At 50.2% G+C, this 56915-nt stretch carries 64 protein-coding genes and 5 tRNA genes (1 of these 69 running past the window's edge); 51 read left to right on the top strand and 18 right to left on the bottom strand.

The annotated features are described in order from the left end of the window. The 9 genes from lepA to mtaB form a co-directional block, all read left to right on the top strand. Positions 1–580, top strand: partial view of a translation elongation factor 4 gene (lepA, locus tag D889_RS0102450; RefSeq protein WP_010632233.1) — the 3' end only. The gene continues 1244 nt to the left of window position 1, outside the view; 580 of the gene's 1824 nt are visible here — the last part of the coding sequence; the start codon falls outside the window, past its left edge; the stop codon is at positions 578–580. Beyond that, a complete protein-coding gene (gene hemW / locus D889_RS0102445) occupies positions 573–1718 on the top strand; it encodes a radical SAM family heme chaperone HemW (protein WP_010632232.1) in 1146 nt (381 codons plus the stop codon). Before lepA ends, hemW begins: the two co-directional genes overlap by 8 nt. 85 nt (positions 1719–1803) lie before the next feature. Continuing rightward, entirely contained in the window at positions 1804–2832 is a 1029-nt protein-coding gene (hrcA, locus tag D889_RS0102440; RefSeq protein ID WP_010632231.1) for a heat-inducible transcriptional repressor HrcA, read from the top strand. Positions 2833–2910: 78 nt separating this feature from the next. Next, the gene (gene grpE / locus D889_RS0102435) at positions 2911–3588 is read left to right on the top strand and encodes a nucleotide exchange factor GrpE (protein ID WP_010632230.1); all 678 of its coding nucleotides are present in this window, start codon (positions 2911–2913) and stop codon (positions 3586–3588) included. A gap of 43 nt (positions 3589–3631) precedes the next feature. After that, entirely contained in the window at positions 3632–5524 is a 1893-nt protein-coding gene (gene dnaK, locus D889_RS0102430; RefSeq protein WP_010632229.1) for a molecular chaperone DnaK, read from the top strand. Positions 5525–5658: 134 nt separating this feature from the next. Further along, positions 5659–6804 (top strand): molecular chaperone DnaJ, encoded by a 1146-nt coding sequence (gene dnaJ, locus D889_RS0102425; protein ID WP_010632228.1) that lies wholly within the window; start codon positions 5659–5661, stop codon positions 6802–6804. Between the two features lie 29 nt (positions 6805–6833). After that, positions 6834–7775, top strand: coding sequence for a 50S ribosomal protein L11 methyltransferase (gene prmA, locus D889_RS0102420; RefSeq protein ID WP_010632227.1), 942 nt, complete (start codon positions 6834–6836; stop codon positions 7773–7775). 2 nt (positions 7776–7777) lie between these two features. Next, the gene (locus D889_RS0102415) at positions 7778–8542 is read left to right on the top strand and encodes a 16S rRNA (uracil(1498)-N(3))-methyltransferase (RefSeq protein WP_010632226.1); all 765 of its coding nucleotides are present in this window, start codon (positions 7778–7780) and stop codon (positions 8540–8542) included. A 2-nt stretch (positions 8543–8544) separates the two neighbouring features. Then, complete coding sequence (gene mtaB, locus D889_RS0102410) at positions 8545–9897, top strand: tRNA (N(6)-L-threonylcarbamoyladenosine(37)-C(2))-methylthiotransferase MtaB (protein ID WP_010632225.1); 1353 nt, start codon at positions 8545–8547, stop codon at positions 9895–9897. A gap of 5 nt (positions 9898–9902) precedes the next feature. Here the strand turns inward: mtaB and D889_RS0102405 are convergent, their stop codons facing one another. Beyond that, complete coding sequence (locus D889_RS0102405) at positions 9903–10823, bottom strand: Na/Pi symporter (RefSeq protein ID WP_010632224.1); 921 nt, start codon at positions 10821–10823, stop codon at positions 9903–9905. A gap of 223 nt (positions 10824–11046) precedes the next feature. On the opposite strand from D889_RS0102405, the gene rpsU reads away from it, so the two are divergent. The 20 genes from rpsU to D889_RS0102295 all read left to right on the top strand — a co-directional run bounded on the left by rpsU (position 11047) and on the right by D889_RS0102295 (position 28159). After that, entirely contained in the window at positions 11047–11229 is a 183-nt protein-coding gene (gene rpsU / locus D889_RS0102400; protein ID WP_010632223.1) for a 30S ribosomal protein S21, read from the top strand. A 16-nt stretch (positions 11230–11245) separates the two neighbouring features. Continuing rightward, a complete protein-coding gene (locus tag D889_RS0102395) occupies positions 11246–11692 on the top strand; it encodes a GatB/YqeY domain-containing protein (RefSeq protein ID WP_010632222.1) in 447 nt (148 codons plus the stop codon). A gap of 99 nt (positions 11693–11791) precedes the next feature. After that, entirely contained in the window at positions 11792–12796 is a 1005-nt protein-coding gene (floA, locus tag D889_RS0102390; protein WP_010632221.1) for a flotillin-like protein FloA, read from the top strand. 34 nt (positions 12797–12830) lie between these two features. Then, on the top strand, positions 12831–13298 hold the full coding sequence (locus D889_RS0102385) for a hypothetical protein (RefSeq protein WP_010632220.1): 468 nt from the start codon (positions 12831–12833) through the stop codon (positions 13296–13298). A 214-nt stretch (positions 13299–13512) separates the two neighbouring features. Further along, the gene (gene yqfC / locus D889_RS0102380) at positions 13513–13794 is read left to right on the top strand and encodes a sporulation protein YqfC (RefSeq protein ID WP_010632219.1); all 282 of its coding nucleotides are present in this window, start codon (positions 13513–13515) and stop codon (positions 13792–13794) included. Between the two features lie 16 nt (positions 13795–13810). Then, positions 13811–15016 carry a sporulation protein YqfD gene (gene yqfD, locus D889_RS0102375; protein ID WP_010632218.1) on the top strand — a complete coding sequence of 402 codons (1206 nt, stop codon included), beginning with the start codon at positions 13811–13813 and terminating at the stop codon, positions 15014–15016. 138 nt (positions 15017–15154) lie between these two features. Then, positions 15155–16114: a PhoH family protein gene (locus D889_RS0102365; protein WP_010632217.1), complete on the top strand. Its 960-nt coding sequence runs from the start codon at positions 15155–15157 to the stop codon at positions 16112–16114. Between the two features lie 80 nt (positions 16115–16194). Beyond that, positions 16195–18345, top strand: a complete 2151-nt coding sequence (locus D889_RS0102360) for an HD family phosphohydrolase (RefSeq protein WP_010632216.1) — start codon at positions 16195–16197, stop codon at positions 18343–18345. Then, a complete protein-coding gene (gene ybeY / locus D889_RS0102355) occupies positions 18342–18818 on the top strand; it encodes an rRNA maturation RNase YbeY (RefSeq protein ID WP_010632215.1) in 477 nt (158 codons plus the stop codon). Before D889_RS0102360 ends, ybeY begins: the two co-directional genes overlap by 4 nt. 2 nt (positions 18819–18820) lie before the next feature. Further along, the gene (locus D889_RS0102350; protein WP_010632214.1) at positions 18821–19198 is read left to right on the top strand and encodes a diacylglycerol kinase family protein; all 378 of its coding nucleotides are present in this window, start codon (positions 18821–18823) and stop codon (positions 19196–19198) included. Positions 19199–19317: 119 nt separating this feature from the next. Further along, on the top strand, positions 19318–19716 hold the full coding sequence (locus tag D889_RS0102345) for a cytidine deaminase (RefSeq protein WP_010632213.1): 399 nt from the start codon (positions 19318–19320) through the stop codon (positions 19714–19716). Continuing rightward, a complete protein-coding gene (gene era, locus D889_RS0102340) occupies positions 19713–20618 on the top strand; it encodes a GTPase Era (protein ID WP_010632212.1) in 906 nt (301 codons plus the stop codon). The genes D889_RS0102345 and era overlap by 4 nt, the downstream gene beginning before the upstream one ends. A 118-nt stretch (positions 20619–20736) precedes the next feature. After that, a complete protein-coding gene (locus tag D889_RS15330) occupies positions 20737–20874 on the top strand; it encodes a YqzL family protein (protein ID WP_010632211.1) in 138 nt (45 codons plus the stop codon). 37 nt (positions 20875–20911) lie between these two features. After that, positions 20912–21694 (top strand): DNA repair protein RecO, encoded by a 783-nt coding sequence (recO, locus tag D889_RS0102330; RefSeq protein ID WP_010632210.1) that lies wholly within the window; start codon positions 20912–20914, stop codon positions 21692–21694. A gap of 85 nt (positions 21695–21779) precedes the next feature. After that, positions 21780–22409 (top strand): transcriptional regulator CcpN, encoded by a 630-nt coding sequence (ccpN, locus tag D889_RS0102325; protein ID WP_010632209.1) that lies wholly within the window; start codon positions 21780–21782, stop codon positions 22407–22409. Positions 22410–22625: 216 nt separating this feature from the next. After that, a complete protein-coding gene (locus tag D889_RS0102320) occupies positions 22626–23090 on the top strand; it encodes a YaiI/YqxD family protein (RefSeq protein ID WP_010632208.1) in 465 nt (154 codons plus the stop codon). Between the two features lie 25 nt (positions 23091–23115). Continuing rightward, the gene (gene dnaG / locus D889_RS0102315) at positions 23116–24930 is read left to right on the top strand and encodes a DNA primase (RefSeq protein WP_010632207.1); all 1815 of its coding nucleotides are present in this window, start codon (positions 23116–23118) and stop codon (positions 24928–24930) included. A gap of 21 nt (positions 24931–24951) precedes the next feature. Then, positions 24952–26061, top strand: coding sequence for an RNA polymerase sigma factor RpoD (rpoD, locus tag D889_RS0102310; protein WP_010632206.1), 1110 nt, complete (start codon positions 24952–24954; stop codon positions 26059–26061). 224 nt (positions 26062–26285) lie between these two features. Next, the gene (locus D889_RS0102300; RefSeq protein WP_018962112.1) at positions 26286–26999 is read left to right on the top strand and encodes a tRNA (adenine(22)-N(1))-methyltransferase; all 714 of its coding nucleotides are present in this window, start codon (positions 26286–26288) and stop codon (positions 26997–26999) included. Between the two features lie 38 nt (positions 27000–27037). Further along, complete coding sequence (locus tag D889_RS0102295) at positions 27038–28159, top strand: Nif3-like dinuclear metal center hexameric protein (RefSeq protein WP_010632204.1); 1122 nt, start codon at positions 27038–27040, stop codon at positions 28157–28159. 88 nt (positions 28160–28247) lie between these two features. Here D889_RS0102295 and D889_RS0102290 read toward each other — a convergent pair whose 3' ends face one another. Continuing rightward, the gene (locus D889_RS0102290; RefSeq protein ID WP_010632203.1) at positions 28248–29198 is read right to left on the bottom strand and encodes a 4-hydroxy-3-methylbut-2-enyl diphosphate reductase; all 951 of its coding nucleotides are present in this window, start codon (positions 29196–29198) and stop codon (positions 28248–28250) included. A gap of 131 nt (positions 29199–29329) precedes the next feature. Next, on the bottom strand, positions 29330–29929 hold the full coding sequence (vrrA, locus tag D889_RS0102285) for a VrrA/YqfQ family protein (RefSeq protein ID WP_010632202.1): 600 nt from the start codon (positions 29927–29929) through the stop codon (positions 29330–29332). A 130-nt stretch (positions 29930–30059) separates the two neighbouring features. On the opposite strand from vrrA, the gene D889_RS0102280 reads away from it, so the two are divergent. Further along, entirely contained in the window at positions 30060–30953 is an 894-nt protein-coding gene (locus tag D889_RS0102280) for a deoxyribonuclease IV (RefSeq protein ID WP_010632201.1), read from the top strand. Positions 30954–31006: 53 nt separating this feature from the next. On the opposite strand, the gene D889_RS0102275 is transcribed toward D889_RS0102280, so the two are convergent. Next, entirely contained in the window at positions 31007–31273 is a 267-nt protein-coding gene (locus tag D889_RS0102275) for a DUF2624 family protein (RefSeq protein WP_010632200.1), read from the bottom strand. Between the two features lie 355 nt (positions 31274–31628). On the opposite strand from D889_RS0102275, the gene D889_RS0102270 reads away from it, so the two are divergent. The 3 genes from D889_RS0102270 (at position 31629) to D889_RS0102260 (ending at position 33712) form a co-directional block, all read left to right on the top strand. After that, the gene (locus tag D889_RS0102270) at positions 31629–32546 is read left to right on the top strand and encodes a sensor histidine kinase (RefSeq protein ID WP_010632199.1); all 918 of its coding nucleotides are present in this window, start codon (positions 31629–31631) and stop codon (positions 32544–32546) included. Positions 32547–32637: 91 nt separating this feature from the next. Continuing rightward, on the top strand, positions 32638–32994 hold the full coding sequence (locus D889_RS0102265) for a hypothetical protein (protein WP_010632198.1): 357 nt from the start codon (positions 32638–32640) through the stop codon (positions 32992–32994). 133 nt (positions 32995–33127) lie between these two features. After that, the gene (locus D889_RS0102260) at positions 33128–33712 is read left to right on the top strand and encodes a nitroreductase family protein (protein WP_010632197.1); all 585 of its coding nucleotides are present in this window, start codon (positions 33128–33130) and stop codon (positions 33710–33712) included. A 65-nt stretch (positions 33713–33777) separates the two neighbouring features. On the opposite strand, the gene ispG is transcribed toward D889_RS0102260, so the two are convergent. Together ispG and D889_RS15805 are read right to left on the bottom strand one after the other, a co-directional pair. Then, positions 33778–34887, bottom strand: a complete 1110-nt coding sequence (gene ispG, locus D889_RS0102255; RefSeq protein ID WP_010632196.1) for a flavodoxin-dependent (E)-4-hydroxy-3-methylbut-2-enyl-diphosphate synthase — start codon at positions 34885–34887, stop codon at positions 33778–33780. Between the two features lie 148 nt (positions 34888–35035). After that, positions 35036–35362: a type IV pilus assembly protein FimV gene (locus D889_RS15805; RefSeq protein ID WP_026039100.1), complete on the bottom strand. Its 327-nt coding sequence runs from the start codon at positions 35360–35362 to the stop codon at positions 35036–35038. 179 nt (positions 35363–35541) lie between these two features. Here D889_RS15805 and D889_RS0102245 point away from each other — a divergent pair, with 179 nt between their 5' ends. From D889_RS0102245 to D889_RS0102205, 9 genes are all read left to right on the top strand, one after another. Continuing rightward, positions 35542–36204 carry an NfeD family protein gene (locus tag D889_RS0102245; RefSeq protein ID WP_010632194.1) on the top strand — a complete coding sequence of 221 codons (663 nt, stop codon included), beginning with the start codon at positions 35542–35544 and terminating at the stop codon, positions 36202–36204. A gap of 141 nt (positions 36205–36345) precedes the next feature. After that, positions 36346–36420: transfer RNA gene (locus D889_RS0102240), tRNA-Asn, on the top strand. A 1-nt stretch (position 36421) separates the two neighbouring features. Beyond that, positions 36422–36495: transfer RNA gene (locus tag D889_RS0102235), tRNA-Met, on the top strand. Between the two features lie 100 nt (positions 36496–36595). Then, positions 36596–36668: transfer RNA gene (locus D889_RS0102230), tRNA-His, on the top strand. A 4-nt stretch (positions 36669–36672) separates the two neighbouring features. After that, positions 36673–36749: transfer RNA gene (locus tag D889_RS0102225), tRNA-Ile, on the top strand. An 11-nt stretch (positions 36750–36760) separates the two neighbouring features. Further along, positions 36761–36850, top strand: a tRNA-Ser gene (locus tag D889_RS0102220). A gap of 196 nt (positions 36851–37046) precedes the next feature. After that, positions 37047–38204, top strand: a complete 1158-nt coding sequence (locus tag D889_RS0102215; protein ID WP_010632193.1) for a glycosyltransferase family protein — start codon at positions 37047–37049, stop codon at positions 38202–38204. A gap of 304 nt (positions 38205–38508) precedes the next feature. Continuing rightward, positions 38509–39135 carry a superoxide dismutase gene (locus tag D889_RS0102210; RefSeq protein ID WP_010632192.1) on the top strand — a complete coding sequence of 209 codons (627 nt, stop codon included), beginning with the start codon at positions 38509–38511 and terminating at the stop codon, positions 39133–39135. A 222-nt stretch (positions 39136–39357) separates the two neighbouring features. Next, positions 39358–41439, top strand: a complete 2082-nt coding sequence (locus D889_RS0102205; protein WP_010632191.1) for a peptidoglycan D,D-transpeptidase FtsI family protein — start codon at positions 39358–39360, stop codon at positions 41437–41439. A 225-nt stretch (positions 41440–41664) separates the two neighbouring features. On the opposite strand, the gene D889_RS0102200 is transcribed toward D889_RS0102205, so the two are convergent. Continuing rightward, positions 41665–42192 (bottom strand): hypothetical protein, encoded by a 528-nt coding sequence (locus D889_RS0102200; RefSeq protein ID WP_010632190.1) that lies wholly within the window; start codon positions 42190–42192, stop codon positions 41665–41667. A 6-nt stretch (positions 42193–42198) separates the two neighbouring features. Next, positions 42199–42405, bottom strand: a complete 207-nt coding sequence (locus tag D889_RS0102195; RefSeq protein WP_010632189.1) for a hypothetical protein — start codon at positions 42403–42405, stop codon at positions 42199–42201. Positions 42406–42752: 347 nt separating this feature from the next. Here D889_RS0102195 and rpmG point away from each other — a divergent pair, with 347 nt between their 5' ends. The 3 genes from rpmG to D889_RS15545 all read left to right on the top strand — a co-directional run bounded on the left by rpmG (position 42753) and on the right by D889_RS15545 (position 43836). Further along, positions 42753–42902: a 50S ribosomal protein L33 gene (rpmG, locus tag D889_RS0102190; RefSeq protein ID WP_010632188.1), complete on the top strand. Its 150-nt coding sequence runs from the start codon at positions 42753–42755 to the stop codon at positions 42900–42902. Between the two features lie 149 nt (positions 42903–43051). Continuing rightward, on the top strand, positions 43052–43636 hold the full coding sequence (locus D889_RS0102185) for a 5-formyltetrahydrofolate cyclo-ligase (protein ID WP_026039099.1): 585 nt from the start codon (positions 43052–43054) through the stop codon (positions 43634–43636). A gap of 56 nt (positions 43637–43692) precedes the next feature. After that, positions 43693–43836, top strand: a complete 144-nt coding sequence (locus tag D889_RS15545; protein ID WP_018962108.1) for a hypothetical protein — start codon at positions 43693–43695, stop codon at positions 43834–43836. A gap of 29 nt (positions 43837–43865) precedes the next feature. Here D889_RS15545 and D889_RS0102175 read toward each other — a convergent pair whose 3' ends face one another. After that, entirely contained in the window at positions 43866–44711 is an 846-nt protein-coding gene (locus D889_RS0102175) for a hypothetical protein (protein ID WP_010632186.1), read from the bottom strand. 166 nt (positions 44712–44877) lie between these two features. Here D889_RS0102175 and D889_RS0102170 point away from each other — a divergent pair, with 166 nt between their 5' ends. After that, positions 44878–45849 (top strand): ROK family glucokinase, encoded by a 972-nt coding sequence (locus D889_RS0102170; RefSeq protein ID WP_010632185.1) that lies wholly within the window; start codon positions 44878–44880, stop codon positions 45847–45849. Between the two features lie 149 nt (positions 45850–45998). Then, a complete protein-coding gene (locus D889_RS0102165; RefSeq protein ID WP_010632184.1) occupies positions 45999–46724 on the top strand; it encodes a class I SAM-dependent methyltransferase in 726 nt (241 codons plus the stop codon). A 32-nt stretch (positions 46725–46756) separates the two neighbouring features. Here D889_RS0102165 and D889_RS0102160 read toward each other — a convergent pair whose 3' ends face one another. From D889_RS0102160 to D889_RS0102130, 7 genes are all read right to left on the bottom strand, one after another. Next, entirely contained in the window at positions 46757–46960 is a 204-nt protein-coding gene (locus D889_RS0102160; protein ID WP_010632183.1) for a YqzE family protein, read from the bottom strand. Positions 46961–47062: 102 nt separating this feature from the next. Next, on the bottom strand, positions 47063–47452 hold the full coding sequence (gene comGG, locus D889_RS0102155; protein WP_010632182.1) for a competence type IV pilus minor pilin ComGG: 390 nt from the start codon (positions 47450–47452) through the stop codon (positions 47063–47065). Between the two features lie 98 nt (positions 47453–47550). Then, the gene (gene comGF / locus D889_RS0102150) at positions 47551–47976 is read right to left on the bottom strand and encodes a competence type IV pilus minor pilin ComGF (RefSeq protein WP_010632181.1); all 426 of its coding nucleotides are present in this window, start codon (positions 47974–47976) and stop codon (positions 47551–47553) included. Next, positions 47973–48299 (bottom strand): competence type IV pilus minor pilin ComGE, encoded by a 327-nt coding sequence (gene comGE, locus D889_RS0102145; RefSeq protein WP_010632180.1) that lies wholly within the window; start codon positions 48297–48299, stop codon positions 47973–47975. Before comGE ends, comGF begins: the two co-directional genes overlap by 4 nt. After that, entirely contained in the window at positions 48286–48732 is a 447-nt protein-coding gene (gene comGD / locus D889_RS0102140; RefSeq protein ID WP_018962106.1) for a competence type IV pilus minor pilin ComGD, read from the bottom strand. The genes comGE and comGD overlap by 14 nt, the downstream gene beginning before the upstream one ends. Continuing rightward, a complete protein-coding gene (gene comGC, locus D889_RS0102135) occupies positions 48716–49045 on the bottom strand; it encodes a competence type IV pilus major pilin ComGC (RefSeq protein WP_010632178.1) in 330 nt (109 codons plus the stop codon). Before comGC ends, comGD begins: the two co-directional genes overlap by 17 nt. Positions 49046–49349: 304 nt before the next feature. Then, complete coding sequence (locus D889_RS0102130) at positions 49350–50048, bottom strand: YczE/YyaS/YitT family protein (protein ID WP_010632177.1); 699 nt, start codon at positions 50046–50048, stop codon at positions 49350–49352. 246 nt (positions 50049–50294) lie between these two features. Here D889_RS0102130 and D889_RS0102125 point away from each other — a divergent pair, with 246 nt between their 5' ends. Continuing rightward, positions 50295–51206 carry a proline-specific peptidase family protein gene (locus tag D889_RS0102125; protein WP_010632176.1) on the top strand — a complete coding sequence of 304 codons (912 nt, stop codon included), beginning with the start codon at positions 50295–50297 and terminating at the stop codon, positions 51204–51206. A gap of 149 nt (positions 51207–51355) precedes the next feature. On the opposite strand, the gene D889_RS0102120 is transcribed toward D889_RS0102125, so the two are convergent. Then, entirely contained in the window at positions 51356–52195 is an 840-nt protein-coding gene (locus D889_RS0102120; RefSeq protein ID WP_010632175.1) for an aldo/keto reductase, read from the bottom strand. A 285-nt stretch (positions 52196–52480) separates the two neighbouring features. Between D889_RS0102120 and D889_RS0102115 the strand changes: the two genes are divergently transcribed. Both D889_RS0102115 and D889_RS0102110 read left to right on the top strand, forming a co-directional pair. Beyond that, on the top strand, positions 52481–53809 hold the full coding sequence (locus D889_RS0102115) for a L,D-transpeptidase family protein (RefSeq protein WP_010632174.1): 1329 nt from the start codon (positions 52481–52483) through the stop codon (positions 53807–53809). A gap of 369 nt (positions 53810–54178) precedes the next feature. Next, positions 54179–55498 (top strand): Nramp family divalent metal transporter, encoded by a 1320-nt coding sequence (locus tag D889_RS0102110; protein WP_010632173.1) that lies wholly within the window; start codon positions 54179–54181, stop codon positions 55496–55498. A gap of 112 nt (positions 55499–55610) precedes the next feature. Here D889_RS0102110 and D889_RS14815 read toward each other — a convergent pair whose 3' ends face one another. Continuing rightward, on the bottom strand, positions 55611–55790 hold the full coding sequence (locus tag D889_RS14815) for a Fur-regulated basic protein FbpA (protein ID WP_018962105.1): 180 nt from the start codon (positions 55788–55790) through the stop codon (positions 55611–55613). Positions 55791–56142: 352 nt separating this feature from the next. Between D889_RS14815 and D889_RS0102100 the strand changes: the two genes are divergently transcribed. Continuing rightward, on the top strand, positions 56143–56915 hold a 773-nt coding region (locus tag D889_RS0102100), incomplete at its 3' end, for an IS110 family transposase (RefSeq protein ID WP_018962104.1).

The raw sequence follows: 56915 nt of genomic DNA, 5'->3' as shown, positions 1-56915 counted from the left end.
GATCATGACGCCGAACGATTTTATCGGTCCGGTAATGGAGCTTTGCCAGCACAAACGCGGCGAGTTCAAAACGATGGAATCTCTCGACACGACGCGTTCCAATGTCATCTATGATTTACCACTGTCGGAAATTATGTACGACTTTTTTGACGCACTGAAGTCGAATACAAAGGGCTATGCTTCCCTGGACTATGAGATGGACGGGTACCGGGTCAGCGATCTGGTAAAAATGGATATTCTGCTGAACGGAGATAAAGTGGATGCACTCTCGGTCATCGTCCATAAGGAATTCGCGTTCGACCGCGGAAAGGCGATCGTTGACAAGCTGAAGGAACTGATTCCCCGCCAGCAGTTCGAAGTGCCGATTCAGGCAGCGATCGGGCTGAAAATTATCGCCCGGTCGACGATCAAGGCGCTGCGTAAAAATGTGCTGGCCAAATGTTACGGCGGCGATGTCTCGCGGAAAAGAAAACTGCTTGAGAAGCAAAAAGAAGGCAAGAAGCGGATGAAGGCGGTCGGCAGCGTCGAAGTGCCGCAGGAAGCGTTCATGGCCGTGTTCCGGATGAGCCATGATGACTGATTCGGGGAAAAAAGTCAGAGGCGCGTATATCCATATCCCCTTCTGCGATCACATCTGTTATTACTGCGATTTTAATAAATTCTTTCTGAAAAGCCAGCCGGTCGATGCCTATCTGCAGGCTCTGGCAAAGGAAATGGCCTATTACTCGGCCATGGGTCCGGCGGCGACGATCTATATCGGCGGCGGGACACCGACCGCATTGAATGAAAGCCAGTTCGAGAAGCTGCTGAAAGATACGTCACACTACTTCGGCAGGGAAGGTATCCGTGAATTCACCGTGGAAGCCAATCCGGAGAATCTGAGTGACGGGAAACTGGCATTAATGAAGCAATATGGCGTGAACCGGCTCAGTATCGGCGTGCAGTCGTTCGACAATCATCTGCTGAAGGCGATCGGCCGGGCACATGATGCGGAAACCGCCAGACGTGCGGTCGGACGCGCGCGTGCGGCAGGGATTGAAAATATCACCATCGACCTGATGTTTGCGCTCCCGGGACAGGACGAGAAGATGCTCCATGATTCACTGGAAACAGCCTTGTCGCTTGGAACACCGCATATTTCAATTTATTCCCTCCAGATTGAACCGAGGACGATTTTCTACAACCGCAAGCGAAAAGGAAAGCTGAGCCTTCCCGGTCAGGACATCGAAGCCGACATGTACGGACAGATTATCTTCGAGCTGGAGAAAAACGGTCTCCGCCAGTATGAAATCAGCAACTTTGCCCGTCCCGGTTTTGAAGGGATACATAACTCGCTTTACTGGCAGAATGAAGAATATTATGGCCTCGGTGCAGGGGCTCACGGCTATGTCGATGGGGTCCGCTATGCCAATGCCGGCCCGGTAAAAAAATATATCAATCTGATGGATGCGGAGGGCTGCGCCGCAACAGAACGGCACAGGGTAACCGCTCAGGAGCGTATGGAAGAGGAAATGTTTCTCGGCCTCCGGATGATGCGCGGCGTCAGCAGGAGCCGGTTTCTCAGCAGATTCGGCCGCCCGATGACCGCTGTTTACGGCGAGCAGATCGATCGGCTCGAGCAGGAAGGATTGCTCGAACAGCAAGGCGACTTTGTTTTTCTGACGAGAAAGGGTACTTTTTTAGGAAATAATGTTTTTGAAGCGTTTTTATTATCATAACCATTTGACAAACCGCCGGGAAGTTGGTAAATTTTATTGTAGATTTAGCACTCAGTGATCGAGAGTGCTAACAGAGGTGATGGACTTGCTGACAGAGCGACAGCTGCTGCTGTTGCAGCTACTTGTGAATGATTATATTATCTCTGCTGAACCTGTCGGGTCCCGATCGATCTCGAAACGTGAGGATGTACACTACAGTCCGGCGACGATCCGCAATGATCTGGCTGATCTGGAAGAGATGGGGTACCTGGAAAAGACGCATCTTTCTTCCGGCCGGGTTCCCTCGGAAAAAGGATATCGTTTCTATGTGGATCACCTGCTTTCACCGGAGATTCTGTCTCAGAATGAACTGGGGACCATCCGGGAAGCGTTCCGGCGGAAATTTTCTGAGACGGATGATCTGATTCATGTCACGGCCAGGGTTCTGTCGGAATTCACAAATTATACGGCGATTATGCTCGGGCCGGAATTGCTTGATATGCGTCTCAAACACCTGGAGCTGGTCAAGCTTTCCGAAAGCCAGGGTGTGATGATTATCGTGACGGACACCGGTCACGTGGAGAACCGGACCGTGTCGTTTCCGGAACTGATCAAAGCGGAGGATGTTGAGAAAATCATCAATATCCTGAACGACAAGCTCAACATGGTTCCGCTCTACCAGCTGCAGGCAAGGCTTGACACTGAAGTGCGTGCCGTGCTGAAGAAGAATATTGCCGATTATCAGCGCGTGATGGCGCTCTTGAAGGACGGGCTGTCAATCAGCGACCCGAACCGGATCTTTTACAGCGGCAAGAGCAACATTCTGGAACAGCCCGAGTTCAGGGATATTAACAAAGTCATTGCGCTGCTTAATGTATTCGAGAGCAACGACCTGGTACGTGAGCTGATGGATATGCCTTCGGGCGGACTTCATATCCGGATCGGGCGGGAGAACAAGCTGAACGGCATTGAAGACTGCAGCCTGATCACGACGACTTATTCTGCCGGTGATGACCATCTCGGCACCGTGGCGGTCATTGGCCCGAAACGGATGGCCTATCCCCGGGTCGTTACAATGATTGATTTGATTGCGAAACTTTTAACAAAGTCATTAAGTAAGGAAAAAAGCGAATGAAAAGCGAATGAAACAGCCTGTATCGGATCCAGTTCATGTGGATCCTCCAGGTGCCAAAACATAGCAGGAGGTGAGCCCATGGCGAAGAAAACTGAGGAAGAAAAGCCGGACACCGTTGAAGAAGCAAAAGAAAATACGGAGCAAGTGAAAGAGGGCTCCGGAGAAAAAGAAGTCTCTGAACCCGAAAACACAGGGGCTCAGAAACCTGCAGATGCGCAGACGAAGGAGAACGTCCAGCCGGATCAGAAGCCGGCGGACGAGAATCATCCGGATGTCGCTGCCCTGACTAAGAAGATCTCGGATCAGGAATCTGAGATCGAAACCCTGAAGAAAAATGGTCAGGAACTGAACAGCCGCTGGCTGCGTACGCAGGCCGACTTTGATAATTTCCGGAAACGTACGATAAAAGAACGGGCTGACGCCAGAAAGTACCGGTCGCAGGATCTGGTGACCGACCTGCTGGAACCCCTCGATAATTTTAAACGTGCACTCTCTGTTGAAACAGCCACTGAAGAAGGGGCTTCTCTTAAAAAGGGTATGGAGATGGTCATGAAGCGACTGGAGGAAGCTTTGAAAAAGGAAGGCGTCGAAGAAATTCCGGCGCTCGGAAAGCCTTTTGATCCGAAGGTGCATCAGGCTGTGATGCAGGAAAAAAGCGAGGATCACGACTCTGGTACGGTGATTCAGGTGCTTCAGGCCGGTTATCAGTTGAACGGCCGGGTCATCCGTCCGGCAATGGTAAAGGTCAGCGCATAAAGCGCGTGTCAAAACAGAGTATTCATTTGGGAGGAAATTAAGTATGAGTAAAATTATCGGCATTGACTTAGGGACGACAAACTCCTGCGTGGCAGTGATGGAAGGCGGCGAACCGGTCGTCATTCCGAATCCGGAAGGCGGAAGAACGACACCGTCGGCTGTTGCGTTTAAGAATGGCGAACGCCAGGTCGGAGAAGTGGCTAAACGTCAGGCGATTACGAACCCGAACGTGGTTCTTTCCATCAAACGTCATATGGGTTCCGATTATAAAGTGGACATTGACGGCAAGAAGTACACACCTCAGGAAATTTCCGCGATCATTCTGCAGAAACTGAAAGAGGATGCTGAAGCGTATCTCGGCGAAAAGGTGACAGATGCCGTCATCACCGTGCCGGCCTATTTCAATGACGGACAGCGTCAGGCGACCAAAGATGCCGGGAAGATTGCCGGACTCAATGTCAAACGAATCATCAACGAACCGACGGCGTCTTCTCTGGCTTACGGGCTGGACAAGGAAGGCGATCAGACGATTCTGGTATTCGACCTTGGCGGCGGCACCTTCGATGTATCCATCCTGGATCTCGGCGACGGTATTTTCGAAGTTAAGGCAACAGCCGGCAACAACCATCTGGGCGGCGATGATTTTGACAAGCGGGTCATGGACTATCTGATCAAACAGTTCAAAGATGAGACCGGTATTGATCTGTCCGGTGACAAGATGGCCTTGCAGCGGCTGAAGGATGCAGCTGAAAAGGCGAAGAAGGAACTGTCCGGTGTCTCTCAGGCACAGATCTCGTTGCCGTTTATTTCGGCAGACGCCACCGGCCCGAAACATCTGGAAACGACGCTGACACGTGCCAAGTTCGATGAACTGACTTCCGATCTCGTTGAAGCGACGATGGGTCCGGTACGTCAGGCGCTGTCCGATGCCGATATGACGATGGATGACATTAACAAGATCATCCTGGTCGGCGGTTCCACAAGAATCCCGGCGGTTCAGGCAGCCATCAAGAATCTGACCGGCAAGGAACCGAGCAAGGGTGTCAATCCGGACGAAGTCGTCGCTGTCGGTGCCGCCATTCAGGGCGGTGTCCTGACCGGCGATGTCAAAGATGTTGTACTTCTTGATGTCACACCGCTGTCTCTGGGCATTGAAACGATGGGCGGCGTTTTCACCAAACTGATCGACCGCAATACGACAATTCCAACCAGCAAGTCGCAGGTCTTCTCGACAGCCGCCGACAATCAGACAGCCGTTGATATCCATGTACTTCAAGGGGAACGCCAGATGGCTGCCGACAACAAAACGCTCGGCCGCTTCCAGCTGACGGACATTCCGCCGGCTCCGCGCGGTGTCCCGCAGATTGAGGTCACCTTCGAAATTGATGCGAACGGCATTGTCAACGTCAAGGCGAAGGACAAGGGAACCAATAAAGAGCAGTCGATCACCATCAAGTCTTCTTCAGGATTAAGCGATGAAGAAATCGACAAGATGGTCAAGGACGCGGAAGCAAATTCCGAAGCGGATAAGAAGCGTAAGGAAGAGGTTGATCTCAGAAATGAATCGGATCAGCTGATCTTTGCAACCGAGAAAACGCTCAAAGAACTGGGCGATAAAGTCGACGCTTCTGAAAAAGCGAAGGCCAATGATGCCAAGGATAAACTGAAGAAGGCTCTGGACGGCAAAGATACGGATGCGATTAAGAAAGCGAAAGATGAACTGAACGAAGTCGTTCAGCAGCTGTCCGTCAAGCTGTATCAGCAGGCGTCTCAGAACGGCAAGAACGGCCAAAACGGACAGAATAATGCTCAGAGTACCGGAACGGCAGGAAATAACGGCGGATCCGGCAAGAGCGGAAATGGCAAAGATGGTGACAATGTCGTTGACGCCGACTATCATGAAGTCGATGACGACGATAAAAACAAGAAGAAATAAGCACCGAGCGGCAGCATAAATTGTCTTGAAAAGCCGAAGTCAGACGCGGGTCTTGGCTTTGGCTTTTTCTTGCTTATTGGTCCGGACAGATGATATCATTTAATTTAATGTGAACACTTATCGGGAGTGGTTTGATGAGTAAACGGGATTATTATGAAATCCTCGGAGTGAGCAAGGATGCTTCGAAGGAAGAGATCAGGAAAGCCTTTCGTAAACTGGCGAGAAAATATCATCCCGATGTGAATAAAAGCAAAGAGGCTCCGGAAAAATTCAAGGAAATTACCAAAGCCTATGAAGTGCTGAGCGATCCCCAGAAGCGTTCTCAGTACGATCAGTTCGGCGAAGCAGATCCGAATCAGCAGCAGGGCGGTTTCGGCGGCTTCAGCGGGCAGGGCTTTGGATCCGATTTCGGCGGCTTCGGCGATATCTTCGATCAGATCTTCAACGGCGGCGGATCGAGACGGCGAAACCCGAACGCGCCGCGTCAGGGAGCTGATCTTCAGTATGAAATGACGATTACTTTTGAAGACGCAGCATTCGGGAAAACAACAGATATCCGGGTGCCGAAAGAGGAAACCTGCTCGACGTGTCACGGTACCGGTGCACGCCCCGGCACCAAACCGGAGACCTGTTCCCATTGTCATGGGACCGGTCAGCTGAATACGGAGCAGAATACACCGTTCGGACGGATCGTCAATCGCCGTGTCTGCCCGTATTGCAAAGGGACCGGTAAAATCATTAAGAATCCATGCCGCACCTGTAACGGTCAGGGTAAGGTGAAGGTTAATAAAAAGATCGAAGTAAAGATCCCTGCAGGTATCGACGACGGCCAGCAGATCCGGCTTTCCGGACAGGGCGAGGCCGGGGTCAATGGCGGTCCGGCCGGCGATCTGTACATTGTCTTCAATGTCCGGCCGCATAAGGTGTTCAAACGCGACGGCGACAACATCTATCTGGAGGTACCGCTCAGCTTTGCTCAGGTCGCACTCGGTGATGAAATCGAAGTGCCGACCTTATACGGCAACGTCCGGCTCCGTATTCCGGCCGGCACCCAGACCGGTACCAAATTTCGTCTGAAAGGCAAGGGCATTAAAAATGTGCGGGGCTATGGCCAGGGCGACGAGCATGTTCAGGTGCGTGTCGTGACACCAAAGCATCTGAATGAGGAAGAAAAGACATTGTTCCGCAAGCTCGAAGGTGTCAAAAACGGCTCGATGAACAGTGAGAACAATGAAAGTCTTTTTGACAAAATGAAGAAAAAAGTGTTTAAAGCGGACTGAACACTTTTTGAACGAATGGAGCCAATCAGATGAAGTGGTCGGAAATTTGTATCCATACGACTGAAAATGCCGTCGAACCGGTAACCGGCATTCTTTACGAGGCCGGTGCCGGCGGCGTGGCCATTGAAGATGCAACGGATCTTGACCGGAACAGCGAAAATGACGGGACGGTCTATGATCTTGACCCGGACGACTATCCTGAGGAAGGCGTCAATGTTAAAGCTTACCTTCCCCTGAACAGCTTTCTCGGTGAAACGGTTGGTGAGATCAGACAATCACTGGAGCATCTGGAAAGTTGCGGATTCAATCCCGGCGATCATAAAGTCACGATCAGCGAGCATAACGAAGAAGAATGGGCGACGGCCTGGAAAAAATATTACCGGCCGGCCAAAGTTGGCAGCAGGTTCATCATCTCTCCGGCGTGGATCGACAATCCTCCGGTGAAAAGCGGCAGACAGATCGTCGAACTGGATCCGGGGATGGCCTTTGGGACGGGGACGCACCCGACAACGGTACTCTGCATTGAGGCGCTGGAAAAATATCTGGAGCCGGGAAGCCGAGTGCTTGATGTCGGAACCGGTTCCGGAGTGCTGTCGATTGTTGCCACGAAACTCGGCGCCGAGCATGTCCTTGGCGTGGATCTGGATGATGTAGCGGTGCAGTCGGCCAGGCTGAATGTCAAATTGAACCATGTTGACAAAGCCGTATCCGTGAGGAAGAATGACCTGGCAAGGGGTATCGGTCAGAAATACAATCTGATTGTCGGCAACCTTCTGGCCGAACTGGTCGTCCGGCTGGCTTCGGACAATATCGGACAAAACCTGGAGGATGACGGCGTACTGATCGTCTCCGGCCTGATCCGGACGAAGCGGGATCAAGTCCGCGAAGCCCTGCAGTCCAATCATCTTACCGTTTGCGATGAAGCGAGAAACGGGGACTGGCTGGTACTCGTCGCCCGAAAGGACAAGTAGACATGCAGCAATATTTTATTCCGGAAAGTCAGTTGCATGAACATCATGTCGTGATTCAGGACGAAGATGCGAGACATATCATTCGTGTGATGCGCATGAAGCCCGGTGACAGGATCATCTGCGTCGTTGGCGGCACCGCATTCCTTTGCCGGATCGATGAGCTTTCCGGCAATGAAGCGACCGCGGAAATCGAGTCCGCAGTCGCTGCGGCGCCGGAACTTCCGGTTTCCGTAACCATCGCTCAGGGTATTCCGAAGGGCGAAAAATTTGATACAATTGTTCAGAAGGGAACGGAATGTGGTGCATCCGCGTTCATTCCCTTTAACGCGGCTCGATCTGTCGCCGTCTGGCGGGAAAATCGCACAGCGAAGAAACGATTGCGGCTTCAGAAAATTGCAAAGGGAGCAGCAGAGCAATCTCACCGTCTCGTGATTCCCAGGATTGCAGAGCCGCTTGGGATCGACCGGCTGATTCAGGCCGGCCTGTCTTTTACATATAAGCTGGTTGCCTATGAGGAAACAGCAAAATCAGGAGAGCTCACGGCACTGCCTGCTTTACTGCATCAAATGAGCCAAGGCGATTCGCTGCTTGCCGTGATCGGACCGGAAGGCGGTCTGACTGCTGAAGAGGCTGAAAAGCTGCAGAGAAGCGGATTTGTGCTTTGCGGTTTTGGCCCGCGGATTCTGAGAACGGAAACGGCGCCAATTTATCTGCTCAGTGCCGTTTCTTATCAACTTGAACTATTAAACAACGAGGTGGATAACTGAAAATGCCTACAGTTGCATTCCATACGCTTGGATGTAAAGTCAATCACTATGAGACCGAAGCGATCTGGCAGCTTTTCCATAAACATGGTTACGAGCGCAAAGATTTTGAAAAAACGGCGGACGTGTATGTCATCAATACCTGTACAGTCACCAATACCGGGGATCAGAAGAGCCGTCAGGTCATCCGCCGGGCGATTCGCAACAATCCGGATGCAGTGATCTGTGTCACCGGCTGTTATGCTCAGACCTCGCCGGCAGAAGTCATGTCGATACCGGGTGTCGATGTCGTTGTCGGCACGCAGGGCAGAAACAAGCTGCTCGATTATGTGGCTCAGTACCGTCAGGAACGTGAACCGATCAACGGTGTCGGAGACATCATGAAAGCAAAAGTCTTTGAAGAAATGGACGTGCCCGACTTCACGGACCGGACCCGGGCGTCCTTAAAGATCCAGGAGGGCTGCAACAACTTCTGCACGTTCTGCGTCATTCCCTGGGCGCGAGGACTTCTGCGTTCCCGAAAACCGGAGAATGTGCTCCGGCAGGCCCAGGAACTGGTCGATGCCGGCTATAAGGAAATCGTCCTGACCGGGATTCATACGGCCGGTTACGGCGAAGATATGGAGAACTACAATTTTGCCCGGCTCCTGGCGGATATGGAAGCAAAGGTGCACGGACTGAAACGGATCCGCATCTCTTCGATTGAGGCAAGTCAGACGACCGACGAGGTGGTTGATGTGATCAATCGGTCGCATATCATTGCCCGGCACTTGCACATCCCGCTTCAATCCGGTTCGGACACCGTGCTGAAACGGATGCATCGCAAATATACGACGGCATTTTTCGCAGATAAGATCGCCAGCCTGAGACAGGCGCTTCCGGATTTCGCGCTGACATCCGACGTGATTGTCGGCTTTCCCGGAGAAACGGAAGAAGAATTCCAGGAAACCTATGACTTTATTCGTCAGCTTCGCTTCTCAGAGCTGCATGTTTTCCCGTACTCGCAGCGGACAGGCACGCCGGCAGCGAAAATGCCGGATCAGGTGCCCGAAGAAGTGAAACATGAGCGTGTCGAGCGGCTGATCGCCCTGTCCAATCGCCTTTCTGAGGAATATGCAGAAAAGTATCAGGACAAAGTGCTCGAAGTCATCCCGGAGGAACCGCTGAACCATCACGAACCGGACGGCTACTACGTTGGTTTTTCCGATAATTACCTGAAAGTGAAGTTCAGTTATCCGAGTCGAGACATTGTCGGAAAACTGGTACGTGTCAAACTGACACATCCGGGTTATCCGATCAGCGAGGGTAAATTCGTCCGGATTCTGGACGAAGGGGAACAGCCCGTAACGACGTATTAAGGCATTCAGAGTCTGTGCCGCTCGACCCATCGTCCATAGGGGGCGGCCAGCGGGACAGCGAGAATCGCCGTCACCAGATTGAACAGAACGGACGTATGTGCCAGAGCCGTACGGCTGTTTCCGGCAAGCATCATGGAAAAATCGGCGAGCGGATAGATAAACGGAAAGAATACGGCCACGCTGAGAATATTAAAAAGAATATGTGTATAGGCGGTCCAGCGTCCGGCTTTTCCGGTTCCAAGACTGGCAATATAGGTCGTCAGACAGGTGCCGATATTCGATCCGAACATGATGGCGATCGCAGAAGACAGTGAGAGCATCCCGGCATCAAGAAATCCCATGCATACCAGGAGCGTTGCGGAGCTGGACTGAATAATGGCTGAAAAGAAAATGCCGATGACAACCGAATAAAGAAGACTCTCATTCGCACCGGTGAGCAGTTCTCTGACGAACGGAGAAGCGGCCAGCGGTTCGGCAAGAGAACGAAAACCGGACATCGAAGCGAACAGGCAGCCGATCCCGATCAGCATCGAGCCGACAGAAAAACCTCGTTTAAACGGCAGGCACATGAGGATAAACCCGGCCGCAAAGAAAATATAGTCCAGCTTCTGAACGGGCAGCGCAGCGATTTCACCGGTCACGGTGGTCCCGATATTGGCACCGAGAATAATGCCGATGCTTTGTGAAAAGCGCATGGAGCCTGTCCCGATCAGGCCGACAGTGATAATCGTCACTGCAGAACTGCTCTGCAGCAGCATTGACGCAAGCGTCCCCAGACAGAGCCCTTTAAACGGCGTGTCCGCAGCCCGTTCCAGAGAGTGCTGCAATTTTTTCCCTGCCAATCGGTTCATGGCGCCGGTCATGATGCCCATGCCAAGCAGGAACAGTAGAAGATAAAGGATGAAAACAACGATCTGCTGACCCAAAATGACTCACCCCGTTTTTGTTTTTATAATGTATGGGGGTTGTCTTACGGTCATGAGTCGACTTCCGAAATTCGGGTGGGAAATTAGCAATCTTGTTTTTTGGGTTCTGGAAAAACGCTTACTTGAATTTGATAATTTATGTTTTATCGTATATAATGGCAATTGACGTAAAAGAGTACGTCCTTTAAGGTTGCGTTTTGTTTTTGGAGGGAGGGAAACACAGATGGTTGAGACAAGGGTTAGAAAGAATGAATCAATTGAAGACGCTCTGAGGCGTTTCAAACGCTCGGTATCGAAGTCCGGTACTTTGGCCGAAGTCAAGAAACGCAGAAATTACGAGAAACCGAGTGTCAAGAGAAAGAAAAAATCCGAGGCTGCACGCAAGAAAAATCGTCGCAGATTCTGAGAAGGAGTTTTGGCAGATGGGTCTTGTTGATCGTTTAACGGACGATATGAAACAAGCGATGAAGGCAAGAGACAAAGCACGTCTTTCCGTCATCCGGATGATCAAAACAGCACTTCAGAATGAGTCGATTAAGAAAGGCAAAGCGTTGTCTGAGGATGAGGCGCTGGTTGTCCTGTCCCATGAGCTGAAACAGCGAAAGGACTCCCTCCAAGAGTTTAAGAATGCGGGCAGACAGGATCTTATCGATGAGGTCAGCGTCGAAATTAAAATTGTTCAGGCCTATATGCCGGAACAGTTATCCAAAGAAGACATTCAATCGATCATTGATGAAACAGTTACGGAAACCGGTGCCTCTTCTAAGGCTGATATCGGAAAAGTTATGAAAGCGATTATGCCGAAGGTACAGGGACGCGCCGATGGAAGTCTGGTCAACCGGCTTGTCCGAACTAAATTAAATAACTGACAGAAGCTCTGTTTGTGGTGCTCACAGACAGAGTTCTGTTTTTTATACAGACCTGTATCCCGGTGACGGGTCGGTCAGTCAAAGGAGATGAGTCGTATCATGGATGCTTCAACAGTCAGTATTCTGATTATCGCCGCACTTGTAGTCATTGCCATCATCATTCTGTTTACGTTTGTTCCGGTTATGCTGTGGATTTCGGCACTGTCCTCAGGTGTCCGCATCAGTATCTTTACACTGATCGGTATGAGACTGCGCCGGGTCATCCCGCGCCGCGTCATCGATCCGTTGATCAAAGCGACAAAAGCAGGCCTTGATCTGCATACAAATCAGCTGGAAAGCCACTATCTGGCCGGCGGTAATGTCGACCGGGTTGTCAATGCCCTGATCGCCGCACACCGGGCCAATATCGATCTGACCTTTCAGCGGGCCGCGGCGATCGATCTGGCCGGACGCAATGTCCTCGAAGCGGTTCAGATGAGCGTTAACCCGAAAGTCATCGAGACGCCGTTCATCGCCGGAGTGGCGATCAACGGAATCGAGGTCAAAGTCAAAGCCAGGATTACAGTCCGGGCCAATATCGATCGGCTGGTCGGCGGTGCGGGTGAGGAAACGGTTGTCGCACGTGTCGGCGAAGGCGTGGTCAGTACAATCGGTGCCTCACACACCCATAAGGATGTGCTGAAGAATCCGGATACGATTTCGAAAACCGTTCTGGATAAGGGGCTCGACGCCGGAACGGCTTTCGAAATTCTCTCGATTGATATTGCTGATGTCGATATCGGTAAAAATATCGGCGCCTTCCTCCAGACCGAGCAGGCGGAGGCCGACAAGAATATTGCTCAGGCCAAAGCAGAGGAACGCCGGGCGATGGCGGTTGCCAAGGAACAGGAAATGCATGCGCGGGTTGAAGAGATGCGTGCCAAGGTCGTCGAGGCCGAATCCGAAGTGCCGCTGGCGATGGCATCTGCCCTAAAAGAAGGAAAACTCGGCGTGATGGATTATATGAACTACAATAATATCAAGGCAGATACGGAAATGCGGCATTCTTTCGGGAATAACGGAAAGAGTGCGGACGACAACTCTTCCGGCGATGAATATAAATAATCACTGATCTTTTTCGTGTCAGGAGGGATGTGTGATGAGCTTTATCGGCGTGGTAATCGCTGTGGTTGCATTCATTTTCTACGTGGCCCGGTCGGTGGAGAAACAGAATGCTCAGGAAATGAAGCGGCGTGAACGTATGCGCGGCAACCGGCCTGTGCCGGGTACGAGAGCCGCTGCACGCGTGGAGAAGCAGACGACGAAAACCCGTTCGGATAACCGGACCGCATCGGCTGATCCCCCGGAAAGAGCAGGTAGCGGACGCACGATGATGCAAAATTATCAGGAGGCACTGGAAAGGGCCGGGCAGACAGCCCCATTGCGGCCCGCACATCCGTCTGATTCGATTACCGGGACCGATCCGATATCTGTATCGCCGGTTGTGGATCATCGACCGCGCTGGCTTCAGGATCCTCAGGCTGTCCGGCGCGCTTTTATTTTTTCTGAATGCATCGGCCGCCCAAGGTCGCTCAATCCTCATCCGTATTTTCGTAAAATAAAATAAACGGCATTTTTCAGAAGCAGCCCGCCGCTGCTTCTTTTTCATTGCCCGGAAAACAATAAACGCGATTCAGCGGAAACGATTATCGGTCTTCAGAAGGGGTTTTACGGTATTCAGAAAAAGTGTTTCGGTCCTGAGCTGTTTTTCGTCCATTGTGATGTTCCCGGGGTGCTATGCGGCGCATATCTTACATAAGTTTTAATGAGGTGGGTTGCCGATGAAGAAAAGGTGGGTGCGGCTGAGAAAATGGTTTGCAGATGTATCCGAAGTACCGGAAGACCTGGTCACCGATGTTCCGAGGATCACGATCACAGGCCGTTCACACCTCTCAGTGGAAAACCATAAGGGGATCATCTCTTTTTCTGAAAATGAACTGATTCTGTCGACACACTTAGGCGAACTTCAGGTACTCGGTGATTCATTTGTACTCGAGACAATCCTGGAACAGGAAATTGACCTTGCCGGAACGATCAGGGAAGTGCGATTCCGAAGCGACTGAGAAAGGAGAGGGAGGCGTGAGCAGAAAAATCCGGACAGGCCCGGCAGGCTGGCTGAAAGCAGAAATCACAGGAGAACAGACGGAACAGTTTATTCGTCTCTGTGTGGCAGAAAAGATCGTCTTGTGGTCAGTCAGAAGAACCGGTGAAAATAAGATCGTCTGCAGTTTCGGCTTGACGACGCCGCTTCGGTTGAAAAGGATACTGAAAACGAGCGGCTGCAGGATGCGCATTCTTGAAAGGAACGGCATCTCGTTTTTCTGGAAAAAATTAAGGCGGCGCTCCGGTATCGTTGCCGGTCTGTTTCTCTTTCTGGCTGTGATGATCTTCATGTCGAATATGGTCTGGTCAGTCCAGGTGAATGGTGCCGATCCGAAACTGGAAGATCAGATCCGAAAGCTTTTGAAGAACGAACACGTTTATCCCGGTGCGACTGATTTCTTCATCTCGGATCCGGGCGCGATTGAAAGCCGGCTTTCTGCAAAGCTGAATACAGTCACGTGGATTGGCGTTTCCAGAGAAGGGACAACCTACAAAATAGATGTCGTGCAGAAAAAATATCCGAAGCCGGCGAAAAAGACCGGTCCGAGAAACTTGATCGCTGCCAAACCGGCAATGATCAACCGTCTTTTTGTGGAAACCGGGCAGCCGGTGGTTGAAAGCAATCAGTATGTCCGGCGCGGGCAGCTCCTGGTGCTTGGTCAGATCGGAACGGAGGAGAAACCGCGTTTCGTCTCTTCCAAAGGTTATGTGATCGGCGAGACCTGGTACCAGTCGGAGACGAAGATCCCGCTCCGGAACAAGATGACTCTCTTTACGGGAAAAACGGCCACTTCGGTGAGCATTCATCTTGGTCAGGCTGCCCTCCCGATCTGGGGATTCACCGGCCACGCGTACCGACATGCAGAGACCGAGACGGTCAGAAAGCCGGTTCGGTTTCTGATCTGGGCACTTCCGGTAACCTACGATCGGACGATCTATCGTGAGACGAAGCAGGTGACGCGGGTGCTGACCAGGCAGCAGGGGCTCGAAGAAGCAAGCCGGGAAGCGGACAGGGTTCTCCTGTCACGGCTGCGCGCCGGATCAAAAATCATTTCGTCGACGATCGAGAAGAGCGGAGTGAAAAACAATATTCTGACGATCTCGAGCCGCCAGGTTGTGAATGAAAACATCGCCGTACCGCAGGCAATCAATACCACACGGAAACCTTCCGGAAAGAAATGACCGAACCGGAGAAAACCAGGATCGGGCCTATGCTCCGGCTGCATCCGATGCTGCCGGATGAATCGGATTGGCATTAAATCTTTGAGTTATGGTAAAATGAGAGAAACGTGAATTTTTTCTGAGGGGGACATACGGAGCTTGCCAGAACGCCATTTATATACGATTCCGATCGACTGGAGTAACGCTAATGAAGCTTTGCTGTTATTCGGGCCGGGAGATACAAATCTGAAAATTATAGAGAAAACACTTGGAGTATCGATTGTGACCCGCGGCGGTACGGTGAGCGTCTCTGCCGAACGGGAAGCGGACGCCGGACGGGTTGAGGAAGTACTGAATGCACTGCTTCGGCTGATCCGGCGCGGTGTAACCGTGACCGAGCGCGATGCCGTGTATGCTTTAAAGATGGCTCAGGCCGGTCAAATGAAACAATTTCAGGGCCTGTATCACACGGAGATTACAACGAATGCCAAAGGGCGTCCGGTCCGGGCCAAGACGATCGGCCAGCAGAATTATGTTGAGGCGATGAAGACCCATGATATGGTGTTCGCCATCGGACCGGCAGGCACCGGGAAGACTTATCTTGCTGTCGTCATGGCCGTGACGGCATTGAAGGCAGGCAAGGTGAAGCGCCTTGTCCTGACCCGTCCTGCAGTCGAAGCAGGAGAGAACCTTGGCTTTCTTCCCGGGGATCTGAAAGAAAAAGTAGATCCTTATCTGCGCCCGCTCTATGATGCGCTTCATGATATCCTTGGCGCAGAGCATACCCTGCGCCTCCTTGAACGGGGCACCATCGAAATCGCCCCGCTCGCTTATATGAGAGGGCGGACTCTTGAAGATGCTTATGCAATCCTTGACGAAGCGCAGAATACAACTCAGGAACAGATGAAAATGTTTCTGACGCGGCTCGGGTTCGGCTCAAAGATGATCATTACCGGAGATGTGACACAGGTGGATCTGCCGAAGGGAAAAATATCCGGATTGAAGACGGCCAGAAACCTGCTTAAGAATGTCGACGGGATCGCATTTGTTGATCTCCAGAGTACGGATGTGGTTCGCCATCCGCTGGTCCAGAAGATCATCGAGGCCTATGACAAGTAAGCAGTATGTGATGATGAACCGCACTTTTGTCTGAAGCAGATTTTGCGGGGAAATGCATCTGATTTTGCGGAGGCAGGTCGATGGCAAAAACAGGTTTGTTTGTCACAAAGTTTAAAAAAGTGGGCACAGGGCTTTTGGCCGGCTGGGGCTTTTATCTCCTTGTCGGCGTGGTTTTGTATGCACTGATGATCGGCAGTGTCTTGCCGAAAAATCCAGATGTTCATCTGCATGAAATCGCTTCATCCGATATTCAGTCGCCAATTGATGCGGTGGACGCCCAGGCGACAGAAATGAAGAAGCAGCAGGCGATCGGATCCACACCCTCAGCCTATGTCTATAATAAAAATCTTGCCCTGATACAGGTTGAGAAGGCCGGGGACTTGTTCGACACGATCATCTCGGTCCGGCAGAAGCAGAAAATCACCGATGCTTCTCCGGCCGGTGATGTGAATGCCGCTGTTGCTCAGGTCAAAAAAGGACTCTCGCAGGCTCCGGAGTCATCACTCCCGGATTCCGCACTGTCCTCGTTACTGAGGGCTTCGGATCATGAACTGCAGATTGTGGAGGATATCACAAGTACCGGGATTTATGAGGCGATGAGCAATAAAGTCGGCTGGAACGATCTCCAGCGTGTTCAGGAAAAAGCCGTCTCATCACTGCCCTCATCCGTGCTGAACGATCCGCTGAGAACGGCGCTGAGCAGTATTCTCCGCAATTATATTACGGCAAATTACACATTTGACGCGACAACCACACGGCAGAATAAACAGGAAGCAGCAAACAGTGTCGATAATGTGATGATCCATCAGGGTGAAGTGATTGTCCATAAGGGCGAACTGGTTACCAGCGATATGATCCGTCAGCTAAAGCTGGTCGGTCTGATGGATGAGCATTTTAATATTATCCCGTTCATCGGCCTCCTGCTTTTTACCGGGTTCATTACGATAACATTCGCACTGGAATACCGGCGTTTCCGTCAGCTCCAGAAGAAGGATTCGCTGAAATACCTTGCCATTTATACGATCATCTTTGTCGGCGGGGCGATTTTGATCCGAATCTGCAGTTATCTCTATCTTGCGAATGTCACCGGTCTGACGTATGTCATCCCGATCGCGGTCGCTCCGATGCTGATCCGGATGCTGCTATGTGAACGCACCGCTATTGTTACAGGTGTCCTGCTCTCGCTGATCGGCAGTGTCATTTACGGGATCAGTACGAAAGCAGCGATCTTTGACGCGCCGACTGCGATTTATCTGCTTTTCTCATCCTTTGCCGGGGCGCTGCTCCTGAACAGAAGACAGGCGCGTCCGAAGATCGTGCTGACCGGCGGGCTTGTGGCAATGGTGAATATTCTTGTACTGCTTGCGTTGATGCTGTTTCAGAATCAGCCGCTCTCACTGATCGATACGGGATTGCCGCTCATATTCGGCTTTTTGTCCGGATTTATTTCGGTCATTCTGGCGAACGGACTGATGCCTTTGTTCGAAACCACATTTCAGATTCTGTCACCGATCCGGTTGATCGAGTTGTCCAACCCGAATCAGCCGCTGCTCAGAAAAATTTTACTTGAAGCACCCGGCACCTACCATCACAGCGTCATGGTGGCCAATCTGGCCGAACGCGCCTGTGAAGCGATTGGTGCAAACGGCTTGCTCGCACGGGTTGCCGCCTATTACCATGATATCGGAAAAACCAGGCGCCCGAGATTTTTTGTTGAGAATCAGCTTGACGGTGTGAATCCTCATGAGAAAATCTCTCCGCAATTGAGCAGGACGATCATTTTCGCGCATCCGTACGACGGGGCGGACATTTTACGGCAGTATCATATGCCGCCGGAAATTGTTGATATTGCCGAGCGCCATCACGGGACGACGCTGCTCAAATATTTCTATGTCAAGGCTCAGGAGCTCAGTGATCAGCCGGTTCCGGAAAGTGAGTTCCGTTACCCCGGACCTAAGGTGCATACAAAGGAAGGCGCCGTCATTGAACTTTCAGACAGTATTGAGGCGGCTGTCCGGTCGATGAAGAAACCGACGCCGGTCAAGGTACAGAACCTGGTCAGCAGTATTTTCAATGACCGGCTGGGCGACGGACAATTCGATGACTGCGATATCACATTGAAGGAATTGAAAATCGTTGAAAAATCGATTGATGAAACGCTTCGCGGCGTCTATCATTCGCGAATTGAATATCCTACCGATATGAAAGTGAAAAAGGTGAGTGCAAAATGACGTTAACCGTCGATATGAATGATGAAACGAAGACGTTAAAGGAAGAACAGAAGCAATGGGTTGTCCGCCTTCTGAACCATGCGGCCGACGTGCTGGATCTGAAAGGACCAATCGACTGCTCGGTTACTTTTGTAAATAATCCCCGGATACAGGACATTAACCGGGAATATCGCGGGATCAACCGTCCGACTGATGTGATTTCGTTTGCCCTTGAAGAAATGGCCGAGGGAGAGGTGCCGATTCTTCCTGAAGACGGCGAGCCACGCGTACTCGGGGATATTATTGTTTCTCTTGAAAAGGCGGCCGAACAGGCAGATGCTTATGGGCATTCTTTTGAGCGTGAACTGGGCTTTCTGGTCGTTCACGGTCTTCTTCATCTGCTCGGCTATGATCACGCAACGCCGGCGGAAGAGAAAGTGATGTTCGGACTGCAGGAAAAAATTCTGTCTTCGTACGGACTGAGCAGGGATTAACGATGGCAAGGGTAATCATTGAAAAAAGGCGGCATAAGAGTCTGGCAAACAGTTTCAGGGATGCGATTTTCGGTTTCTGGCTGGCCTTTTGTCAGGAACGGAACATACATATTCAGTTATTTGCGGCTGTAGTCGTGATCGTCTTCTCTTTATTGATTCGGATTCCTTTAACTGAACTGCTGATTGTATTTCTCCTGATCGGCGGGGTGATCAGTCTCGAACTGATCAATACGTCAATCGAACGGGTCGTTGACCTGGTCACGCAGGAGCGCCACCCGATGGCCAAAGCGGCAAAGGATACGGCTGCCGCTGCAGTCTGGTGGTTCTCTGTGATTGCCGCAGTGATCTATGCTATCATAGTGATTACTACTTTGTTTTAGGTTATCTTAACAGTGGTACTGTTTTCCTCCCAATCGGGCGGAAGCATGAGACTCCCGCGGGAAAAGCGAGTGCCTGGAAAACAACAAATAAGTTTATCAAAGCTTAAAAAGGTGATTAGATGACGGATGCGCAATTAATTGAAGCAGCTAAAGCGGCGATGCAGCATGCCTATGTTCCTTATTCACATTTCCATGTCGGCGCCGCACTGCTGACGAAATCAGGGAAAGTAATTACCGGATGCAACATTGAAAATGCAGCGTATTCTGTCTGCAACTGTGCAGAGAGAACAGCGCTGTTCAAGGCGTTTTCCGAAAATGAAAGGGAGTATGCCGCACTCGCGGTGATTGCGCCCAGCGGACGGCCTGTTCCGCCATGCGGCGCGTGCCGACAGGTCATGAGTGAACTGTGTCCGCCCGACATGCGCGTGATCCTCGCCAATCTTAAGGGCGACGTCCAGGTGACGACGGTTAAGGATCTGCTGCCCGGTGCCTTTCTCGCGGGAGATATGAAAAAATGACGAAACCATTCAAATCAGGCTTTGTGGCCATCGTCGGGCGTCCGAACGTCGGAAAGTCCACACTGCTGAATCAGGTACTTGGACAGAAGATTGCCATTATGAGCGACAAAGCTCAGACGACCCGAAACAAAATTCACGGTATCTATACCACAGATCAGGAACAGATCATTTTTATCGATACGCCGGGCATTCATAAACCGCGTCACCGTTTGGGCGAGGTGATGACGGCGATGGCGATCGATACGCTGAATGAAGTGGATCTTGTCCTGTTCATGATCGATGCGGTCCAGGGTTACGGCCGAGGCGACCAGTTTATTATCGATGCACTGAAGAAATCGGATACGCCCGTATTTCTGGTTGTCAATAAGATCGATCAGGTGCATCCGGATCAGCTGCTTCCGCTGATCGATAAGTACCGCAATTTGTTCGACTTTGCCGAGATCGTGCCGGTTTCGGCGCTGCGCGCCCAGAATGTGTCGACCTTGCTGGAACAGACGGCTTCCTATCTGCCCGAGGGGCCAAAGTATTACCCCGAAGACCAGGTCACGGATCATCCGGAACGGTTTGTCATTTCCGAACTGATCCGGGAGAAGATTCTTCAGCTGACGCATGATGAAGTGCCGCATTCGATCGCGGTCACGATTGACCAGATGAAAGTCGACGAGCAGCGGAACAAAGCTGAGGTACAGGCAACGATCATCGTTGAGCGTCCCTCTCAGAAGGGGATTATTATCGGAAAATCAGGAAGCATGCTGAAAACGATCGGAACACGGGCCAGAAAAGAAATTGAGACCCTGACCGGTGATAAAATTTTTCTGGAGCTCTGGGTGAAAGTTGACCGGAACTGGCGGGACAAAGACGAAGAGCTGAGAAATTTCGGGTATATCAATAAAGAGGAATAAGAGACCGGTTCGCTTCGCAGAGGATTTATTTCCCGGTGATGACAGACATTTCTTCTTATGAATTCTCCAGGATCACAAACACTAAGGTCTGAGGAGAACGAATAGGAAGGTGAATCCAATGGTTGACCTGACATGGCGCTTGTTCTGTATGACGGGGAGTATCGACTCATATCTGCTGCTTCGGGAGATGGAGAAGGATCAGCCTGATCCGGAACCGGAACAGGGAAGTACGGAAACGCGGGATCTGACCAATTAAAGATACTGCAGGAGAGGAAGCCGGGTGATCCGATTTGATGACCAAAGCGGAAGGCATGATTATCCGGACGACGGATTACGGGGAAACAAATAAAATTATCACATTATACACTGAGGAGTTCGGAAAGATCGGGCTGATGGCGCGCGGGGCAAAAAAGCCGAAGAGCACGCTTTCTTCGGTCTGTCATGTTCTGTTCTATGGTCTCTGTCTCTTTAATAAAGGCAGAGGCCTTGGTACATTATATCAGGCCGAGTCGAACAATTCTTTCCGCTCGATCTTCAGTGACCTTGATAAAACAGCTTACGCAGCGCTGATCGTCGAACTGCTTGACCGGCTGACCGAAGAAAATCAGCCGTCTCCGGCTCTCTTCCGGCTTTTGCGGGAGACACTTCTTCTCATCGAAAAGGGAACGGACGCATCTGTAATGGCGGCGATCTTTGCCGTCAAAATGATGCGTATCGCCGGAATCGACCCTCAGGTGGATCAGTGTATTCACTGCGGGAATCAGGAGGGACCTTTTTCATTTTCCGTCGCGGGCGGCGGATTTCTCTGCCGCAACTGTGCTGCGGCCGATCCGCATGCTTTTCCAATGAGCGGCGCCGCCGCCCGGCTGTTTCCGGTCTTCAGAAAAGTGCCGGTCGGCCGGATCGGCCATGTCTCGGTCCGGAAGGAAACCATCGGAGAAATTGAAGCAATACTTGCCGCGTGTTTCGAACAGAATGCGGGCATTCATCTGAAGGCGATGCGCTTCATCCGCCAGCTGGCCCAGTTCCACCCGCAAGAGGATCCGGATCGCCATACATCGGGCAAGGACAGCTGATCAACAGGCCAATGCCTTTTTCAGCAAACATGCGGCAAGAGAGATAAGCAAATCTGTCAATTTCGGAATCAAGGAGAAAAACCAGATGGAACTGAATGACCGTCAGACGAAAATCATCGAGATTGTTAAACAATCAGCACCGATTACCAGTGAACAGATTGCCGAAAAACTGGATCTGACACGGGCCACGCTCAGACCGGATCTTGCGATTCTTACGATGTCCGGGTTTCTTGAGGCACGTCCGCGCGTGGGCTATTTCTATACGGGGCAAACGCTGCAGTCACTTTTTGCCGAGCAGATTGAGAAGTTCAAAGTCAGAGAGTTCCTCTCTTCTCCTGTCGTTGTCAGTGAATCGGCATCCGCTTATGATGCAGTCTGCGAGATGTTTCGCGAAGACGTCGGTTCCCTGTTTGTGGTCAATCGCCAGGGTTTTCTCGCCGGCGTTCTGTCGCGCAAAGATTTACTTCGCGCCGCGATCGGCACGCAGAATATGAATCAGGTACCGGTCAGTATGATCATGTCGCGGATGCCGAATATCACCAGTTGTCATGCGGAGGATCCGATCATTGCCGTCGCAGAACTGATTATTGAGAAACAGGTGGATGCCGTACCGGTTGTACGCGAGCGTAATGGCGGCCTTGAAGTGATCGGCCGGATCACAAAAACCAATATCACCAAAGTATTTGTTCAGCTTGCCAGAGGGACCACGAATTAATCTTCATATACTGTCGAATGAGTCTGAGCTTTGCCGAATATTGCGCGCATCATCACCTTTTCCTTAGTCAAAATCTATTGATTGCATGGTTTCATGGGATTAGGTTATAATAGACTTTTGTGAAGCCTGTGGAATTATCTTTTTTAATACTCTTTTAAAAATAAAAAATATACAGGGGCATGCAGGATTTTTATACCTGTTGCGAGAAAGAATATAGTGAACAGAAAAATCACGATATTTGTCGATGCCGATGCTTGCCCTGTTAATGAAGAGATCAGGACGATCGCTGCAGAATTTCGGGCAGATACGGTGTACGTTGCTTCGTATGCGGCTTTTCACCGTGACGACCGATCAAAATGGGTGTTTGTCGACCAGCGAAAGGAGGAAGCCGATCTATATATTGTTAACCATGTCCGTTCTGGTGATGTTTGTGTCACGCAGGATCTGGGACTCGCCGGACTGCTGACGGTTCGCGGCGTATACGTCCTGTCGGTCAGAGGCACGTTAATCAGCGAAACGCGTATAGGTGCTCTTCTGCAGCGCAGATATCTGGCCTACAAACGGCTCCGTTCCGGAAAGAGAGTCCGCGGCCCGGCAGCCTTCACCAGGGAGCATCACCGGAATTTTTCCAGCGCACTGACAAAACTGTTATGCCATCTTGTGAAACAGGATATAAATTAAGTATCATGTTGGTGGTGCATGCTGATTGCAACTGCAGCAGAAGAAAATCGAAGAAATCAGGAAATCACTGGATATCATTGAAGTGATCGGGGAATATGTCCAGCTGAAAAAGCAGGGAAGAAGCTATACCGGACTATGTCCCTTCCACAGTGAACACACGCCGTCTTTTTCCGTGTCGCCGGATAAACAGCTCTATCATTGCTTCGGCTGTGGCGCCGGAGGAAATATTTTTACATTTATTATGGAAATCGAAGGCATGTCTTTCCCGGAAGCCGTTCAATTTCTTGCCGATAAAGCGGGTATTGATATCGGCACACCGCTGGCCGCTGCTAAGAACGGCTCTGGCCGGGAGGAGAACCGAAAGCAGCTGATGGGCGGCATGGAACTGCTGACTAAATTTTATCATTATTTATTGAGTTCCGCAAAATTCGGGAAACCGGGAATGGCCTATCTTCAGGAACGGCATTTCGACACTGAGATGATTAAACAGTTCAGAATAGGGTATGCAGTAAATAGCTGGAACGCAGCGACCCGCCTGCTGCAGAAACGTCATTTAGATCTGGAGCAGATGGAGAAGGCCGGTATGGTGGCGAAACGCGGTTTTGACCATCAGTACTTCGATCGCTTTCGAAACCGGATCATCTTTCCAATATTTAATATGAGAGGACAGACGGTCGCTTTCGGAGGCAGAACGGTTGATGGTCAGAAACCAAAGTATCTGAACTCGCCGGAATCGACTATTTTCCATAAGGGAAGTATCCTTTACGGCTACCATCTGGCCCGGCAGTCAATCAGAAAATTGAATCAGGTTGTGCTGCTTGAAGGCTACGTTGATGTCATCCGTGCCCATCAGTCGGGACTGACCAACAGCGTTGCGTCGATGGGCACATCTCTGACCGATAAGCAAGCGTCGGCGCTGCTCCGGATGGCCGACACGGTGATCATCTGTTACGATTCCGATGATGCGGGCATTGAAGCCAGCTTCCGTGCGGCATCAATGCTGCAGGGTAACGGAAAAATTGTTAAAATCGCAAAAATGCCGGAAGGAATGGACCCCGATGACTACATTCGCCAATATGGCGGCGAACAGTTTAGACGTGATGTAATAGGGGAAAGCCAGACATTGATGGCGTTCAAGATGGATTACCTCCGTCGGAAAAGAAATCTGAGTGATGAAGGAGATCGGCTGCTTTATATCGAAGACGTACTAAGGGAAATTGCCGCCTTGCCCAGAGCAGTCGAACGCGATCATTACCTCAGATTGCTTTCCGAAGAATTTTCAATTTCACTCGATGCGCTGAAGCGGCAGGAACTTCAGATGTATAAAGCCATGCGGCGTCGTGATCAGGTGAAGAAGCAGTCGCTGCCGCCGATTGACGCAACCCGTGACCGACTGGCTCCTGCATATGAGAAGGCTGAGCGAACACTGCTCGCACGAATGATGAGAAGCAGGGAGATCACGGACCGGGTCCGGGAAACGGTCGGCGGGGCTTTTACAGATGGTGTCTACCAGGCACTTGCCGCCGGTCTGTATGGTTTCTATGAGGAGGGCAATCCTCCTGACGAGGGCCTGTTTATTCAGCAAATCGAGGATCCCGGTCTGCAAAAGAAAGCAGCGGAATTATCCTTGATACCCATGAGCAGACAGCCGGGTGAAAAAGAAATTGAGGACTGTATCAATCAAATCCTGGGGCATGCGGATGCTGCGGTACTATCGGATCTTGAGGCCGCCAGAAAAAAGGCCGAACAGCAGGGCGATGTGACAAAAGCCGCTCAGCTGTTGTCCGAGACCATAAATAGAAAGAAGCAGCTGAATGCGCAGAGCTACAGGCAACAATAGTAACTGGAAGGAGGGGGTCAAATGGCTGGCAAAGCGAGCAAGACGGAGCCGGAACTGACCGTAGAACAGGAGAAGGAACGCCTGCTTGAATTAGGAAAGAAGCGCGGGTCTCTGACCTATCAGGAAATTTCAAGCCGTCTTGCGCCATTTGATCAGGATTCGGATCAGATGGATGAGTTTTATGAGTCACTTGCCGATCAAGGCATCGATGTCTCAGACGAATCTGATGATTCGGATACTTCGAGGAAACATGATAAAGAAGAAGAATTTAATCTGAACGATCTGAGCGTTCCGCCGGGTGTAAAAATCAATGATCCGGTCAGAATGTATCTGAAGGAAATCGGGCGGGTCGATCTTCTGTCTGCAGATGAGGAAATTGCACTTGCAAAACGCATCAAAGCGGGCGATGAAGAAGCAAAAAGAAGACTGGCAGAGGCGAACCTGCGCCTTGTCGTCAGCATTGCCAAGCGATACGTCGGGCGCGGTATGCTGTTTCTTGACCTGATTCAGGAAGGCAATATGGGTCTGATCAAAGCTGTCGAGAAGTTTGACTATACAAAGGGCTTCAAATTCAGTACTTATGCGACATGGTGGATCAGACAGGCGATTACACGTGCGATTGCCGACCAGGCCAGAACGATCCGTATTCCGGTTCATATGGTGGAGACGATTAACAAATTGATCCGTGTCCAGCGCCAGGAATTGCAGGATCTGGGCAGAGAACCGACGCCGGAAGAAATCGGCAAGAAAATGGATCTTTCACCGGAAAAGGTTCGCGAAATCCTGAAAATTGCTCAGGAGCCGGTCTCCCTGGAAACACCGATCGGTGAAGAGGACGATTCTCATCTCGGTGATTTCATCGAAGATCAGGATGCCAAGGCGCCTTCGGATGCGGCAGCGTATGAGCTGCTGAAAGAGCAGCTTGAAGACGTACTCGATACGTTAACCGACCGGGAAGAGAACGTTCTTCGTCTGCGCTTCGGCCTCGATGACGGCCGGACCCGGACGCTTGAAGAAGTCGGCAAGGTGTTCGGCGTCACACGGGAGCGTATCCGGCAAATTGAAGCTAAGGCACTCCGGAAGCTCCGTCATCCGAGCCGCAGCAAACAGCTCAAAGATTTTCTGGATTAACCAACGACTGTACAGCATGCCCGCTCCTGAACCGGAGCGGGTTTCTTTTTATCCGGGTGCGGGACCGGGGCATCGGATAAACCGCTTACAACAACTATTTTATCGTATTTGGGAGGTCAGAGCAAACCTCTCGTTCCGGCAATGCGCTCAGGCGGAAATGAACTCCGGCTGTTCGTCAGGATCATTGATGAAACAAAAAAGAAAAACGGACAAGGATTGTGAACATGAAGAGAATACATTTATCCCCGAGGCTGATGGCCGTGCTGCAATTCATCCCTGTCGGCGCGAGGATTGCCGATATCGGTGCCGATCACGCGCATCTTTGCTGCCGGGCGCTGCAGGAACATATTGCCCGGGAAGCGATTGCCGGTGAAGTGCGGAGAGGCCCTTTTCAGCAGTCCATCAACAATGTCACTGAACTTGGAATGGCCGGCAAGGTGTCTGTCCGGCTCGGTGACGGTCTTGATGTCATCCGGCGGGGAGAAGTAAACTGCATCGTGATCGCCGGCATGGGCGGTGAACTGATCACCGAGATTCTTGAACGCGGATCTGCGAAACTGAGTGCGGACACCACACTGGTCCTTCAGCCGAACATCCGGGAGCCGCTGGTCAGAGACTGGCTGAATCTTCATGGCTGGCAGATTGTTGCGGAAACGGTTGCCGAGGAGTCCCCTCATTTTTATGAGGTGATCTGTGCCCGGTTCAGCGGGAACAGCCTGCCGCCGTTAAGTGCAGCCGACCGATTAATGGGGCCGATACTGATTCACAACAGGCCCGGTGCATTTCAGAGAAAATGGGCGGACAGGCAGAAAAAACTGCAGGAAGTCCTGAATGCACTGGAACACACCGTGCCGACAGAAGAAATTTTATTAAAAAAGACTGAATGCATCAATACACTGCATCTGATTCACACCGTACTCGGCGCGGGTAAACCGTAAGCTGCAGGTAAAATACTAAAAAAAGAGAAGGCAGAAAAATGGCAAACTGGATGAACGGACGTACACTGATTGACCGGTTTGAGGAATGGGTTCCGAAAAAACTGGCATTTGACGGAGACAGAATCGGTTTATTGATCGGGACACTCGACAAAAAAGTGAAGAGGGTCATGGTGACGCTCGACGTCCTTGAGAATGTAGCCGATGAAGCTGAGGAGAAACAGGTGGATCTGATCGTCGCCCATCATCCTGTTATTTTTCATCCGCTGAAAAAAGTCCTGTCGGATCAGGGTCAGGGGAAAATCATCACCAAATGTGTCAAAAATAATATAGCCGTCTACGCCGCACATACAAATCTTGATATCGCGGATGGCGGTGTGAATGATCTTCTGGCCGGAAGTCTGAAGCTTGGCCCGACTGAGATTCTGAAGCCGACATATATGGAGCCTCTGTATAAACTGGTGGTCTATGTGCCTGAGGATCATCTTGCAGCGGTTCGCCGGGCCATCGGTCAGGCAGGTGCCGGTGCGATCGGACGTTACAGCCATTGCACCTTTACAGCGATGGGGACAGGGACGTTCCTCCCCGGAGAAGACACACATCCTTTTATCGGCACGCCGGGGACGCTTGAAAAGGTTAAAGAGGGTCGTCTGGAAACGATTGTTCCGGAACATCTGCTGGACCGCGTCCTGCGGGAAATGCTGGCTGCTCATCCCTACGAAGAAGCGGCCTATGACGTTTTCCCGATGAAGAATGAGGGAAAGCAGTACGGGCTTGGCCGGATTGGAAAATTGTCCCGGCCGATCCGGTTCGGAGACTTTTGTGAACGCGTTAAGGAACTGCTTCATCTGGAAGGGCTCCGTGCGGTCGGCGATCTGGATGAACCCGTTCAGACGATCGCTGTTTCCGGAGGCGATGGAAACAGTCTCATTCCATATGCCGGGGAGCGCGGTGCGGATGTACTGATCAGTGGAGATATTTATTATCACACGGCTCACGATGCACTTCTGAGCGGACTTAAAGTCATTGACGCCGGCCATTACATCGAATCGGTGATGAAGCAGGGCGTGCAGCATTATCTTCAGAATGTAGTTGATCAAGCGGCCAGTGATACAGAAGTCATTGTATCGGAATCCGTGACCAATCCGTTCCATTTCATCTAACTCTGCTAAAAATAGTGCTGGCCTTTGTCACTCAGCCAAAAAAAGAAGCGGCTTCCAAATACGGAGCTGCTTCAAAAATAAATTTTGACTATTTCAGTTTCACTTTTGGAAGGATATTATTCGTACGGGTTGCCTGACTGACGGTGGACCAGGTATCCGGGTTCTCAGGATCATACTGGTCAAGGAAGAGAATGACTTCTTTGGTTAGCTGAGTCGGTGTCGATGCTCCGGCAGTAACAGCAACTTTATGTACCCCTTCAAGCCAGTCCAGCTTTAATTCAGAAAGGTCTGCGATCCGGTGCGACGGTGTGTGTGCAATCTCTTTCGAAACCTGCGCCAGTCTGTTGGAATTATTGCTGCGCGGATCACCGACAACCAAAAGAAGATCTGCATCCTGTGCCTGAGAAGCGACGGCTTCCTGACGGGTCTGGGTCGCCTGACAGATCTCGCTGTGCGACTCAGCCTGCGGGAACCGTTTTTTAATGTAATCCATCAGATCGGCGACATCCCATTGACTCATCGTCGTCTGATTGGTAATGATGATTTTATCGGCCGACAGGCTCAGCTGATCGACATCGTCGGTCGTCTCCACCAGATGAACACGTTCCGGAGCGACACCGACAGCGCCTTCCGGTTCCGGATGGCCTTTTTTACCGATATAGACAATCTGATAGCCGTCGGCAGCTTTCTCCTGAATCAGCTTGTGTGTCCGGGTGACATCAGGACAGGTGGCGTCGATCACGTGCAGCCCCTTTTCCTCTGCAAGTTCACGAACTTTCGGTGAGACTCCGTGTGCGGTGAAAATCACCGTGCCGTGATCGATTTCATGCAGCAGGCTTATTCTGCTTCTTCCGCGGCTGTCGAGTGTGATGATTCCTTCTTTTGTCAGGGCATCCGTCACGTGCTGATTATGCACAATCATGCCGAGTATATAAACCGGTCTTGGCAGGTTCTTGTCCCTTGCTGCTTTACGTGCAATGACAAGAGCACCGACAACCCCGTAACAATAGCCTCTTGGCGACACTTTAACTACCTGCAAGTCAGAGTCACTCCTTTTCCGCATCTTTTTATCCGGCGCGCCGCGCCGTCTGTGATGCGGGAACCCATTCAATTATAAAGAACCGAAAGCAGGAAAACAATCATTCTGCCGGCTGCAGCCGGATGGCAGGATCAAATATATAATTTTGGCCGCGAGGGTCTGGAGATCCATTCATCGCTGTTCCTCAGATTGTTACTTTTCACCTTGTTGTGGCGCTTTGCGCCGGTATGGTCAGGTTTTCGGGGTGCGTCCTTTTTTTCTTCTTTCTTTGGCACCTTATTTCCATCCGCGTTTACCGTTTTCTGCGCCTCTGCGGCTTCTTCCGGCTCATTCTCCTCCTGTGCCGGAGGAGTTCCCGCGTCCGAACTGCTGCCCGTGTCAGGCATGCTCTTCAGCACGCTGAGGATCGCCGGTGCGTTCCGGATCAGCGGACCGAATTGCTGAATCATCGGCAGAACGGTCTGTGCCGTCTGGATCGCCTTCTGCACATTTGTCAGCATGCCGAACAGGTTCGCGCCCCCGGTCCCGCCGCGGCCGCCGGGTGACAGAAACATGCCGATCAGGTCGCTGAACGCGCCGGATGACGCTGGAGTTGCAGGCGGTGCGGGTTCCGGACCTCTTACAGGAAACAGCGGAGGAAAATCATGCTGACGCGCCGGCGGAAAAGGTGAAAAAAAATCCGGCTCACGGGGCATGAATTCAAAGGGATTCCGCTGAGCTGATGGTGGCATGACAGGGCCTCCTTTCCGATCGGGGCTGCTTCTTCAGTGTATGAATCGAACCGGCATCGAGTGAATCCTGTTGTAATCTCTGCCTGTCTCGGATATGCTTTAAAAATAAGCAAAGAAAGTGGTGAGTCACGTGTTGAAGATCGGATCTCATGTTTCTATGTCGGGAACCAAAATGCTGCTTGGGGCTGCGGAACAGGCAGCTTCATTCGGTGAAAATGTGATGATGATTTACACCGGAGCGCCCCAAAACACGGTCCGCAAACCAGTGGAAAAACTGAATATAGAAGCCGGACGGGCGTACATGAAAACCCATCATATTGAAGAGGTGGTAGTGCACGCACCGTATATTATAAACATTGCGAATACGCTGCGACCGGAGATTTTTGCACTGGGTGTTGCGTTCCTGAGGAAGGAAATCGACCGGGCGCAGGCAATTGGTGCACGGCAGATCGTTCTGCATCCCGGATCGCACGTCGGCGCCGGACCGGATGCGGGGATCCGGAAGATCATTGAAGGGCTGAATGAAGTACTCGAGTCCGGAGACACCGCTCAGATCGCTCTGGAGACCATGGCCGGAAAGGGCAGCGAATGCGGCTGCCGGTTTGAACAGCTGGCGGAAATTATTGACGGGGTACGGCTGAACGACCGGCTGTCGGTCTGCTTTGATACGTGCCATACTCATGATGCCGGTTATGATATTGAGGGGGATTTCGACGGCGTGCTTCATGAATTCGACCGGGTGGTCGGCCTCGACCGGATTCGCGTCGTTCATGTCAACGACAGCAAGAACCCGCGCGGTTCCCGCAAAGACCGGCATGCCAATATCGGATTTGGTACGATCGGGTTCAAGGCGCTTGACTACGTCGTTCATCACCCGAAGCTCGAATCCGTGCCGAAAATCCTTGAAACCCCTTATGTAGGTGAAGATAAAAAGCATCGGCTGCCGCCTTACAAATTTGAGATCGATATGCTGAAAAACAGGCATTTCAATGAACACTTGATCGAGGACATTCTGGCACAATGACCGGGCATACGCAAAAAAAGGCGGAAATTTCCTTCCGTCTCCATTCCGGCAGGCTATTGATATTTCGCCAGCATTTCTTTGAATTTCTGATCCAGCGCACTTGCTGCATCCTGCCCAAGTTCATCAATCAGGATGGCTCGCAGTTTTGTCTGGCCGTCCGGATGAAAAAGATCGATATTCTTTCCGCGGACACGGTTTGCAATTCTTTCTGATTGAGTCCGTGAAACGGGGATATTGAATCGCATCGCCTGTTCGAACAGTTCCTTCCCGGTCACTTGATTCATTTTCTGATTAATCATTGCCTGAATCACTGGATGCACCTGATCACTCCATTTTGTTGCGGCTGCTGACTGGTTACATCACAGTGTATGATTCGAAAACCTGAAAATGACCGAACGGATTTTTGCTGCAGTTGTTCCTGTTCTGACTTTGGCAAAAAATGTCGGATCAAGTCAGAATATATTCAAGGGCTTTTTCTATAACTATGGTTACTTTTCAAGTATAATTGTTGTATCAATCAGGAAATGTTTGTCATTGACAAAAGATAAAAAAAGAATGGGGAGAAGCTGACAACTGTCATTGAAAAATGTGCAAGATGAGAGGTGACGTGTCATCATTTACCATGAGTCTTTTTTGTCTGTTACTGAAAGAAATCTCTTCGAAAATCAGTTATCTATGGAGATCAGATTCAGTCTGACTTCTGAAGGAAAAATTCTGAGTTGTAATAAGAACGGGCAAATCCTTGCCGATCGATTTGGCAACTCATTTCTGGATTTCTTTGACGAGCAGTTTATGCAGGAAGCCATGGATTACCTCAAATCCGTAACAGAGAGCAGTGAAGTCATCCCGGCGCTGCTTCATGACCGGCTGAGCGGCAACGGTGTCGGGACACTATACAATGGTTTCTGTAAAAACGGCACCCTCTTTCTCGCCGGATTTCAGACCCAATTAATGACACGCCTTGCCTCGGAACTTGTCCATGAATTGCGAAACCCTCTGACTGTTATCAAAGGATTCTTCCAGCTGTCATCACTGACCCAGGACTTTTATAAATACCAGGGTGTTATCATGTCGGAAATCGACCGTATGCATCTGCTGCTCGAAAGCTTCCTGAAGTCGTGCAAGAATGAGCTTAAAACGAAGCCTGTACTGCCGGACAAGCTGAGTTCACAATTAATCGCCTTGATGGCATCTGAATGCACGATGCGCAGAGTACCGTTTGATTATGATGTCGCCTTTTCTGAAAACGCATGCAATGTTGATATTTCAATGATTAAGCAAGTGATTCTGAATCTGACGCGCAACGCACTGGATGCTGTTGAGGCGCTGTCCGGGCGAACGGGGCAGCTCTTTTTCAGGGGGACGATTGAACCGGACGGGTATCGGTTTGCCGTTGAGGATAATGGCATCGGTATCGAAAATCATGTGCTGAAGAAAATGGGACAACCCTTTTTTACGACAAAATCAAGTGGAAACGGTATCGGTCTGTCGCTCAGTAAAAAGATTGTCGCAGAGCATGGCGGAAGTTTCTGCATGAGTTCTGTACCGGGACACGGAACAACAATAAGCTTTCTGTTGCCGTTTGCATCGTAGTACCCGCACGTTTTCCATAAATTTCATCATTTAATTGGTGCCAAATGAGTCACACTAATCGTGATCCTTAATAAGAAGGCGAGGGGTCACAGTGGCTGGAAGGGATCGTTTTGATGAAGACTCATTATATGATAAGCAGCATGCTTTCAATAATGAGGAATATGCGAAAGAACTGGCGGCCGATCAGTATGACCCGGAAATCGGGGGGCACGACCGTCCGTTGCGGACAGATGACGGCCGGTTTTATGAAGGCGGCAGAGGAGCAGGCTGGTTGTCGCTGGTTCTTGCCGTATGTGCCTTATTCTTTATGCCGATCGTGCTGGGTATCGCCGGGATTATCATCGGTTATATTGCCATTCGCAAGGGTGCCCGAACGCTCGGTGGATGGGCCGTCGGCATCGGAGCAGCGGCTGTTCTGATTCAGCTGTTCTCGCCGTTGTTTCGCTGATCGAAAAGAAGAGACGCTTTGCCAACAGGCAAAGCGTCTCTTCTTCGCAGGAGACAAAATGACACATCGGCGCTGTTTTGTATGCTAAAATAGTAAGGGTAAATGTGACAAAACAGTGAAAAGGATGACTGATATGGATACACTTAAGGCGATAAAAACAAGGCGTTCTGTCCGAAAAGTTAAGGAAGTTGTCCCACCGGATGAAATGATCAGAGCACTGATTGATGCCGGGCGGCGGGGACCGAACCATTTTAATACTGAACCATGGCATTACTATGTATTAAAAGGAACCGGGCGGGAGAGACTCGGAAAAGTGTACGGTGAACTCGCCGTGAAAAAACTGGAGAATCCGGACCAGGCCCAAAAAGATGCGGCAATGGCCAAAGGGGTCGCCAAAGCCAACCGGTCACCGGTGGTCATTGTGATCACGATAGAACCCCGGGATCAGGATCAGCCGAAAGTTAAAAGAGTTGAAGAAGTGGCGGCGACGGCCTGTGCCGTTGAGAATATGCTGCTCGCTGCGCATTCTCTTGGACTCGGCGCAATCTGGCGCACCGGTGACGCTGCTTATACCGATGAGATGAAGAAAGCGTTCGGTGTATCGGAAAACGGTCTTGTTCTGGGATACGTCTACGTTGGCTTTCCTGAAGACGGGTATAAACCAAACCCGCGTGAGCGCAAATCAGTGGATGAGGTTTCCGACTGGATTACTGAGTGATCAGAAAGAAATGTTAAAGGGGGAAGAGCTTCAGGCTCTTCCCCCTTTAACACTGTTTTAGCCACTCAAATATTGACGCCGTCCTGTTCCGCTTTCTTCCTGGCGAAATAGGCATCGGCAAGTTTGTCGATTTCCAGTTTCAGCTCGTCAACCATCCGGTCTTCCGGGACTTTACGAATAATCTTGCCGTGCCGGAACAGCAGCCCTTCGCCGCGCCCTCCGGCAATGCCGATATCTGCTTCCCGGGCTTCACCAGGACCGTTTACAGCACAGCCAAGCACCGATACCTTGATCGGTGCATTGACATGGTCGATATATGCTTCCACCTGGTTGGCAATCTTGATCAGATCGATCTGAATGCGTCCGCAGGTCGGGCAGGAGACCAGCGTTGCGGCATTGGTCAGGCCAAAGACCTTCAGCAGTTCCCGGCAGACGCGGACTTCTTCAACAGGATCGGCGGACAATGAAACCCGAATGGTATTGCCGATCCCTTCATGCAGAAGAATACCAAGCCCCGCAGCACTTTTAATACTTCCGGAAAATTTGGTTCCGGATTCGGTGATGCCGAGATGCAGCGGATAGTCAAATGCGCGCGCCGCTTTTTCATAAGCTTCCACGGCAAGATTGATGTTCGATGCCTTCAATGAGACGACGATGTCATGAAAGTCGAGATCTTCAAGAATTTTGATGTGGTGCAAGGCACTTTCGACCATACCGTCGGCGGTCGGGTAGCCGTACTTATCAAGAATATGTTTCTCAAGAGAGCCGGCATTCACACCGATCCGGATCGGGATGTGTTTTGCCTTGGCCGCCCGGACAACCGCTTCGACGTTCTCCCGTTTCCCGATATTACCGGGATTGATCCTTATTTTATCCGCACCGCCTTCGATCGCTTTCAGTGCGAGCTTATAGTTGAAGTGAATGTCAACCACGAGCGGGATATGAATCTGTCTCTTGATGTCCGGTATAGCCAGCGCATCTTCCATCGTCGGGCAGGCCACGCGGACAAGCTGGCACCCTGCGTCTTCAAGCCGGTGAATCTGCGCAACAGTCGCCTCCACATCATGGGTTTTCGTCGTTGTCATACTCTGTATAATGACCTCATTGGCTCCGCCAATGGTCAGGTTTCCCACTCTGACTTTTCTGGTTTTTGTACGTGGCGTAATTTCAGACACGAACTGATCGCTCCTTTAATCATGAAAGGATAAATTACAGGGTTAGACCCTTGCATTTAACAGTATATCATGATTCGCCGGTGAACACCGGGATCGGGAGGTATCGGGACTTATTTTTATGTGGATTCAGCGGTCTATTCCGGGCTGCTCACGGATTCGATGGGTAAACGGGAAATGCATAGGTTTCACCGATCTTCAGATGATTGGGGTTCACAGAGGGATTCAGGGTTGAAAAATCACGGATCACCTGACTGATGTCGGGCTGCCGGCTGCTTGCCCGTTCTGTGATCGAGAGCAGGGTGTCGCCGGGGGATACAGTGACCCGCAGGTAGGGCACGGCAGCTGTTTCCTGTGCCGCAGGCTGACTGTTTGCTGCTTCAGTTGTACCTGCTGCAGGCAGCGAACCGGACGTCAGATCCTGGTAGCTTGTCCAGCAGGCAATCAGAAAGAGAATGGTAAAAATACGTTTCTTCACGTGATTCATCTCCCAGTGCCATATATATGTCCGGTTGGTCTGATTTATTCCTGTTCGTGAAATTTTTAGTTGACTGCAGATCTTTTCCATACGTCCTGCGTATGTTTTAATAAGAGGTGTGACCGGGCCGGCAGCGTCGGCATGTGTTTTCCAAAACCGGCAGAAAGCAGGTGGCATCATTGACCTTTTTACAGTATCCGGCAGGTGGCTTTATCGTCATTCTTCTCGCATCATGTTTTTTATTTGCCGAACTTTTTGTGAAGGCAAAAGGGATTCTTGCCGTGATGGGCAGCGGCTTGTTTATCCTTTACTTTTCTTATTACTTAACCGATCAGGCATCGCCGTGGATTGTGCTGCTGCTGGTCGGCGGTCTGGTTCTGATCATCATCGACGGGAAGCTTTTTACAACAGGCGTGATCGGGGCACTTGGCTTTATTCTGATGATTTTTGCCTGTGCGCTGCCGGCACCTTCCCTGCTGTACGGCATGCTTGTCGGTATCGCGTTCATTATCGGGTCGTGCGGCTCCTTTCTGTTCCGGAAGTGGCTGCCTGCCAGAGACTATCTGGATAAGCTGATGCTCCATGACCGTCTGTCTGCGGATAAGGGGTATAATTCGATAAATGTGAGTTACCGGGAGCTGGTCGGCAGGGAAGGAGTCACGCAGACGCCGTTTCATCCGGTCGGGACGATCCGGATTAACAGCAAGAATTACAGTGCTGTAACAGACGGCGTGTTCATTGAAAAAGGGGTAAGAGCAAAAGTCCTGTCGGTTGACGGGACGCGGATTGTCGTTGAAACGATTTCTTCAGATGACAATAATGGACACGATCATTCACTGTAATTTTAAAATAAGAAAAAAAGTGTTGTGATCGGTTCCTGAATATGGTATATTATGTCTTGTCGTCAACGGAGCAATACGCACCCTGAAAAATATTGACAGGCTCTGCTCCTTGTGATAAATTAATTCTTGTTCTGAATTTATTCCACAGTAGCTCAGCGGCAGAGCAATCGGCTGTTAACCGATCGGTCGTAGGTTCGAACCCTACCTGTGGAGCCATGGCGGTGTAGCTCAGCTGGCTAGAGCGTACGGTTCATACCCGTGAGGTCGAGGGTTCGATCCCCCCCGCCGCTATTTTTTTATGCTGATGACTGATGAGTATAAAAAGAAGGAATCATTCCGGCGCTGACCGGCGAGTTGCGTTGATCGCATCGCCGGCGAGCGGCGTCTGATGGCGGTTATGGTGAAGTGGTTAACACACCGGATTGTGGTTCCGGCATGCGTGGGTTCGATCCCCACTAACCGCCCGTTGGACCCTTAGCTCAGTTGGTTAGAGCAGACGGCCCATAACCGTCCGGTCGTAGGTTCGAGTCCTACAGGGTCCACCACTTTTTAATATGGAGGAATACCCAAGCTTGGCTGAAGGGATCGGTCTTGAAAACCGACAGGGGCCTCACGGCTCGCGGGGGTTCGAATCCCTCTTCCTCCGCTGGTACATAGTTTACCTATTTCTAAGCACCCGGGAATAGCTCGAAAGGAGCATTTCCGGGTGTTTTTATTGATTTTTTTTTCTCCTGTAAGCTTTTGCACAGAGTTTCTGATCAGGACGAGAGGATCGGCAGTGATATAATTTAATGTAGAGATACGGAAAAGATAGTGTTCTGATTCAGAGGAGTGACAGTCAAGTGAAACCTGTGGCCACGGGATTTCAGGACATCCGCACAGGGGATGTTCATGATTACGACAACATTATTCAGTATTTTAATTTCAGGCAGGCCGATCAGAAACTGCCGCATCGACCCCATTCAATTACGTTCGTCACAACGGGAATTATTCCGTATGACGGAGGACAAACGACGATGCTGCATTTAGGGACGGAATTGAGCAAGCATGGATTCGACGTATACTATCTGAGTTATGTCCGTCAGACACGGGAAGAGATGGAGACGAATGCTGCGTTCAATTATTCCGGATACAAGGGAACGTGTCTGGATGCGAGCGCACTGGAGCATCATCAATCGGACATCTGGATTGCGACGATGTGGGAATCCGTTTACGTTCTAAAGGACAGGCCCGGATATAAAATGTATTTCGTTCAGGATTATGAACCGTATTTTTACGCCTATGGCGACCGCCATTATCTGGCGAAGAAAACCTATGAATTGGGTCTGCACATGGTTTCACTCGGTCCCTGGTGCGCGGAGATGATTCAGAAAAACTGCCGGGTGCGGAGCCCGCTTGATGTCGTTAATTTTCCGGTCGACAGCGATCAATATACGTATCGGCCAAGAAATTTCATGGATTATCATACGAAAAAGGAATTCACGATTGCTGCCTATACAAAATGGAACAGCCCGCGCAGAGCGCCGATCAGTCTTCAGATTGTCCTGAAAAACTGGACCCGGATCGCCCGTGAGCAGGGCTACAAGCTGAACATCGTCTATTTCGGTACCGACCGGTCAGCACGCTTTTTAAGCGGCACGAACCTCGGCAAACTGACGAAAAAGGAAATGGAGGCGTTGTATCTCCGTTCGGATTTCGGCATTGCGCCGTCAATGACGAACTTTTCACTCGTGCCCTATGAGATGATGGATGCCGGTTTGCCGGTGATTGATTTTTATGAAGGCACGGGTCGAAGTTTCATTGCGGAGGATTGTGCGCTCTACTGCCATCTTGATGCACTAAGCATCTCCCGGACCTTCCTTGATGCCGTTCGGGATCCGGTTCGGATCAGAAACAGCGTCCACAATGCACGCAGGCATCTGACCAGTGTGACCTGGAAGAAAACCATCAGCGATTTTATGGAAATCGTGGCGTCCCTGCAAACGCCTGCAAATGTATAACCGAACGCATGATCTGTTCCTGAAGCCGGATCATGAATGGTTTCCAGCCTCGGTATCATCAGAACATGGACTTACTTTGTTCACAGAGCACCTGGAAATGGCCCGGCAGGCGGCCTTCCGGGTGCTCTTTTAGGATTTCTCACAGGTTCTGGTGACGGCCCGAGTCAGCGGAGCAGCAAACACTTGATCGATCTTCCGTACTTGAATTGTAAGCGCTGTTTTGATACGGTTAAATTGTAATTAAGCTGTTCCTATATCTGCAGAACGGAAATTTCAGTTTTTTCAGAGGAGGAGAAAGACCATCATGACTACATTAGCCGGTTACAAATTACCTGAACTTCCCTATGCCTATGATGCGCTGGAACCCTTTATCGATGAAAAAACAATGAAGATTCACCATGACCGGCACCATGCAACCTATGTTGCTAACTTGAATGCGGCACTGGAAGGCTATGCAAGCCTTTCTGATAAACCGATTGAAGCACTGCTCAGCGATCTTTCCGCTGTTCCGGAGAACCGGCTGCTCGCCATCAGGAATAATGGCGGCGGGCATGCCAATCATTCTTTGCTCTGGACGATCCTCTCGCCGAATGGCGGCGGGGTACCGGCAGGGGAGATTGCCGCAGCGATTGATGAGACTTTCGGCAACTTTTCGGCATTTAAAAAAGTATTTACCGATGCCGCAATGAGCCGGTTTGGTTCAGGATGGGCCTGGCTGGTTGCCGATAAAGGGGCGCTTGAGGTCATGAGCACGGCCAACCAGGACTCACCGCTTTTCGTCGGGAAGCAGCCGCTGCTCGGCATTGATGTCTGGGAACATGCTTATTATCTGAAGTACCAGAACCGGCGTGCCGATTATGTCCAGGCGTTCTTTAACCTGATCAACTGGGATGCTGTGAACAGGAACTGGGAAAAACACCGCAACCATTGAGCCGGTGACAATTTCTTTTGACACCGGTCTGAGTGAAACGTAAAATTAAATCTGATGGAACAACGGGGACACTGTTTTCGGTGTCTCTGTTTCTTTCATGAAATCATGTATATTATTGTGCCAAAGTGCAACAATTCCGTCACATGTTTCGAATATTTAACTAAGCATATCATTTTGCTGATGTCGGTGGCACAGTTTTACGAGTTACAGGAGGAACAACGATTGACAACAGATGCATCAAAGAACAAGGGGAAGAAAAACAATCTGCCGCTGCGTCTTAATATTTTGTTTCTGACCGTTTTTCTGGCGTTCGCCGGGCTTATTCTCCGCCTGGGTTATGTCCAGATCATTAACGGACAACATTATAAGAGCCTGGCGAGCGCCAACCACACGAAGACGGCTTTGATCGATTCGGCGCGGGGAAAAATTGTCGATACGAACGGCATTACCATGGCCGATAACAAAGCTGAGCTGGCAGTGGTCTATATCCGCAACAGCGGCATCGGCGCGCAGAAAAGCCTGAAGATCGCTCAGAAGCTGTCCAGGCTGATCACGATGGATAAGAAAGCGGTCCGGGCTGTTTCCAACCGGGACAAGCAGGAATACTACATCCTGACCCATTTCAAGACGTTGAAGCAGGCCTATGATGTATATCTTTCGAAAGCCGAGCAGAAGAGCCTGTCCCAGAATTCCACAAAAGAATATCAGGTGGCACTCAGCCGTGTGCCGAAGCAGGCAATGGCCGGCTTCACGGGCAAAGATTATCAGGTCATGGCGGTTCAGCATCTGTTCAATCAGGCATCCAATCTGAACCCCTATATTATCAAACAGGGTCTGAGTGTTAACGACAAAGAATATGTCAGCGTTGTGGATCATCTCAATGAATTTAACGGGACGATTCAGACGGCTGATGTATCGACCAGAACCTATATGAAGAATTCACCGTTCTATATTGGGAAAATGGGTGCGATTCCGGCAGACAAGCTCAGCACATACCTGGCCGGCGGATACAGCCGCAGTGATCAGGTCGGCATCAGTAACCTTGAGGAGCAGTACGAGTCGTATCTTCGCGGAATTCCGATGAAGCTGGTCTATAAGACGAAGAATGGCGTACCGGTAGGGAGCCCAACAACAACAAACGGTCAGCGCGGTGACGATATTCAGCTGACGATCGACAGCAGGCTGCAGAAGGACGTCAACAATATTCTGATGGCGAATATTAAGGCAGCCCGGGCCATACCGGGAAACAATCTGAACAACAGCGCGTATGCCGTCGTCATGAATCCGAAGACCGGTGCGATTCTGGCCATCGGCGGGAAACAATATGTGAACGGCAAATTCATTGATGCTTCAAATGAGGCCATTAATTCACAGTTTGCCATGGGTTCGGCCGTCAAAGGAGCGACTGAACTCACCGGTTTTCAGCACAATGCGGTGCCGAATTCTTTCCGGGATATGGGGATCAAATACAAGGGTGCCGGAAACCGGACCTTTACCTCCTGGGAGAAGTCAGGGCTGGGCACATTGACGCCGGAGCAGGCACTCGAATTTTCATCCAACGTGTTTATGGCTAAAATCGTTTCAAATATGGCGGGGATTATCCTGACGCCGGCCGGCGGTATGTATCAGGCGCTCATGCCGTCAACAAAGAGCCCGCGGTTTATCAAAGCGATTAATGATCTTCGGAACGGGTACAGCCAGTTTGGCCTCGGCGTGAAGACCGGTATTGATCTGCCTACTGAAGGTACCGGTTATAATGGCGGGATGCCGGACAGGCCCGGTCTGATTCATCAGTTTGCGATCGGCCAGTTTGACACTTATACACCTCTGGAGATGGTCCAGTATATCTCATCCATTGCCAACGGCGGATACCGGATGCAGCCGCATTTACTGCAATCCGTACACGCCCCGGGAACCGATCCGAGCAAACTTGGCCCGACGGTTTATACATTCAAGCCTCAGGTGCTGAACACAATTAGTAATAGTAAGCAGCAGATCTCCAGAGTGCAGCATGGTTTGTATCTGGTCACTCACGGAAATGGCGCAACCGGCCAGTGGCTCGGTACCGGAGCCAATGCCGTGTATAAGATTGCGGCAAAGACCGGTACGGCTCAGATTGATGCAAATGATCTGAGTTTGTATAATGAGACACTCGTTTCCTACGCGCCGTACGACAATCCTCAGATTGCCGTATCGGTGGTTGTACCGAAAGTCCGGCACAGCACCCAGAACCAGGAAATTGCAAGAGACATCTATAAAGCCTATGATAAGCTTTATAATTATACGGGAAGACAGAAAAATTAATTGGCAGAGGAAAAGGGGCACCGGAAGTGATCCGGCGCCCCTTTGCTATGACGCTTTTGGGTCGCTTGTGCGTGTTTGATTAATGGATATGCAGTACAGTACGAAGGTGTTCCGGGGCTGGAGACACTTACTTCGGTAAGAAAGGTGCACCCAGGACGTCAGAATAAGCAAAAACGGTTCCTAATGAAAAGGGACCATTTTTGCTTATTGATGATCTGAATCCGATCAGCGAGTCACGGCTTTGGCAAGTTCCGGGATCGACATATTACTTTTTACAGTAAATGTACCCAGCTGCACGTACTTCTCCAGGTTATGCTTCTGAAGATAGCGATTAAACGTACTTTCCTGACTGGATTTCAGAATTTTCGCTGAAACCAGATCACGTGCAATATCGCCAAGCGCCATGCCCGATTTAATATGTATCTTATAAGTGACGACTTTGCTCTTGCCGTCTGCCTTTGAAGAAGCGGACTTTTTGCTGCTATCGGATGTCCCGGCTTTACTCTTCGTGGCGTCAGCTGTTGCCTTCTGCGTATCCGCCTGCCATTTGTTATACGCATCGATATCAATCGATTTGCGATGATGGGCAGCAAGGTAATTCGTGACGGAAGCCTCGGTCAACGGGGCCTGACGCACCACATTTTTAACGGCGGGCTGACTGCCCTGATTGAAAATCAAGTAGTAGAAAAAAGCAAAAACAGCGGTCGCAATTAAAATACCGGCTGCAAAACCACGTATTCCATTTTTCGTCAAAACAATTCACCCTTTAAAGTTGTCCCGGTCCCCGATCATCACTTCTTCTTCAAGTACCCGGATTTTTTTCTTCACCTTGTATAATTCCTGCATCATCGTAATTGAATTTTCTTCAAGCTGATTTTCCATCTGTTTCACGCTGTCTTGTTTATAGAAAGAAACGGCGAGAGCGACTAGACCAATGATTAAAAGTATGAGAATAACAAATCCCAAAAGAGTCTCCTCCTTTCCGTTCTTATTTGTTATTATCAGGATGGATCGGGGATCCCTCTATGTATGATCCCGGATAAATAAAGGACGATTCTGACGGTTGTCCCTTTGGTCGCAACCATTCTTATTTATAGCATAACTGTCATGGATTCGGAAGAAGGATGACGAAAAAGAAAGGAGAATGTAAAGAAGCAGGCAAAAAATCCCTCGACGCAAAGTAAATTTGCGACCAGTGACTCCCTGGAAGAAAAAATCGGGGGTAAGGTTGAATCAATAAGGGAATTCTGATAAAATTAATTGTATGTTTTGGCTGATATGAAACAGATTCAGCAACAGAGGAGGGGACAGACATGCGTGTCAAAGTAGTTCTTGAAAATACCGAAACAGGCGATCGTGACTATATCACAACAAAAAACAAGCAGAAAAATCCGGAACGTCTTGAGTTGAGAAAGTATAGCCCGAAACTGAAAAGGTATGCCATTTACCGCGAAACAAAGTAACTCGTCTGATGGAAGCCGCACAACGGCTTTCTTTTTTTTACTTTCATTCGTTTTTCGCTTCAGGCATTTTGCATGCACGCCTGTCGTCGATCGTGCAGCAAAAATCAATCGAGACGGGTACTGAGCCGCCTGATAAGGAGGATGTGCCGATGAGCAGGGAAAAAGTCACTCTGAGAAAAAAGATTCTGTCGGAGCTGGAGGAAATGGATCAGCCGCTCTTCCAGGCCAAATGCGCACGGATTCACCGAAGGCTTTTCAAAGAGGCACAATGGCTGCAGGCGCAGATGATTGCGGTGACCCTGTCGATGGGAAAAGAGATTGAGACCACCCGGATTATTTCACGTGCATGGGAAGAAAACAAAGGTGTCGCCGTCCCCAAGTGTGACCCCAGGCGGAAAGAGCTGACATTTTACCGGATTCATTCATTGGATCAGCTGGCAGAAGGATTCTATGGCCTGAAGGAACCGATTCCTGAAAGAACAACGGTCGTCACGCCGGAACAGCTGGACCTGGTAATTGTTCCCGGTGTCGTTTTTGATCCATCCGGGAACCGGATCGGCTATGGCGGGGGATATTATGACCGTTTTCTGAGCGGTTACCGTGGAAGAACCGTTTCACTGCTTCTCGAAATGCAACTGGCAGGCACGCTCCCTTCGGAGAAACACGACCGGCGGATTGACCAGTTGATCACGGAAGACAGGACCATCGATGTGAAAATGAACAGATTGGAATGATCGCCCCTGCCGGGGGAAACATAAGGATAAATCCATTCCGAGAGGACGCGTTATCCATGAATCAACCGGCCAAATGGCGGAACTTGCTGCTCATAATCGCTTCACTCTTCCTGTATACCCGCAGACGACTGATCATCCAGACAGCTGTTGTGGTCGCCGGTGCTGCCTGGCTGATCCGAAAATCAGTAAGGCATCGCTGAAGTTCACCAGAACTGCGGCGGTTGTCAGGTCAGAATAATTGCTTTAATAGGACAATCTGATGGTCCGCTGTCTCAACGATCAAAAGCAAATGATCCTTGCCGATAAGCAGCAGCGGCATCGTACTGCCGGCAGCAGGAACGGTCCTGCCCTGCTGCGTTTCGATTCCTCCGACGATCATTCGATAAATACCCTCCCAGAGCCGTCCGGTAATTCGCTCCGCCTTGACTTTGCCAAAAGGAAACAGCTGGCTGATTGATTGCTCTGTCAGTTCAGAAAGCGGCACGATTCTGTAGTCGGCCGGATTAAACCGGGCGATTTTCTGTGCCTGAAAGATCAGCTGTTTCTGTCGTTCCTTCTGGCCCTTCATATAGCCTGCCCACATCTTCTTTTCCCGGATATCCTTCGGGACTGTGAACGCATGCCGTATTTCCCCGTCCTGATACAGGAAGAGCCGGCTTTCCGAAAGAATTTCCTTGCCGAAAATCTTATCATCGGAGTGCAGTTCGCCCTGGTGCACCGTGAGACTCTGATAAAAACCAGGTACAGCTTCCGGTGTCCGCCTGTCTGAAAGTGACTGTTCATTGTTTTTCCAGTGATTGATCATCCCGACCAGACGGTTGTTTTTATAGAGCAGTGAAAAATGCTGAATGAGATAGACGCTGTTCTGCAGTTGTGAATCAACCGTCCACTCAATCTGATCGGAATCCGGCAGATCGCGCAGCCTGGTTTCCGCTTTCTCAAAGACGATCTGCTCACTTTCCGGAAACCAGGTGATCGCCGGGCGGCTGCCGAACCAGGAGAAGCGGCCGGTTAGGATAAGAATTCCGACCAGTAAGATGAATGATAAGGTTGAAAGATAAATCAGTTTGCGCATCCTATCGCCTCCGGACGAGCTGGTTTATTTATTCTATTACGGACCGGCAGCGCACATGCGAAAAAATCAGCGATCCGGGATCTGCTTTTGTTTTTTCCTATTGGCAAATCCCGGCCAATAAGCGAAAATAGGGGATGGAAATTTAACCGATGCAAAGGGTGATTATATGTCGGAAAAAATGAATATCGGTGTTGATCTCGGAGGAACAACAACCAAAATGGCACTGATTGACGATGCCGGGAAGACCATTGATAAATGGGCAATTGTGACGAATACGATTGATAACGGGAGCCATATTGCGGCGGATATCAGTGAGAGTATTAAAAAGAAACTCAAACAGTACAATCTCGGTTCTTCGGAGGTTCGGGGTATCGGTATGGGTGCGCCGGGCTTCATCGATATGGCCAGCGGTTTTGTCTATAAGGCGGTGAATATCGGCTGGGAGGACTATCCGCTGAAGGAGGAACTGGAGAAATTCACCGGCTTGCCGGCGATTATTGAAAATGATGCCAATATGGCTGCCCTCGGCGAAATGTGGCTGGGCGCCGGACGCGGAGCAAAGAATCTGATTTGTGTCACACTGGGAACCGGCGTCGGCGGCGGCATCATTATTGATGGCGATATCGTCCATGGCGTCAGCGGTATGGCCGGCGAAATCGGCCATATCACCGTGGTTCCGAAGGGCGGTTCACCTTGCAACTGCGGCAAAAAAGGCTGTCTTGAAACGGTCTCGTCCGCTACCGGAATCCGTCGGATGGGGCTCGATGCACTGGACTATAATGATTCAGACAGTATCCTGCGTGACCTCTTTGAGAAAAACGGGGATATTTCCGCTGAAGATGTGTTTAACTGTGCGGCAAAGGGGGATCAATTATCCGTGGCTGTAGCGGAGAAAGCTGCGTATTATCTTGGCTATGCACTCGGTGCTATCTCTATTGTGGTCAATCCGGAAAAGATTGTCATCGGCGGCGGCGTCTCGCATGCCGGGAAAACTTTGACTGATCCGCTGACAAAATATTTTAAGGAATTTTCACTTCCGAGAGTATTTGATGCCTGTAAAATCGATATTGCCCAGCTGAGCAATGACGCCGGTGTTGTCGGCGGTGCGTGGTTGGCAAAGACCAAAATCAACAACTGAAAGAGCAGTAAGGGACCATCATAATAACTTTGCGCCTGTGCAGGCACAACTCGCCTGCAGGGTGTTTTTTTATACTTTTGACCGGCTGTCACACAACCCTCCCGAGGTTCATAGGGTATTTAACAGGAGAACAGCGAGGAGTGTAAATCATGACGGCAAACCGGTATCTTGATTTTTTGGCGAAACTGGGGGTGGATCATGCACATCCCGGCGGGAAGAATCTGACGGATGTTCTGATCAGGGCGATCGGTGAAAAAGGAAAGGCAAAGGTTCTGGACGTCGGCTGCGGAACCGGAGCGACAGCAGAACTGCTTGCGGCACATCCCGAAACTGATGTCACAGGGATCGACCTCCATCCGAAAATGGTGGAACAGGCGAGGGAACGGGCACACCGGGCGGGGAATACGTTTAAAATTGTTTCTGGTTCGGCAGAAGCACTGCCGTTTCCAGATGCTTCTTTCGACTGGGTGCTTTCGGAATCGGTCACGGCTTTTACTCGGGCACAACGATCCATCGCTGAATATTTTCGTGTTCTGAAGCCGGGCGGGACATTCATTGCTGATGAGATGACGGTTGCCCGTTCACTGACTCCTGCAGAGGCTGACCCGATCAAAGCACTGTACGGTGTTCCTTGCCTTTGGACACCGGATGAATGGCGGCAGTTGCTGGAATCGGCCGGTTTTTCAAATGTCCAGGTAATCCAGGCGGAGAATTTTCTTCCCACCGGTCAGGATGTGACATTGCCCGTCTTCCGTATGGATGAGGCCCTGGACAGCAGCACCTTTGAGGTCTGGCTGGAACATATGCGCTTGCTTCACGTTTACCATAAGCTGCTGACCTATCGTGTTTATCGCGGGACAAAACCTGATGAATAAGTATGAAAAACCCGGTCCGCCTTCGGACCGGGTTAGAGGTGTTTCTGCTTTACAATCGAGCTGAGACGTCGGATATAGTTCTCGATCGCATCGGGAATCTGTCCGAAAAGCTGGTTTCGAAGTGCGGGACGCGCAGCCCGGCTTTCCAGTCTTGATCTTCGCCGCTGTTCCCGCGGCGTTTCCATATAACGGACGAGCTGTTCGGTAAGGTACTTGACATAGTCTTCAGATTTCATGACGGGCAGGCTCCTTTTTACATACAGGATGCCCTTATAACTGGATATGGATACAACGATAGACCATTTTTTCGTGCAGAAGGAGGCGCACGGTAATCTTGCTTAAGGAAGAATGGCCTCCTGCCAGCGCGTAATCCTGGCCGTTTCCGGATCAAAGACAACTTGATCGGTCTGGGACCGGTCGCTGCTCTTCAGCAATAGATTGATGACCTTCTCCGCACCGTCCGATACGACAGTAAACGTGACTGTCCCCGTCCCGTCGTAATGGAACGAGCCTTTTTCAGGTAATGTTTTTTCCTTAACAGCACGTCCCAGTTCCGAGAAGGCGTTCTCACGCAACTGGCGCAATTGGAAAACCGCGTGGGCAGACTGATAAAAATGACGCTCGCTGTCAAGTAAGAAAATGCTATGAATGATAAGCGACAGAATCAGAATGGAGACGACCATGGTCAGCGGCAGCATAAACCCGCGTTCGTTTTTCAGACGAATCACCTCTCTTTCTATGCGGCTGGCTTGTTTTATGTCATTCGCTTGCCGATGTGCGGCATCAGAACTGGAAGGATGCCCGCGGAAACCGGCAGAAACAGGGCTTAATTCTTAAACTGTAAATCTGCCCAGAAATACTGACGGTCGCTGCTGTCGACGATTTTGATCATCATGTAGCGGCCGTCGCTGTAGAATTCCGCAGATTTAACATGCTGAAGCACAATTTCATAACCTGCCCCGTCAACCTGGCGGACAATGCGCTGTTTCGACAGCTTTTGATAAACAATATTAGAGGTTCCTTTTTTCATGACGAGTTGCTGGTGATCGGGTGCAGTCCGGACAGAATCGGACAGGTTCAGTTCTGAAGCCGTTTGTAAAAAGAACAGACTGACCTCCTGGCGGCTTCCCTGATCATCCTGAAACCGGGCAGCCAGGACATGAATCAGACTGATCACAAGACCCAGTGTGATCATCATGATACTGAGTGCCAGCATCATGGATAAAAGCGTATACCCTTTCTGATGGTTCATTTTCGTGCTTCACTCCTGATGGTGAATTGCCGCGGTCCGTCCGACCAATGAATGGACAGCAGCGCTTCATGATCGGTTTTCTTTTCCCAGACCAGTGAAAAATCGGTCACAGGCTGCAATTCCGGGAAAACGGTTGTCTCACCGGCTTTCCAGTGCATCAGATGGTATCGGAGCACCTGAAGTGCTTCTGTTTTCTGCTGCAGGATGGTTCGTTCCTGATAAATGTGGGTCAGTGAAGGTATTGCCGTCACCATCAGAACAGTCAGCAGGGTCAGGGATACCATAACTTCAGTCAGGAAGATGCCTCGATTAGAATTTTTCATAGTAGTGCCTGCCTTGTCCGAGAAGAAGGACGAGCCGGTAATGGATCGTTCCGATGTGAAAGGTCAGTGTTTTAGGCTGACTGAACTTGCCAACCGGATTGATCGTTATTTCATAGCTTCCGGTCGTACTGTATAGCGCCATGCGGCGATCCATGCTGCGTGTCATCAGCGTACCGGATCGGATCAGCTGATAATAGTGGTCCTGGGTATTGAACATGATCCGGGCCGTCGACAATGTAGACATCGATTCAATCTGGGCCTCACTGATCGTGCGATCCAGTTCTTCAATAAAGTGTCTCATTTTCTGTTCGTCTGCCGTTCGTGAACTGTTCATGAAGACAACCGGGGTGATCAGACAGACGATGGAGACAACGATCAGCAGTTCGATCAAGGTGAATCCCTGATCCGAAGCGTTGTTAAGGGGCACTGACATTACCTGTCGCTGCATCATAGGCCAGTGTCTCTCCCTCTGGGGTTTTGATATTATCGACGTAATTCTGCTGTACCAGTTCATCCAGCGATGCCGGCAGCGAACCGTCATGATCCATCTGATAGGCAGCAACCTGACTCTGTACGAGCTTGACGGTTGCCTGGGTGCTTTTGTCCTGAACCACATCCTGTGATTTAATCATGTTCGGGACCGCGATCAACAGGAGGACAGAAATAATCAGCAAGACGATCATCATCTCGATCAGGGTGAACCCTCTTTCTGAAGCGGCAATGAGTTTACGGAAAGCTTTGAACATGAGAAGAGCTCCTTTTGCGGTGGATTAAGAGAAGAAAGGTCAAAATGATAGGATTTAATGGGGCCTGAACGCTAACTTAAAAAAATGGAAACAAAGAAAAATGGACAGGGGATGTAACCTGCAAAATGATCCGGGACCGGGACCCGTACAAGGGGATATTAAATAGATTTCGACATTTAGGGGCAGCATCCTTTTTAACCGGACAAAAAATTGTGACAGAATTCAAAACAAGGATGACGAACATGCTGATACACTGTATGGCAAATGAAGCTGGTGCGTAAGACAATCCAAACGAAACAGCGAATCAGTTACTGCCGGCATGGCGGCCGATCAGATGCTGGTGTTTGAGCGTTGGAAAGATGCACCGGTCGGACAGTCCGACCAGTGTTCCCTGGAAGAGCAATGCGAAGACGGTACCGATATTGATCGCATAAATCCGTCCTGAAAGAAACCAGGTGATGGCGACGATGACGATCGGCGGTGCAAAAGTGACCAGCTGAGCAATAGTTGCGCTTCCGTTGAAATATTTGAACCGGATAATCTGCATCAGATCATCACAGGGATGCAGGATCAGGTTGACCCGCTGGTAAATCGAAATCCCGACGGCGATGAAACAGATGCCAATTAGGTCGAGCATGATGCGGACGGGCAGAGGCAGCAGATTAATATTGAAAACCAGCAGGAGCTGCGTCATATAACCGGTCAGGTAGCTGAAGGGAATCATGAAGATGATGTTGCCGATCACCCGCTGCCATTCCAATCTGCGGAGGATCAGAACATTGATGAAGATGACGGCGATTCCGAAAACAAACAGCATGACGTCGAGCGGCACCGCGGCGAAATGCATCAGATTGACCGCCGAAGCAGTCCAGAGGGCACTTCCCAGATTGATCGCAACAGTCAGCGCATTGCCGAGCGCATTAAATACGATGGAAATAAGAAAATAACTGATTCGCCCCCTGATCTGCAGGGAATTTTCATGATGTATGGTGATTGAGGTCAAAATAAAGTCTCCCTTTAAAAGATTCATCATAATTAATTGGAAACCTTTTTCTGCTTTTCGGTTTCTTTACACATACTAGAAATCATTATAGTACGCAATAACCGAAGATAGAAATATTTTTTGGATGGGAGGGTATCCGGGCTATCTTTCAATTTTTCCACCGTAAGATCGGCTGCCCGACAATACAACTTGCGGCCGTGTTCGTGATATGATAGAAAAAGAAAATAAAAATCAGGTGATCAGAAAATGAAACAGGGAACAACCATTTTGACGCTCGATAATGGCTATCATCTTTGGACGAATACACAGGGAACAGGGGATCTTCACCTGCTTTGCCTGCACGGAGGTCCGGGCGGCACCCACGAATACTATGAGAATTTTGCACAGAAACTGGCGGAACAGGGCCTGAAGATTCAGGTTCATATGTATGACCAGCTGGGCTCGTTCTATTCCGACCAGCCGGATTATTCTGATCCGGAAACAGCGAAAAAGTATTTAACCTATGAGTATTTTCTGAGTGAAGTGGAGGAAGTGCGTAAGAAGCTGGGCCTGGAACACTTTTATCTGATCGGCCAGAGCTGGGGCGGCCTGCTCGTCCAGATGTACGCACTGAAATACGGTCAGCACCTCAAAGGGGCAATCATCTCATCAATGACGGACAACATTGACGAATATGTCACCCATATCAATCAGATCCGCGAACAGGCACTGCCTGCCGATGCGGTCGCCTTTATGAAAAAATGTGAAGCGACGAACGACTATGATAATGACCGGTACCAGGGCTATGTCGACATTCTGAATAAAGGTTATGTCGACCGGAAACAGCCGCCGGCGATTTCCCATTTGATCAGCACGATGGCAACACCAGTGTATAACGAATTTCAGGGCGATAATGAATTCGTCGTCACCGGAAAACTGCGTACCTGGGATGTTCGTGATCAGCTGAAAAATATTAACGTGCCGACGCTAGTGACCTTCGGCGAACATGAAACGATGCCCCTGACAGCGGCAAGACGCATGGCTGAAACGATTCCGCATGCGCGTCTGGCGACGACACCTGAGGGCGGTCATCATCACATGATTGATAATGCACCGGTTTATTTCGACCATCTGGCTCAATTCATCAAAGATGTTGAAAGCGGCCATTTCAATGGTTAAGGGTTTCAGGACGAAAAAAGACAAGCGGCACGATTTGTAAAAAGTGCTGCGAAAAAAATAGAGCTGCTTTTTTCACTCCATCGTCTGAAGTGGAGAAAGACGAATAAAAAAAGAGCCGGCACAGCCGGCTCTTTTCGCATGTAACAAGGTTAAAATTCTTCGTATTTTGCCGGATCCTGATCGAATGTCCGGCCGTCCGGACGGCTGAGCCCGGCAATCGTCTGCATCTCCGCGTCAGTCAGTGAAAAATCAAAAACAGAAAGATTATCAAGCTGACGTTTCGGTGAAGAAGATTTCGGCAGGGGCAGGGCGCCCAGCTGAAAATGCCAGCGAAGAATGATCTGCGGAATCGATTTGTTGTGGGCATCGGCAATTTTTTTAATCGTTGCGTCCTTAAGCAGCTGATTGGCACGTGCCAGCGGGCTCCACGATTCGGTAACAATGCCGTGTTCCCTGTCCCAGGCGCGCTGCTTTTCCTGATTGAAATACGGATGCAGTTCAACCTGGTCGACACTCGGGGTCACTCCGGTCTCCTTGATGATCCTTTCCAGATGTTCCGGAAGAAAGTTGCATACACCGATCGAGCGGATCAGTCCCCACCGTTTCGCATCGATCAGCGCCTGCCAGGCTTCAACGTACAGATCTTTACTTGGATTCGGCCAGTGGATCAGATAAAGGTCGTAATAATCCAGTCCGGCGCGGAATAGGGATTCCTGTATGGTTGCCAGCGCTTCTTTGTACGTATGGTGCCTTCCGGGCAGCTTCGAAGTCACAAGCAGCTGCTCCCGGGGTACTGAGCTGCGCCGGACGGCTTCACCGACCGCACCTTCGTTTTCATAGTTAAAGGCGGAGTCAAGTAAACGATAACCGGTGTCAATCGCACTCAAAATTGTGTTGACACCTGATGCACCGTTCAGCCTGTAGGTACCGAAACCAATTGCCGGCAATGTCAGGCCGTCATTTAATGTAATGCTCGGAATTGTTGTCATGGTCCTGATCTCCCTTTGCTGTTCTACTGATGAATTCTAGCATCAGAAAAGAGGCAAGTCTATCAAAGAGCTCTTGGGAAAAAGAAACTTTTACCAGCATGGCCGTGCCGGTGCTCGATCCGACTTGTAAAATTAAAGCAGTTCAACTATTCTATTAATATCTCATGACAAATGAAACATTTGTATTACATAATTTGCTAATGGCCTAATTTAGCTTTGAGGTGATCAATCATTCGGAAAATTTACTGGATCATCGGCGGCGGTATCGTCCTTGTTGCAGCGCTTGTGATTGCGGGAATCAGTTATCATCAGGCAACCCATTTCAATGCGCATGTCACGGTAAACGGTACACCAGTCGGTGGGATGACGCCGGACCAGGCAGTAAAAAAGCTATCCAGCGAAACACTCAGGAATGAACTCTATATCGGCAACAAGCTCATTCTGAACGGCAAAGACACGAAAACCGGTTTTAACGCCGGCGATCTCGCTCATTTCCAGAAACTGCTGAAGCAGCAGTGGACCTGGTGGCCGTCAGGCGCAAAGAGGCATTTTTCTCTGTTGCCTGAAAAAACGAATCGCTATCCGCTGGAGACAATGAAAAAAGAAGCAGAGGCGAAGATTAAGGCGTTAAACAAAACGCTCAAGGCACCCAAAGATGCTGAAGCCGTGCTCGTTAACGGCCGGATTCAGATCACACCAAGTGTGGCGGGAAATCAGTATAACATCAGGAAATTACTGAAAGCTTACGAGTTTCAGAAATACAGCGGCATCATTCGTCTGAAACCGGTCCTGCTTGAACCGGTTAAGGCCGACAGTACCATTGTTAAAAATGAAAAGAAAAAATTGCAGAATCTGTTGGGGCAATCGGTCAGCTATCAGCTTCAGGGCAAGCCTTTTGAATTTAAAGCGGCAGATCTGATCCGCAATGCACAGGTTTCAAAAGATCTGAAATACACGATCGATACACGTGAAATCAAAGGAAAACTCGCTGAACTGAATAAGACCTATTCAACGTTGAATAAGGACTTTGCTTTCCGGACCCATTCAGGTGGAACAATTTCAGTCAGAGGACAGTCATATGGCTGGGCGCTGAATGTTAGTCAGGAGGCCAGACGGGTTGAACAGGCATTTGTAAAGGGCACCCGTTCGCTGAAAGCCTATAATGTCTACGGAGTGGGCTACAGTACTTACGGCATTGGTTATCATACAACCGCAAACCATGGAATCGGTTTTTCATATGCCGAGGTCTCGATCAGGGACCAGCGTGTCTGGATCTATAAAAACGGCCGGATGGTTCTGACGACACATGTTGTGACCGGCAGGCATAACACACATGAGGATACGCCAAAGGGACTCTGGTACATTGAGTATAAACAGTCGCCTTCGGTCCTCAGAGGCAGTGAAGCAGGCAACCTGAATTACGCGGTGAAAGTGAAGTACTGGGCACCATTCACGATGGGCGGTGTCGGCTTTCATGACGCGGGCTGGCGCCGGAACTGGTCGTCAGCGGCCTATCTGACCCAAGGCTCAGGCGGCTGTGTCAACACGCCCCCGGAAGTCATGGGCCAGCTCTTTGGTTATCTGGAACAGAACGAGCCAGTGGTTGTCTATTAACTTTTCCTGCTGAAAATAGTTTCAGGGATTAACTCTGCTCATTCCGAACGCCGTTTTCCGCTGCGGGTGCCCGCTGTTCCCGAGTCTCGCACCTTCCGCCTGAAAACTGATTATAAAAAATAGAGATCTATTGGTTTGCATCTTTCTGCCTCTCATCAGGCAGATTTTTTTTTATCATTGGCGAATAACAGACAGCGCTTGACAGAACAAATAGTAATGATTACTATTTAAAAGTGTATTAAATAAGAATGATTACGAATTAATGAATTCAGCCTGATTCGGACAGATCGGAATCACGGCGTGTTTATTCATTATTTTTTTCTTTTCTGTCTGCGGTTTTTGAAAGAATACTAAAGCGGGGCTTTTATGATGTCTGTTCATGAACATGTATCATCCTTCTCGCTGTCGACCACGTCGCCGGCGCATCCTCATATTTTTTCCGGAAAGAGCAATCAGTCGGAAACTTATCAGAAGGCAATTGGAAAGCGGACCGGATGGAAGAAAGTTTTACCGTTTCTCGGCCCGGCTTTCATCGCTGCGGTGGCCTATATTGATCCGGGGAACTATGCGACCAATATTCAGAGCGGCTCACAGTTCGGCTATCTGCTGATCTGGGTCGTCATTCTGTCCAATTTGATGGCGCTGCTGATTCAGACGCTGTCAGCGAAACTGGGCATCGCAACGGCACGAAATCTGCCGGAAATAGTAAGAGATGAGTGGAAACCGGCTGTCGCCTTTTTCTATTGGATCCAGGGTGAAATTATGGTCATGTCCACAGACCTTGCTGAGTTCATCGGTGCGGCAATCGGTTTCCACCTTGTTTTCAATATGCCGATGATTCCCGCCGCATTGCTGACGGCCGTCAGCGTGCTCGTTATCCTTGGTTTTCAGATTCGCGGCTTCCGTCCGCTGGAAATGGCGATCGCGACGATGGTGTTCATCATTGTCATCGCATTCAGCTGTGAAATTATCTTTTCTATGCCTCAGTTCAGTGCGCTGCTTGCCGGGTTTGTGCCGCACTTTCAGGGGACGGACAGTGTTCTGCTTGCTGCAGGGATCCTTGGCGCAACAGTCATGCCTCATGCGATCTACATGCACTCCGGCCTGACCTGCCGACGGGTCATCGGGAGAACGACGAATGAGCGCAAGAAAATTTTTCATTTTGAAATGATCGATATTGTGGTTGCCATGGTCATTGCCGGTCTGGTCAACGCCACAATTCTGACGGTTGCCGCATCGACATTTCACGGTCATACCGTCATCAGCGATCTGAATGCTGCTTACCAGCAGTTCGGCCGATTAATCGCACCCGGTGCGGCACTTCTGTTCGGCATCGGCCTTCTTGCGGCCGGCCTTTCCAGTTCATCGGTGGGGACGCTTGCCGGGGACATCATGATGCAGGGATTTATCCATAAAAGGATTCCGGTATTTGTCAGAAGACTGGTTTCCATGGTGCCGCCGCTGACCATTATTTTTTCAGGATCCAATGCGACGAACGCCCTGGTCATGAGTCAGGTCATTTTGTCATTCGGCATTGTCCTTGCGGTAGTTCCGCTTGTTATTTTTACAAGCAAAAGGAGACTGATGGGGGAACTGGTTAATCACAGAATCACGACGCTGCTCGCCTGGGCTGTGGCGGCGACAGTGATTTGTCTGAATGTGTTTCTGATTCTGCAAACGCTGATCTGAAGCTTGCACCAAAAAATGGGGAACGGAGCAGGTTAACTGCCCCGTTCTCCATTTTTAGAATAAGTACACGGCTCGTAGAATGTATTCGGTGGCATCGATCGGCAGTCATTGGTTAAGTGCCGGTGTGTTCATTATTCTTCCGCAGACGGACTTGTCTGCAGGTTCTTTCAAGTTTAGACAACGGCAGTTCAAAAAGTTGTTTTCCATTGATTTTATAGACATCGGCATCGATCAGTTGATTGATCAGTTCCTCACGTTTAGATTCAACAGTTTGGTGAAACAGCATAGTCATGGTATATGCTCCTCGTATTATTAATTTTGAACTTTAGTTTTTCAGCTTCTGTTCAGCTCGAATACTGCGTGATATCCTCTAGTTATTCATTGGAATGGATCCAACTGGTATAGGTTTGTCGCTCCTGTAGTTGATCTACGTTTAAAGTCTGCCGCCCAGGCAACTGTCAGAGATGCAAACGCACAAGATGTAGCGATCACAGGCTCAACTCATCATGAGTAGGGATGAGGCAGCTTTGCGCCGGTGATCAAAGTCTACTGATCGCGAGGTCGCGTTGATACAGTTGTAATTAGGGGACATCACGCAGTATCCGAGCTTATTCCAAAATCTGAGGGAAAGGAGGTCCTTCCCAATGAAACTCTTTGTTGGCATTGACGTCAGTTCCGAGAAACTTGATGTGTGCGTTCTGGATAGTGAACAAAACAAGTTGGCCCAACAGTCAACGACGAATGACCTGAACGGTGCCAGTGAAATTAAAGCACTTGTGTTAAAAACCAATGCGTCTGTGAATTATCAACGGATCGTCATTGGCATGGAATCCACCTCCGTCTACAGTTTTCATCCGGCGATGTTCTTTCATGAGGATCAGGAGCTCAAAGCTCTGCCCTTGGATGTCGTCACGCTCAACCCAACGATGATTCATCGTTATAAAGGGTTGTTTGATGAGGACAAGACGGACACCATTGATGCGTTCCGCATCGCGGATTTCCTGCGAATCGAACGTTACCGGGTGCCGATCATCAAGGAAGAGAAGTATATCGCTCTTCAACGGCTGACGCGGACGCGTTATCAACTGATCCATCAGATGACGGAGTGTAAGCAGCACTTTCTGGAAAATCTTTATTACAAGTGCAACACGCTGACCCGAGAGCTCCCAACTTCTGTCTTTAGTGCGTCGATCATGGACATCCTCAGTGATTCTCTGTCCCTGGATGACATTGCCCAAATGGATGTAGCGGATCTTGCGACCCGGTTAAACCAGGCGGGCAAAGGCCGCTTTAGTGACCCGGAGAAACTCGCTCAGGTCATTCAAAAGGCCGTCCGCGATGCCTACCGTCTGGGCAAAGTCCTTCAGGATTCGGTAGACATCGTGCTGGCCAGTTATGCGCGCATCATTGCCGGATT

It is taken from the genome of Sporolactobacillus vineae DSM 21990 = SL153, from assembly GCF_000377985.1.
GTDB lineage: Bacteria > Bacillota > Bacilli > Bacillales > Sporolactobacillaceae > Sporolactobacillus > Sporolactobacillus vineae.
The sequence above is the reverse complement of the archived record's forward strand: the minus strand, read 5'-3'. Positions and strand labels throughout refer to the sequence as shown.

What these genes read in the sequence shown, in the direction of transcription:
- dnaK (WP_010632229.1), top strand. Translation starts at nt 3,632, where the DNA reads ATGAGTAAAATTATCGGCATTGACTTAGGGACGACAAACTCCTGCGTG.
- D889_RS0102120 (WP_010632175.1), bottom strand. Translation starts at nt 52,195, where the DNA reads ATGACAACAATTCCGAGCATTACATTAAATGACGGCCTGACATTGCCG.
- recO (WP_010632210.1), top strand. Translation starts at nt 20,912, where the DNA reads ATGACCAAAGCGGAAGGCATGATTATCCGGACGACGGATTACGGGGAA.
- D889_RS15545 (WP_018962108.1), top strand. Translation starts at nt 43,693, where the DNA reads ATGAATCAACCGGCCAAATGGCGGAACTTGCTGCTCATAATCGCTTCA.
- D889_RS0102185 (WP_026039099.1), top strand. Translation starts at nt 43,052, where the DNA reads ATGAGCAGGGAAAAAGTCACTCTGAGAAAAAAGATTCTGTCGGAGCTG.
- D889_RS0102110 (WP_010632173.1), top strand. Translation starts at nt 54,179, where the DNA reads ATGTCTGTTCATGAACATGTATCATCCTTCTCGCTGTCGACCACGTCG.
- mtaB (WP_010632225.1), top strand. Translation starts at nt 8,545, where the DNA reads ATGCCTACAGTTGCATTCCATACGCTTGGATGTAAAGTCAATCACTAT.
- D889_RS0102345 (WP_010632213.1), top strand. Translation starts at nt 19,318, where the DNA reads ATGACGGATGCGCAATTAATTGAAGCAGCTAAAGCGGCGATGCAGCAT.
- D889_RS0102350 (WP_010632214.1), top strand. Translation starts at nt 18,821, where the DNA reads ATGGCAAGGGTAATCATTGAAAAAAGGCGGCATAAGAGTCTGGCAAAC.
- D889_RS0102170 (WP_010632185.1), top strand. Translation starts at nt 44,878, where the DNA reads ATGTCGGAAAAAATGAATATCGGTGTTGATCTCGGAGGAACAACAACC.
- comGF (WP_010632181.1), bottom strand. Translation starts at nt 47,976, where the DNA reads ATGAACCATCAGAAAGGGTATACGCTTTTATCCATGATGCTGGCACTC.
- ccpN (WP_010632209.1), top strand. Translation starts at nt 21,780, where the DNA reads ATGGAACTGAATGACCGTCAGACGAAAATCATCGAGATTGTTAAACAA.
- prmA (WP_010632227.1), top strand. Translation starts at nt 6,834, where the DNA reads ATGAAGTGGTCGGAAATTTGTATCCATACGACTGAAAATGCCGTCGAA.
- yqfC (WP_010632219.1), top strand. Translation starts at nt 13,513, where the DNA reads ATGAAGAAAAGGTGGGTGCGGCTGAGAAAATGGTTTGCAGATGTATCC.
- D889_RS15330 (WP_010632211.1), top strand. Translation starts at nt 20,737, where the DNA reads ATGGTTGACCTGACATGGCGCTTGTTCTGTATGACGGGGAGTATCGAC.
- rpoD (WP_010632206.1), top strand. Translation starts at nt 24,952, where the DNA reads ATGGCTGGCAAAGCGAGCAAGACGGAGCCGGAACTGACCGTAGAACAG.
- D889_RS0102210 (WP_010632192.1), top strand. Translation starts at nt 38,509, where the DNA reads ATGACTACATTAGCCGGTTACAAATTACCTGAACTTCCCTATGCCTAT.
- rpmG (WP_010632188.1), top strand. Translation starts at nt 42,753, where the DNA reads ATGCGTGTCAAAGTAGTTCTTGAAAATACCGAAACAGGCGATCGTGAC.
- grpE (WP_010632230.1), top strand. Translation starts at nt 2,911, where the DNA reads ATGGCGAAGAAAACTGAGGAAGAAAAGCCGGACACCGTTGAAGAAGCA.
- D889_RS0102160 (WP_010632183.1), bottom strand. Translation starts at nt 46,960, where the DNA reads ATGAAATCTGAAGACTATGTCAAGTACCTTACCGAACAGCTCGTCCGT.
- D889_RS14815 (WP_018962105.1), bottom strand. Translation starts at nt 55,790, where the DNA reads ATGACTATGCTGTTTCACCAAACTGTTGAATCTAAACGTGAGGAACTG.
- hemW (WP_010632232.1), top strand. Translation starts at nt 573, where the DNA reads ATGACTGATTCGGGGAAAAAAGTCAGAGGCGCGTATATCCATATCCCC.
- D889_RS0102395 (WP_010632222.1), top strand. Translation starts at nt 11,246, where the DNA reads ATGGGTCTTGTTGATCGTTTAACGGACGATATGAAACAAGCGATGAAG.
- D889_RS0102415 (WP_010632226.1), top strand. Translation starts at nt 7,778, where the DNA reads ATGCAGCAATATTTTATTCCGGAAAGTCAGTTGCATGAACATCATGTC.
- D889_RS0102175 (WP_010632186.1), bottom strand. Translation starts at nt 44,711, where the DNA reads ATGCGCAAACTGATTTATCTTTCAACCTTATCATTCATCTTACTGGTC.
- D889_RS0102165 (WP_010632184.1), top strand. Translation starts at nt 45,999, where the DNA reads ATGACGGCAAACCGGTATCTTGATTTTTTGGCGAAACTGGGGGTGGAT.
- D889_RS0102270 (WP_010632199.1), top strand. Translation starts at nt 31,629, where the DNA reads ATGGAGATCAGATTCAGTCTGACTTCTGAAGGAAAAATTCTGAGTTGT.
- comGD (WP_018962106.1), bottom strand. Translation starts at nt 48,732, where the DNA reads ATGTCAGTGCCCCTTAACAACGCTTCGGATCAGGGATTCACCTTGATC.
- D889_RS0102360 (WP_010632216.1), top strand. Translation starts at nt 16,195, where the DNA reads ATGGCAAAAACAGGTTTGTTTGTCACAAAGTTTAAAAAAGTGGGCACA.
- comGE (WP_010632180.1), bottom strand. Translation starts at nt 48,299, where the DNA reads ATGAAAAATTCTAATCGAGGCATCTTCCTGACTGAAGTTATGGTATCC.
- rpsU (WP_010632223.1), top strand. Translation starts at nt 11,047, where the DNA reads ATGGTTGAGACAAGGGTTAGAAAGAATGAATCAATTGAAGACGCTCTG.
- D889_RS0102295 (WP_010632204.1), top strand. Translation starts at nt 27,038, where the DNA reads ATGGCAAACTGGATGAACGGACGTACACTGATTGACCGGTTTGAGGAA.
- D889_RS0102125 (WP_010632176.1), top strand. Translation starts at nt 50,295, where the DNA reads ATGAAACAGGGAACAACCATTTTGACGCTCGATAATGGCTATCATCTT.
- D889_RS0102385 (WP_010632220.1), top strand. Translation starts at nt 12,831, where the DNA reads ATGAGCTTTATCGGCGTGGTAATCGCTGTGGTTGCATTCATTTTCTAC.
- D889_RS0102300 (WP_018962112.1), top strand. Translation starts at nt 26,286, where the DNA reads ATGAAGAGAATACATTTATCCCCGAGGCTGATGGCCGTGCTGCAATTC.
- floA (WP_010632221.1), top strand. Translation starts at nt 11,792, where the DNA reads ATGGATGCTTCAACAGTCAGTATTCTGATTATCGCCGCACTTGTAGTC.
- D889_RS0102260 (WP_010632197.1), top strand. Translation starts at nt 33,128, where the DNA reads ATGGATACACTTAAGGCGATAAAAACAAGGCGTTCTGTCCGAAAAGTT.
- comGC (WP_010632178.1), bottom strand. Translation starts at nt 49,045, where the DNA reads ATGTTCAAAGCTTTCCGTAAACTCATTGCCGCTTCAGAAAGAGGGTTC.
- vrrA (WP_010632202.1), bottom strand. Translation starts at nt 29,929, where the DNA reads ATGCCACCATCAGCTCAGCGGAATCCCTTTGAATTCATGCCCCGTGAG.
- era (WP_010632212.1), top strand. Translation starts at nt 19,713, where the DNA reads ATGACGAAACCATTCAAATCAGGCTTTGTGGCCATCGTCGGGCGTCCG.
- ybeY (WP_010632215.1), top strand. Translation starts at nt 18,342, where the DNA reads ATGACGTTAACCGTCGATATGAATGATGAAACGAAGACGTTAAAGGAA.
- dnaJ (WP_010632228.1), top strand. Translation starts at nt 5,659, where the DNA reads ATGAGTAAACGGGATTATTATGAAATCCTCGGAGTGAGCAAGGATGCT.